Source organism: Arthrobacter gandavensis (assembly GCF_039528575.1).
Classification (GTDB): domain Bacteria; phylum Actinomycetota; class Actinomycetes; order Actinomycetales; family Micrococcaceae; genus Arthrobacter_B; species Arthrobacter_B citreus_B.
Map to the genome: position 1 here is coordinate 577,155 of NZ_BAAALV010000002.1, position 56,258 is coordinate 633,412.

General features: G+C 66.4%; 50 protein-coding genes and 1 other RNA gene (1 of these 51 only partly in view). 23 read left to right on the forward strand and 28 right to left on the reverse strand.

What is annotated here, in order from left to right; all coding sequences use genetic code 11:
• Positions 1-13 precede the first annotated feature (13 nt).
• The 7 genes from ABFX29_RS05950 to ABFX29_RS05980 all read right to left on the reverse strand — a co-directional run bounded on the left by ABFX29_RS05950 (position 14) and on the right by ABFX29_RS05980 (position 6,915).
• Entirely contained in the window at positions 14-331 is a 318-nt protein-coding gene (locus ABFX29_RS05950) for a hypothetical protein (protein WP_152225709.1), read from the reverse strand.
• Positions 332-448: 117 nt separating this feature from the next.
• A complete protein-coding gene (locus ABFX29_RS05955; protein ID WP_170287707.1) occupies positions 449-625 on the reverse strand; it encodes a hypothetical protein in 177 nt (58 codons plus the stop codon).
• Positions 626-811: 186 nt separating this feature from the next.
• A complete protein-coding gene (locus tag ABFX29_RS05960) occupies positions 812-1,267 on the reverse strand; it encodes a DoxX family protein (RefSeq protein WP_152225711.1) in 456 nt (151 codons plus the stop codon).
• 57 nt (positions 1,268-1,324) lie between these two features.
• Complete coding sequence (locus ABFX29_RS05965; protein WP_152225713.1) at positions 1,325-2,158, reverse strand: aldo/keto reductase; 834 nt, start codon at positions 2,156-2,158, stop codon at positions 1,325-1,327.
• 33 nt (positions 2,159-2,191) lie between these two features.
• Positions 2,192-3,910 (reverse strand): alpha-glucosidase, encoded by a 1,719-nt coding sequence (locus ABFX29_RS05970; RefSeq protein WP_152225715.1) that lies wholly within the window; start codon positions 3,908-3,910, stop codon positions 2,192-2,194.
• A 99-nt stretch (positions 3,911-4,009) separates the two neighbouring features.
• On the reverse strand, positions 4,010-5,254 hold the full coding sequence (locus ABFX29_RS05975) for a M20 family metallo-hydrolase (RefSeq protein WP_152225717.1): 1,245 nt from the start codon (positions 5,252-5,254) through the stop codon (positions 4,010-4,012).
• A complete protein-coding gene (locus ABFX29_RS05980; protein ID WP_211372330.1) occupies positions 5,251-6,915 on the reverse strand; it encodes an amidohydrolase in 1,665 nt (554 codons plus the stop codon). Before ABFX29_RS05980 ends, ABFX29_RS05975 begins: the two co-directional genes overlap by 4 nt.
• Positions 6,916-7,067: 152 nt before the next feature.
• On the opposite strand from ABFX29_RS05980, the gene ABFX29_RS05985 reads away from it, so the two are divergent.
• Both ABFX29_RS05985 and ABFX29_RS05990 read left to right on the forward strand, forming a co-directional pair.
• A complete protein-coding gene (locus tag ABFX29_RS05985) occupies positions 7,068-8,249 on the forward strand; it encodes an RsbRD N-terminal domain-containing protein (protein ID WP_152225719.1) in 1,182 nt (393 codons plus the stop codon).
• 146 nt (positions 8,250-8,395) lie between these two features.
• Positions 8,396-9,727, forward strand: a complete 1,332-nt coding sequence (locus ABFX29_RS05990; protein ID WP_170287708.1) for an MFS transporter — start codon at positions 8,396-8,398, stop codon at positions 9,725-9,727.
• A 153-nt stretch (positions 9,728-9,880) separates the two neighbouring features.
• Here ABFX29_RS05990 and ABFX29_RS05995 read toward each other — a convergent pair whose 3' ends face one another.
• A complete protein-coding gene (locus ABFX29_RS05995; protein WP_152225721.1) occupies positions 9,881-10,453 on the reverse strand; it encodes a GNAT family N-acetyltransferase in 573 nt (190 codons plus the stop codon).
• A 128-nt stretch (positions 10,454-10,581) separates the two neighbouring features.
• Here ABFX29_RS05995 and ABFX29_RS06000 point away from each other — a divergent pair, with 128 nt between their 5' ends.
• A complete protein-coding gene (locus ABFX29_RS06000) occupies positions 10,582-11,043 on the forward strand; it encodes a TetR family transcriptional regulator (protein WP_152225723.1) in 462 nt (153 codons plus the stop codon).
• Between the two features lie 3 nt (positions 11,044-11,046).
• Here the strand turns inward: ABFX29_RS06000 and ABFX29_RS06005 are convergent, their stop codons facing one another.
• From ABFX29_RS06005 to ABFX29_RS06020, 4 genes are all read right to left on the reverse strand, one after another.
• Complete coding sequence (locus ABFX29_RS06005; protein ID WP_152225725.1) at positions 11,047-11,850, reverse strand: ABC transporter permease; 804 nt, start codon at positions 11,848-11,850, stop codon at positions 11,047-11,049.
• Between the two features lie 9 nt (positions 11,851-11,859).
• Positions 11,860-12,780, reverse strand: coding sequence for an ABC transporter permease (locus tag ABFX29_RS06010; RefSeq protein ID WP_152225727.1), 921 nt, complete (start codon positions 12,778-12,780; stop codon positions 11,860-11,862).
• A gap of 145 nt (positions 12,781-12,925) precedes the next feature.
• Positions 12,926-14,128: an ABC transporter substrate-binding protein gene (locus ABFX29_RS06015; protein ID WP_152225729.1), complete on the reverse strand. Its 1,203-nt coding sequence runs from the start codon at positions 14,126-14,128 to the stop codon at positions 12,926-12,928.
• A gap of 72 nt (positions 14,129-14,200) precedes the next feature.
• A complete protein-coding gene (locus ABFX29_RS06020; RefSeq protein ID WP_152225731.1) occupies positions 14,201-15,265 on the reverse strand; it encodes an ABC transporter ATP-binding protein in 1,065 nt (354 codons plus the stop codon).
• A gap of 167 nt (positions 15,266-15,432) precedes the next feature.
• On the opposite strand from ABFX29_RS06020, the gene ABFX29_RS06025 reads away from it, so the two are divergent.
• A complete protein-coding gene (locus ABFX29_RS06025) occupies positions 15,433-16,218 on the forward strand; it encodes a GntR family transcriptional regulator (protein ID WP_152225733.1) in 786 nt (261 codons plus the stop codon).
• Entirely contained in the window at positions 16,215-16,970 is a 756-nt protein-coding gene (locus tag ABFX29_RS06030; RefSeq protein ID WP_152225735.1) for a PDC sensor domain-containing protein, read from the forward strand. Before ABFX29_RS06025 ends, ABFX29_RS06030 begins: the two co-directional genes overlap by 4 nt.
• Before the next feature lie 92 nt (positions 16,971-17,062).
• Here ABFX29_RS06030 and yczE read toward each other — a convergent pair whose 3' ends face one another.
• Positions 17,063-17,668, reverse strand: a complete 606-nt coding sequence (gene yczE / locus ABFX29_RS06035; RefSeq protein ID WP_152225737.1) for a membrane protein YczE — start codon at positions 17,666-17,668, stop codon at positions 17,063-17,065.
• An 82-nt stretch (positions 17,669-17,750) separates the two neighbouring features.
• Positions 17,751-18,383 carry a nucleoside/nucleotide kinase family protein gene (locus ABFX29_RS06040; RefSeq protein WP_152225739.1) on the reverse strand — a complete coding sequence of 211 codons (633 nt, stop codon included), beginning with the start codon at positions 18,381-18,383 and terminating at the stop codon, positions 17,751-17,753.
• A gap of 70 nt (positions 18,384-18,453) precedes the next feature.
• Between ABFX29_RS06040 and ssrA the strand changes: the two genes are divergently transcribed.
• Positions 18,454-18,826, forward strand: a transfer-messenger RNA (tmRNA) gene (gene ssrA / locus ABFX29_RS06045).
• Positions 18,827-18,924: 98 nt separating this feature from the next.
• On the opposite strand, the gene ABFX29_RS06050 is transcribed toward ssrA, so the two are convergent.
• From ABFX29_RS06050 to rhaI, 4 genes are all read right to left on the reverse strand, one after another.
• Positions 18,925-19,941, reverse strand: a complete 1,017-nt coding sequence (locus ABFX29_RS06050) for a LacI family DNA-binding transcriptional regulator (RefSeq protein ID WP_152225741.1) — start codon at positions 19,939-19,941, stop codon at positions 18,925-18,927.
• Between the two features lie 123 nt (positions 19,942-20,064).
• A complete protein-coding gene (locus ABFX29_RS06055; protein WP_152225743.1) occupies positions 20,065-21,528 on the reverse strand; it encodes a rhamnulokinase in 1,464 nt (487 codons plus the stop codon).
• Positions 21,529-21,557: 29 nt separating this feature from the next.
• Positions 21,558-23,621 carry a bifunctional aldolase/short-chain dehydrogenase gene (locus ABFX29_RS06060; RefSeq protein ID WP_152225745.1) on the reverse strand — a complete coding sequence of 688 codons (2,064 nt, stop codon included), beginning with the start codon at positions 23,619-23,621 and terminating at the stop codon, positions 21,558-21,560.
• A gap of 57 nt (positions 23,622-23,678) precedes the next feature.
• On the reverse strand, positions 23,679-24,845 hold the full coding sequence (gene rhaI, locus ABFX29_RS06065; protein ID WP_152225747.1) for an L-rhamnose isomerase: 1,167 nt from the start codon (positions 24,843-24,845) through the stop codon (positions 23,679-23,681).
• A 304-nt stretch (positions 24,846-25,149) separates the two neighbouring features.
• On the opposite strand from rhaI, the gene ABFX29_RS06070 reads away from it, so the two are divergent.
• From ABFX29_RS06070 to ABFX29_RS06085, 4 genes are all read left to right on the forward strand, one after another.
• Entirely contained in the window at positions 25,150-25,518 is a 369-nt protein-coding gene (locus tag ABFX29_RS06070) for an L-rhamnose mutarotase (RefSeq protein WP_152225749.1), read from the forward strand.
• A gap of 70 nt (positions 25,519-25,588) precedes the next feature.
• On the forward strand, positions 25,589-26,884 hold the full coding sequence (locus ABFX29_RS06075; protein ID WP_152225751.1) for an MFS transporter: 1,296 nt from the start codon (positions 25,589-25,591) through the stop codon (positions 26,882-26,884).
• A gap of 179 nt (positions 26,885-27,063) precedes the next feature.
• The gene (locus ABFX29_RS06080; protein WP_152225753.1) at positions 27,064-27,786 is read left to right on the forward strand and encodes an AAA family ATPase; all 723 of its coding nucleotides are present in this window, start codon (positions 27,064-27,066) and stop codon (positions 27,784-27,786) included.
• Positions 27,787-27,884: 98 nt separating this feature from the next.
• Positions 27,885-28,727, forward strand: a complete 843-nt coding sequence (locus ABFX29_RS06085) for an SDR family oxidoreductase (protein ID WP_152225755.1) — start codon at positions 27,885-27,887, stop codon at positions 28,725-28,727.
• Here the strand turns inward: ABFX29_RS06085 and ABFX29_RS06090 are convergent.
• The 4 genes from ABFX29_RS06090 to ABFX29_RS06105 all read right to left on the reverse strand — a co-directional run bounded on the left by ABFX29_RS06090 (position 28,724) and on the right by ABFX29_RS06105 (position 32,428).
• Positions 28,724-29,197: a GtrA family protein gene (locus tag ABFX29_RS06090; protein WP_152225757.1), complete on the reverse strand. Its 474-nt coding sequence runs from the start codon at positions 29,195-29,197 to the stop codon at positions 28,724-28,726. The two genes, ABFX29_RS06085 and ABFX29_RS06090, sit on opposite strands and share 4 nt — an antisense overlap.
• A gap of 145 nt (positions 29,198-29,342) precedes the next feature.
• Positions 29,343-30,941, reverse strand: coding sequence for an ATP-binding protein (locus ABFX29_RS06095; RefSeq protein ID WP_152225759.1), 1,599 nt, complete (start codon positions 30,939-30,941; stop codon positions 29,343-29,345).
• On the reverse strand, positions 30,938-31,756 hold the full coding sequence (locus ABFX29_RS06100) for an alpha/beta fold hydrolase (RefSeq protein ID WP_152225761.1): 819 nt from the start codon (positions 31,754-31,756) through the stop codon (positions 30,938-30,940). Before ABFX29_RS06100 ends, ABFX29_RS06095 begins: the two co-directional genes overlap by 4 nt.
• Before the next feature lie 135 nt (positions 31,757-31,891).
• Complete coding sequence (locus ABFX29_RS06105) at positions 31,892-32,428, reverse strand: dihydrofolate reductase family protein (RefSeq protein ID WP_152225763.1); 537 nt, start codon at positions 32,426-32,428, stop codon at positions 31,892-31,894.
• A gap of 195 nt (positions 32,429-32,623) precedes the next feature.
• Here ABFX29_RS06105 and ABFX29_RS06110 point away from each other — a divergent pair, with 195 nt between their 5' ends.
• The 3 genes from ABFX29_RS06110 to ABFX29_RS06120 are packed head-to-tail and all read left to right on the forward strand — an operon-like array spanning position 32,624 to position 34,400.
• Positions 32,624-33,610 (forward strand): pirin family protein, encoded by a 987-nt coding sequence (locus ABFX29_RS06110; RefSeq protein WP_211372331.1) that lies wholly within the window; start codon positions 32,624-32,626, stop codon positions 33,608-33,610.
• Positions 33,611-33,627: 17 nt separating this feature from the next.
• The gene (locus ABFX29_RS06115; RefSeq protein ID WP_211372332.1) at positions 33,628-33,948 is read left to right on the forward strand and encodes a GNAT family N-acetyltransferase; all 321 of its coding nucleotides are present in this window, start codon (positions 33,628-33,630) and stop codon (positions 33,946-33,948) included.
• Positions 33,945-34,400: a carboxymuconolactone decarboxylase family protein gene (locus ABFX29_RS06120; protein ID WP_152225765.1), complete on the forward strand. Its 456-nt coding sequence runs from the start codon at positions 33,945-33,947 to the stop codon at positions 34,398-34,400. Before ABFX29_RS06115 ends, ABFX29_RS06120 begins: the two co-directional genes overlap by 4 nt.
• A gap of 62 nt (positions 34,401-34,462) precedes the next feature.
• On the opposite strand, the gene ABFX29_RS06125 is transcribed toward ABFX29_RS06120, so the two are convergent.
• On the reverse strand, positions 34,463-35,920 hold the full coding sequence (locus ABFX29_RS06125; RefSeq protein WP_152225767.1) for a benzaldehyde dehydrogenase: 1,458 nt from the start codon (positions 35,918-35,920) through the stop codon (positions 34,463-34,465).
• A 205-nt stretch (positions 35,921-36,125) separates the two neighbouring features.
• Here ABFX29_RS06125 and ABFX29_RS06130 point away from each other — a divergent pair, with 205 nt between their 5' ends.
• Positions 36,126-37,916: a thiamine pyrophosphate-requiring protein gene (locus tag ABFX29_RS06130; RefSeq protein WP_152225769.1), complete on the forward strand. Its 1,791-nt coding sequence runs from the start codon at positions 36,126-36,128 to the stop codon at positions 37,914-37,916.
• Positions 37,917-37,973: 57 nt separating this feature from the next.
• On the opposite strand, the gene ABFX29_RS06135 is transcribed toward ABFX29_RS06130, so the two are convergent.
• The 5 genes from ABFX29_RS06135 to ABFX29_RS06155 form a co-directional block, all read right to left on the reverse strand.
• Positions 37,974-39,569: a 5-oxoprolinase subunit B/C family protein gene (locus ABFX29_RS06135; RefSeq protein WP_152225771.1), complete on the reverse strand. Its 1,596-nt coding sequence runs from the start codon at positions 39,567-39,569 to the stop codon at positions 37,974-37,976.
• Between the two features lies 1 nt (position 39,570).
• Positions 39,571-40,329, reverse strand: a complete 759-nt coding sequence (locus ABFX29_RS06140; RefSeq protein WP_152225773.1) for a LamB/YcsF family protein — start codon at positions 40,327-40,329, stop codon at positions 39,571-39,573.
• Positions 40,330-40,470: 141 nt separating this feature from the next.
• Complete coding sequence (locus ABFX29_RS06145) at positions 40,471-41,757, reverse strand: ammonium transporter (RefSeq protein WP_152225775.1); 1,287 nt, start codon at positions 41,755-41,757, stop codon at positions 40,471-40,473.
• Positions 41,758-41,958: 201 nt separating this feature from the next.
• The gene (locus ABFX29_RS06150; RefSeq protein ID WP_170287710.1) at positions 41,959-42,549 is read right to left on the reverse strand and encodes an HdeD family acid-resistance protein; all 591 of its coding nucleotides are present in this window, start codon (positions 42,547-42,549) and stop codon (positions 41,959-41,961) included.
• Positions 42,550-42,669: 120 nt separating this feature from the next.
• Positions 42,670-43,347 carry a phosphoribosyltransferase gene (locus ABFX29_RS06155; RefSeq protein ID WP_211372333.1) on the reverse strand — a complete coding sequence of 226 codons (678 nt, stop codon included), beginning with the start codon at positions 43,345-43,347 and terminating at the stop codon, positions 42,670-42,672.
• A gap of 134 nt (positions 43,348-43,481) precedes the next feature.
• On the opposite strand from ABFX29_RS06155, the gene ABFX29_RS06160 reads away from it, so the two are divergent.
• The 9 genes from ABFX29_RS06160 to ABFX29_RS06200 all read left to right on the forward strand — a co-directional run.
• Complete coding sequence (locus ABFX29_RS06160) at positions 43,482-44,234, forward strand: SDR family NAD(P)-dependent oxidoreductase (RefSeq protein ID WP_152225781.1); 753 nt, start codon at positions 43,482-43,484, stop codon at positions 44,232-44,234.
• 131 nt (positions 44,235-44,365) lie between these two features.
• A complete protein-coding gene (locus tag ABFX29_RS06165) occupies positions 44,366-45,691 on the forward strand; it encodes a M20 family metallopeptidase (RefSeq protein ID WP_152225784.1) in 1,326 nt (441 codons plus the stop codon).
• A gap of 51 nt (positions 45,692-45,742) precedes the next feature.
• Positions 45,743-47,323 carry an AbgT family transporter gene (locus tag ABFX29_RS06170; RefSeq protein WP_152225786.1) on the forward strand — a complete coding sequence of 527 codons (1,581 nt, stop codon included), beginning with the start codon at positions 45,743-45,745 and terminating at the stop codon, positions 47,321-47,323.
• A gap of 38 nt (positions 47,324-47,361) precedes the next feature.
• Entirely contained in the window at positions 47,362-48,318 is a 957-nt protein-coding gene (locus ABFX29_RS06175) for an ATP-grasp domain-containing protein (RefSeq protein ID WP_152225788.1), read from the forward strand.
• Positions 48,319-48,402: 84 nt separating this feature from the next.
• Positions 48,403-50,091, forward strand: coding sequence for a long-chain-fatty-acid--CoA ligase (locus ABFX29_RS06180; RefSeq protein WP_152225790.1), 1,689 nt, complete (start codon positions 48,403-48,405; stop codon positions 50,089-50,091).
• Positions 50,092-50,438: 347 nt separating this feature from the next.
• The gene (locus tag ABFX29_RS06185; protein WP_152225792.1) at positions 50,439-51,461 is read left to right on the forward strand and encodes a YsnF/AvaK domain-containing protein; all 1,023 of its coding nucleotides are present in this window, start codon (positions 50,439-50,441) and stop codon (positions 51,459-51,461) included.
• Positions 51,462-51,746: 285 nt separating this feature from the next.
• On the forward strand, positions 51,747-52,262 hold the full coding sequence (locus tag ABFX29_RS06190) for a DUF805 domain-containing protein (protein ID WP_152225794.1): 516 nt from the start codon (positions 51,747-51,749) through the stop codon (positions 52,260-52,262).
• Between the two features lie 83 nt (positions 52,263-52,345).
• Complete coding sequence (locus ABFX29_RS06195) at positions 52,346-55,822, forward strand: bifunctional proline dehydrogenase/L-glutamate gamma-semialdehyde dehydrogenase (protein WP_152225796.1); 3,477 nt, start codon at positions 52,346-52,348, stop codon at positions 55,820-55,822.
• Positions 55,823-55,824: 2 nt separating this feature from the next.
• Positions 55,825-56,258, forward strand: partial view of an SDR family oxidoreductase gene (locus ABFX29_RS06200; RefSeq protein WP_246167237.1) — the 5' portion only. 376 nt of this gene lie beyond the right edge of the window; the window shows 434 of its 810 coding nt (coding positions 1-434); its start codon is at positions 55,825-55,827; its stop codon lies beyond the right edge, outside the window.

Consider the following 56,258-nt stretch of genomic DNA (forward strand, 5'->3'; position numbering starts at 1 on the left):
ATCCTTTTACTCGTTAATCGTTCCTGGATTCGTCCGGGTCCTTGTCCTCGGAGCCCGGAACCGCACCGAACCTGCGGTTCACCCCGGAGCCGTGTCCCATTGAATCCGGATTGGGTTTACCGGCAATGATCATCAGCAGGAACGTCAGCAGACAGACAATGAACGTAATGCACCCGGCAGCCAGCCCCAGCTGCCAGCGCAGTTCGTTCTCGGCGCCGCCTGTGGAAACCACCGCCGTCGTGACGGCTACGAATCCGGCGATGACGCCGGAGACTATGACGGGGACGTTGCCGTAGTCCGGTCCTGCTGGTGTCCGCTGCGGTTCGGCCATGCGATCAGCTCCTGGGCTGGTGCTTGGGTGCTGCCGTTCTGCGGGACATTCTGCCACTGCACCCGTGCAGCAAAAAGGGCCGCAGGCAAATGCCTGCGGCCCTTTAGCGGGACTGCTCTAAACCTGCACCTCAACGGCAGCCGAAGCTGCCGTGCTGGAGAGCGCGGGAGCGGTATCGAAGCTCATCTCCACGGCGGATACTCCTCCTGCCACGAGGGCGGAAGCGACTGCAATGCCTGCCAGGAGAGCGGTTGTCCGGTTTGAAGTCCGTTGGCTTGTCCGGGTCTGGAACATAGGTATGTCCTCCTTTCCAGAACGGGAATGGGACCAGCACGCAGGCCGGAATGCCCGCGCCGCTGTGCCTCTATTAAGGCTAGGCTCCCTGGCACGCCGGATTGCATAACGCGCCTCACAATGCGGGGATTTACCGCCGTGGTGTTGGCCACGGCGTGCCGTGTGCCGGGTTACGTCCTGCCGGTATCAGCGCTGGCGGCGGTTCCGGATTGCCCGCCATGCGCCCGTGGACCACAGGGCCCAGACCACCAGCAGCGGCTGGAAGAACAGGCGGATAAGCCGCTTCTGATCGGTGTCCAGGCCAAATCCGTCAGTCTGCGTGACGTACTGGGAGATGTTGCCCGGGAAGATCGCAATGAAGAAAGCGGCTGCGGCCAGACCCACCGGTATGCGCCGGCCGGGCAGCAGGGCCAGGGCGGATCCCAGCCCGATCTCCGCAATGCCGGACAGCAGCACCACCGTGTCCTTGTCCAGCGGAACCCAATCGGGTACCTGGGCCTGGAACTCATCCCGGGCAAAGGTGAGGTGGCTGGTCCCGGCGAAGGCCAGGAAAAGGCCCAGAACGACGGCGGCGGCCCGGCGCGGGCGGCTGGCCTTGGGGGCACGGGCGGTCAGGGTGCGGATCAGGGGGCTGCGGGACATGCCCCGACGCTAACGTATCCGCCCGCCGCCGAAAAGTGCGGCGGCGGGCGGCGGGGGTCAGTGGCCGAAGCTGTCGGAGTCCAGAATCCCGGCTTCTCCGGTGTCCAGCGCCGAAAGATCCGCGATTTCCGTTTCTTCCAAGGCGAAATCGAAGACTGCCAGGTTTTCCGCCAGGTGTTCCCGCGAAGATGCCTTCGGGATGGGAACCAGCCCCTGCTGGACGTGCCAGCGCAGTACGATCTGTCCCGGGGTCTTCCCGTACTTCGCGGCCAGCGCGGTGACTGCAGTGTCCTCCAACAGGCCGCCGTCGCGCCCCAGCGGGCTCCATGACTCGGTCACGATGCCGAGCCTGTTGTTTGCCTGGCGGGACGCTTCGCGGATGTGGCGGGGATCCACCTGGATCTGGTTCAGGTCCGGGATGACACCGGCGTCAGCGAGGCGCTGCAGGTGGGCCGGCTTGAAGTTGGAAACTCCGATGCCGCGGATCAGGCCTTCTTCGAGCAGATCATTCAGCCCGAGCACTGCTTCAACGTACTGGTCCTGGTCAGGGTTGGGCCAGTGCACCAGCAGCAGGTCGATGTAGTCGGTGCCGAGCCTTTGCGCTGACGCGGAGAAGGCCTGGCGGACGCCGTCGCGGCTGTGCCAGCGCTTGTTGAATTTGGTGGTGATCACCACGTCACTGCGGGCAATGCCGCTGCGCCGGATGCCTTCGCCGACTCCTGCCTCGTTGCCGTAGTTCTCCGCGGTGTCGAAGAGGCGGTACCCCGTCTCAACAGCGGTGGCAACGGCGTCGGCGGCCTGCGCATCGTCCATGGGCCACGTACCCATCCCGAGGGCGGGCAGTTCGAGTCCGTTGCGGAGGGTAACGGTGGGGACGGCGGAGTTCGGCATGAAGCTTCCTTTCACTGTGGCTGTTGTCCGAGCCTAGCCAACCCAGCTCACGGTTTCAGAAACGTCCAGGACCCGCACCTCCCACGGGCGAAGGTTCCCGGCACCGCCTGCCTCGGCGTAGTTGCCAAGAATCAACGGACCGTCGTCCGCGAGCCCCAGCGGAACCTCCAGGACGTCCCCGGACACGTTGGCGAGGACCAGCCAGGCCGCGTCGTCCAGGGTCCTGCGGTAGGCGAACAGGTGCGGGTGTTCAGGCGCCTCCAAGTGGAAGTCGCCAAGAACAACCACATCGTGGGTGTGCCGGAGCCGGATGAGGTCCTGGTAATACCGGAAGACCGATTTCGCCGCGGAACGGTCGGTATCGGCATTGATGTGCACGTGGTTCGGGTTGACGTCGATCCAGGGCCGGCCCTCAGTGAAGCCCGCGTTCGGTCCGGCAGTCCACTGCATCGGGGTGCGGGGATTGTCCCGGCTCATGGCGCGCAGTGCTTCGAGGGCCTCCCCGGCGGGCATGCCCTGCGCTGTGGATTCAGCGTAGAAGTTCAGTGACTCGACGTCGCGGTACTGCTCGATCGTGGTGAAGCCGGCGTTGGTCATGCCGATTTCCTCGCCCTGGTACACATACGGCGTGCCGCGCTGCAGATGCAGCAGCGTGGCCCAGAGTGTGGCTGATTCGTAGCGGAATTCGTCATCGTTCCCGAACCGGGACAGATGCCGCGGCTGGTCATGGTTGCTCAGGTACAGGCTGTTCCAGCCACGGTCCGCCAGTCCGCGCTGCCAGCGGTTCCAGGACGTTTTCAGGTCCGGGAGACTCAGGGGCCGGTAATCCCATTTCCGCCCGCCGGCCTGGTCCAGGCTCACATGCTCGAACTGGAAGACCATGTCCAGTTCCGCCCGGTACGGGTCGGTATAGAGCAGCGCCTGGTCCACCGTGGCGCCGGGGGTTTCGCCCACGGTGAGAAAGTCGCCGTCGCGCCCTGAAAAGACCTCGCGGCCCATCTCCTGCAGGAACTCGTGGATCCGGGGCCCGTTGGTGAAGTGCGGGGAACCGTCGCCCCAGACACTGCCCGGTCCCACCAGGCCGTCGGGCAGTGCCAGGTCCTTGGAGATGAAGTTGATGACGTCCATCCGGAAGCCGTCCACGCCCCTGTCCAGCCACCAGCGCATCGTCTCGTAGACCTCGTGCCGAACGGCCGGGTTCTCCCAGTTCAGGTCCGGCTGGTGCGGCGTAAACAGGTGCAGGTAGTACTGTCCGGTCTCCGGCTCGAAAGTCCAGGCCGGTCCGCCGAAGTGCGATCCCCAGTTGTTCGGCTCCGCGCCGGGTTCCCCGGGTTCAAAGCCCGGCCGGGCGTCCCGCCACCAGAAATAGTCCCGGTACGGGTTCTCCCGTGACTTCCGGGCTTCCTGGAACACGGGGTGCTCGCTGGAGGTGTGGTTGACCACCAGGTCCATCACCAGTTTCATGCCGCGCACATGCAGCTGTCCGAGCAGCTCGTCGAAGTCCTCTTCCGTGCCGAACAGGCGGTCGATCCGGCGGTAGTTGGAGATGTCATACCCGTTGTCCCGCTGCGGCGACTCGTGCACCGGGGACAACCAGACGACGTCGACCCCCAGATCCTGCAGATAGTCCACATGGGCGAGGATTCCGCGCAGGTCCCCGATTCCGTCCCCGTTGCCGTCCGCGAAGCTGCGCGGATAGATCTGGTAGACGACGGCGCTGGTCCACCAGGCGGGCTGGTGCGGATCGCTCATGGCCGGGCTCCTTTCGCAGGCAGTGCGTGGAAGTCTACGCGCCGGGAAGGGCGGGCCAGAAGGGACCCGGCGCAGCCCCGGCGCGCTCCGGCGGCGGAATCACTCCATCGAATCTCCGCGGACCAGCCGCCGCGCCACCTCGGTAAGGAGTTCGACGCCGCGAACGGCGTCTTCATCACGGGTGAATTCAGCTTCGTTGTGCGAGATGCCCTCCACGCTGGGTACAAACAGCATCACGGTGGGCACATGGTCCTTGAGGTTGGTGGAGTCATGACCTGCCACGGTCATGATGTCCCTGTGGCTGAAACCAAGGGCGGCTGCCGCGGCACGGCCCAGCTGGACGCCGGCGGGCTGGTACGGGTTCAGTCCCCACTGGTGCGTCAAGGCCAGGGAGACCTCCGTGCGGGAACGGGTTTCAGCCTCGGCGATGCGCTTGCCCAGCAGTTCCATGGCTCCGGCCAGCACGGCTTCATCCGGTGAACGCAGGTCCAGGTTCATGACCACCTGGCGGGCGATGGTCACCGGGGAGTTGGGCAGGACCTGCAGTTGGGAGACCGAGCTGTGCAGCAGGCCCGGTTCGAATTCCTCCGTAAGCTCCCGGGCCGCGGCGATAACCAGCGCTGCCCCGTACAGGGCATCCCGCCGGTCAACCATTCGTGTGGACCCGGTGTGGGACTGGTCTCCGTCAACCGTGACCCGGTACTTCGCGGCAGCCCAGGTCTTGTCCACAATGCCGACCTGGGTCCCGGTCTCCTCCAGGATCCGGCCCTGTTCAATATGGATTTCCGCGTAGCGGGCAACGGAGTCCAAGGTTGGGGCAGTGCCCGGCGCGGACGGGCTGCCCAGCGCCTGGGCCACGGTGGTGCCGGCCAGGTCAGAGGTGGCGCGCGCCGTTTCGAGGGGCAGCTTGCCGGTAAAGACACCGCTGCCCATCATGCTGGGGGTGAAGCGGCTGCCTTCCTCGTTGAACCAGTTCACCACGGCCAGGTTGAAGACGGGGACCAGCTCGCCTGCTTCCGCAGCGGCAGCCGCCCGAACCACTGCGTGGGCGGCTGCCAGAACCCCGTAGGCGCCGTCGTACCGTCCAGCCAGCGGCTGCGAGTCCAGGTGCGAGCCGAGCAGGACCCAGGGGGCGCCGGGAACGAGCTCGGCCAGCCCGAACTGGTTGCCCGCCGGGTCCACGGCCTCGGTGAGCCCGTGGTCCGCCAGCCAGGTGCTGAACCAGGCACGGGTGGCGTGGTCTTCGGCTGTTCCTGCCTGGCGGTCAACACCGCCGCCCGCCGTGGCGCCGAAGCTGGACATGACGGCGAAATCCGACAGGAAACTGGAGTTGCTGGTGCTCATCGGGAGTCCTCTGCTGTGTTGGGAAAGGAGGGGAGGTCTGGGTGCGCGTAGCGGAGCTCGCCGCCCACCATGGTGCCCAGGACCTGCGTGGCGCCGATCCGGGAAGGATGAACCGTGGTTGGATCCTGGTCCAGGAAAACCAGGTCCGCGAGGAGGCCGGGGGAGAGGCTTCCCTTCTCAGCGGACGTGCCGGTGGCTGCGGCGGACCCGGTGGTGTAGGCGGCCAGTGCCTGCTCGGCGCTGATCCGCTCTTCCGGCCCGTACGTCCTGCCGGAGGGGGTTAGCCGTTCGACGAAGGACTGCATCACATCCAGCGGCCGCCCGTTTGAGACGGGACGGTCGGAGCTGCCGGGCAGGACGGCGCCGCGGCGCAGCAGCCCGGCGGCCGGGTAGGAGAGTTCGGTGCGGGCGGGGCCAAGCAGCTCCGCCATGCCGTCGCCGAATTCGGTGATGAAGTGCGGCTGCGGGACCAGGACAATCCCCGCCTCCGCGATCCGGTCCAGCTGCTCCGGCTGCACCACGCCGCCGTGCTCGATGCGGTTGGGGAAGCAGTTCAGGCCGTACGTCTCCTGCGCCTCGGTGATGATGCTGATGGCATGCTCCACCGCTGCGTCACCAATGGCATGCATGGCAATCGGCCACCCTGCGCGGTAAGCGGCGAGGGCCTGCTCTCGCAGCTCCCCGGCGTCCATCTGCAGGTAGCCGTGGTTATGCGTGCAGCCCACATAGTCCTCGGACATGTATGCCGTGCTGCCCAGCAGCGACCCGTCGCTGAAAATCTTCACTGGACCGATCCGGAGCCATTCATCGCCCAGCCCGGAACGGATGCCTGCATCCAGCCCCAGGCCGCCGCCGTCGTCCGAGTGCCCGGAAAGGGGACGAAGGGCGTCCAGCACCAGCATCGGCTGCATCCGCACCGAGAGGAGGCCCTTGTCCCGGGCGGACTGATAGGCGCCGAACTCCCGGGGGGAGTGGCCAATCCAGCCGCCGGCAATTCCGGCGTCGGTGACGCTCGTGATGCCTTCGGTGAGGTAGTGCGCGGTGGCGAGTTCCAGTGCTTTCTCGATGGTCTCCAGCGGATACGGCAGCATGAGTTCCTGAACCAGCCGCATGGCGTTTTCTTCGAGGAGGCCGGTTGGCCGGCCGTCGGCTCCGCGGACCACGACGCCGCCGTCAATCCCAGCCGCCAGGTCCTGTGTCCCGGCGACGAGGTCCAGGGCAGCGCCGTTCAGGGTGCAGGCGTGGCCGGAGGAGTGCTTGATCCACACCGGCCGGCCGCCCGAAGCCTCGTCCAGCCGGTCCCGGTCCGGCTGGGCGCCGCCGAGCAGGAGGGGACTGAAACCCGAGGCAACCACCCAGTCATCTGGTGCAAGCTCTGCTGAGGCAGCGCCAATTGCGGCATAGACGTCCTCCAGCGAACGGGCATCCCCCAGTGCTGTTTCCATCAGGCCGAGGCCGAACCACACACTGTGGCTGTGCACATCGTTAAAGCCGGGCACCACCGTCAGCCCCTCGGCGTCGAACACCGTGCGGGCGGGGACATCCATGTCCGGATCCACAGCCAGGATCCTGCCGCCGTGAATGACCAGGGTGCCGGCCCGCGGATGTGCGGGATCCTGGGTGAGCACATGGGCGTTGGTAATCAACAGGTCTGCAAGCATGGGTTCCTAGCCGTCGTTCCGTCCCCGGGCGAGCACGGAAATGCACAGCCTGCTGGGTGTTGTTCCCATTCAACTATGGCTAAATGTCTCACTCAATGGACATAAGCCGCCATAATTGGCGGCTAAATTATGCATATCCATAAAGTGGCAGGATGACCGAAATTCCCGTCCCCATCCTGGTGCCTTCCGCCCGGACCTTTCCGCTTGAGGCTTCCGCCGGACACCAGTGGGAAGACCTGATCCGGAGGCTGTGGACCCAGCGTGATTCGCTGGTTTCGGACTTCCTCTCCCGGTTCGAAGCCGTCTCCTATGACGACGCGAAGGTGCCCGAGGAGGACGTTTACCAAACGGCCGTGGACACCATGGACATGTTCCTCTACCAGATGGCCGGATTGGAGCTCCCTCCGGACCTGCGCAACCTGCCCCGCGAAGTGGCTACGCGCCGTGCGTCCCAGGGGGTTCCGCTGCAGTCCTTCCTGGAAGCCGTGCGCAACGATTTTCGGGTCCTCTGGAAAGGCCTGGAGCGTGTGGCGCACGGGGACGGCGTCAACGTCCTGGTGTCCAACATGGACCGGGTCATGGACGTGGTGGAAGGCTACGTTTCAAGCATCCAGCAGTCCTTCGTGGAAGCCGAAGCACTCCTGGCACGGGACAAGCAGCTGTACCGCCAGCGCCTGCTCTCCCGGCTGTTCAGCGGAGAACCAAAGACGCAGCAGGATGTTGAGGACATCGCAGCGGGGCTTGGGGTCCGGGCTGCGGATACCTTCGAACTGCTGGCGGTAATCGGAGATGCCGTAGCCGAAGCACAGCGTGCGTTCCTGAATGACCGCCGGCTGCATTCCTATGAACGGGCCGGAGTCCTGTACATCTTCCGGCAGCAGCGCGCCGGCTCCTGGCAGCAGGAGCCGCCCGGGTTCGCAGCCGGCTACATCCCGGACATTGCGGGACTGGCGGCAGTTCCGGCCGCCGCCTCATCAGCCCTGGTGCTGGCGCGCAGCGGCGGCCCCGGCCTGCAGACCGTCCAGGAAGCCTGGCAGCGGATCGCAGCCGAGCTGCTGGAGCAGACACTGCCCGGATTCTGCTCCGGCGTGCAGGAGGCGCTGCGCAAATGCACGGACCACGAACGTGCCCGGCTGCTCCAGGTGGCCGAAAGCTATGCCCGCACGGGGTCCATCAAGGAAACATCGGAGGAGCTTTACTGCCACCGCAACACCGTGGTCAACCGGCTGCATTCACTGCAGCAGGTCATTGGACTGGACCTGGCCGTGCCGGGGGAGGCCTCCTGGGCCCTGATTGCCCTCAGTACCCTCCCGGAATATCCCCGCACTGTCTAAATGCCCAATCTTTGCGTAAAAGGTGGGTGAAATTTGTCATTGTTTGGTCAATTGCCGCCTGACTACGCTCAGGGAGATACCTCCCACACCGGCCCGCATGCCTCCCACTTATCGCGGTGCGGCCAGCTCGAAAGGCAACATCACTCGTGACTAACACCACCACTCGACCGGGGGAACGCGGCGCACCCGTGACCATCTCCGGAAAGGACGCGGGCACCATTGCCCGCGCCTCCTTCGTCGGCACCGCGCTGGAATGGTACGACTACTACCTGTTCGGCACCGCCGCAGCCCTGGTCTTCAACCGCCTGTACTTCACCACCATGGATCCGACGGCGGCACTGCTGGCCTCCTTCGCAACCTTCGGCGTCGGCTTCGCTGCCCGCCCCATCGGTGCCATCCTCTTTGGCTACATCGGTGACAAGTTCGGCCGCCGGCCGGCGCTGCTGGCCACCATCGTCATGATTGGCATCGCCACCGGGCTGATCGGCCTGCTGCCCGACTTTGGTTCCATTGGACTCGCTGCGCCGATCCTCCTGGCGGTCCTGCGCCTGGTCCAGGGCCTGGCAGTCGGCGGCGAATGGGGCGGTGCGGTCACCATGGCCATCGAGCACGCGCCGGTCGAGAAGCGCGGCCGGTTCGCGGCCCTGGTCCAGGTCGGCTCTCCCGTCGGTACCCTGCTCTCCTCCGCTGCCTTCTCCCTGGTGCTGCTCTTCCCGTCGGAGACCTTCGACGCCTGGGGCTGGCGCATCCCGTTCCTGATGGCCTTCCCGCTGCTGCTCATTGCGCTGTGGATCCGCATCAAGGTTGAGGAATCCCCCATCTTCAAGGACCTCCTGGCCCAGGAGGAAACCTCCAAGGTTCCTGCCCTGGACGTCTTCCGCAACGCCGGCGGACGCCTGGCTGTCGCCGTGATGGCTGCACTGCTGGGTGTGGGCGGCTTCTACATGATCACCACCTTCATTGTCAGCTACGGTTCCAACACCCTCGGCGTGGACCGGCAGATCATGGTCAATGCCACGCTGATCGCGGCCGTTGCCCAGATATTCGTCACCATTGCGATGGGCCGGCTGTCCGAAAAGATCGGCCCGGGCAAGGTCACCATGTGGGGCGGCATCCTCACCGCTGCCGCAGCATTCCCGATCTTTGCCATGGTGGACACCAAGTCCACGCCGATGATCATGCTGGCCATCACCCTCGGCATTGTGCTGATTGCCGTGGCCTACGCCGTCAACGGTGCTCTGCTGACCGAACTGTTCCCGCCGAAGCTGCGCTACTCCGGCGTTGCCCTGGGCTACAACATTGCCGGCGCCACCAGTGGTTTCATGCCGCTGCTGGCCACTGCGATGCTCGGGTTCTCCGGCAACCAGTCCTGGGGCGGCGCGCTCATCCTGGCCATCATTGCCGTGATCACCGCCGTCGGCGGTTTCCTCGGCGAGCGGCTGCGGGTGCAGGACAAGAGGATTGTCTCCGCGGACTGACCCAACCGCCGCCGCCTCATGCGCGGCGGCCACCATAATCCGGCCGGCAGGAAGGACCCGTTCCCCCATGGACTTCCTGCCGGCCTTTCAGGCAAGGCCCCGCCGGTCCCCGCGGCGGGGCCTTTTGCTGTCAGCGGGCAGTTGCCTGGCGGCCTACAGGGTCAGTCGCATCAGGACCCGGGGAAAACCGTTAAGGACAGACGAGGTGTCCGCGGCCTTGACGAATCCAGCTGCCTCAAACAGGCTGCGGGTGCCGACGTATGCCATGGTCAGGTCCACTTTTTCGCCCTGGTTGTCCACCGGGTAAGCCTCGACGGCGGGTGCCCCGTGCCCGCGCGCGAAGTCGACGGCGCCGGACACCAGTGCGTGGGAGATTCCCCTGCCGCGGTGGCCGGGACGGACCCGCACGCACCACAGGGACCACACCGGCAGGTCATCGATGGCAGGAATCCTCCGGTTCTTCGCGAACGAGGTGTCCGCCCGGGGATGGATCGCGGCCCACCCGGCCGGCACGCCGTCGTCGTATGCCAGGACGCCGGGAGGAGGCACTTCGCCCAGCAGGCCCCGCATCTTCTCTCCACGGGCCCGGCGCTGCAGCGACTGGTTCTCCTTTGACGTCAGCAAGCGGTAGCTCAGGCACCAGCAGGCGTTGGAATCAGGATGCTTGGGCCCCAGGACGGCGGCAGTATCTGCGAACACCGTGGCGGGCCGAACCTCGAGGGGCATGCGCACACCCTACCGCTGAACCTGGACGGAGCTGAGATCCCCGCGGAAACGGGCTAGACTAGCCGGTTCATCCCGGCGGATCCTCCGCCGGAAGACATAAGCAGCAGGAAAAACGAAAAGAGAGCGCAATGTTCGCCGCTGGAGCGTCCATTACCGAGATTGAGCAAGACGTCGAGGACATGATCGTGCAGCTGGTGCACCGGCTGGGAGACCTGGCCGATGCGGACCCGGATCCGGTGGGAGCCCAGGAACGGGCCTACATCAAGGCCTTCTCCGACGTCCGGGCCAACAGCTCCATGGACCAGGCCGCACTGCTGGAAACAGCCATCAGCCGGCCCAACCTCGCAGAGTCGCTGCTGTACCTGAACCGCCGCCTGGATGAGGCCAACCTGAGCCCGCGGGACCCGGCGGGAATCATCGGCGTCGTCATCCGGCTGGCCATGGACGGACTGTGGGTCAGCGACATCCTGGACTCCAGCCGGTTTACCAAGGCGGAGCGGGAGCGGATCACCAGGCTGCTCAGTGCCCTGTCCCGGCTGAGTGATGAGCGGATGGCGGAGCTGCTCCCGGAGTGCGCCGCCACCCGCTAGCTGTTACTTCTTGTCATCCCCGGTGAGCCGCTGGGACAGGTAGACCGGGATCATCGACGCCACGATCAGCACGGCGGCAATGACGTTCACCACCGGCGCCTGGTTGGGCCTGGCCATGTTGTTGAAGATCCAGATCGGGAGCGTTTCGGTGCCGGGCGGGGCGGTGAACGTGGTGACCACCACCTCATCGAAGCTCAGGGCAAAGGCGAGCAGCCCGCCGGCAACAAACGCCGAACGGAACCCGGGGAACGTGACCTGGAAGAAGGTCTTGACCACGTTGGCGCCCATGTCCATCGCCGCTTCCTCCAACCCGCGGTTCATTCGGCCCAGCCGTGCCTGGACGTTGTTGAAGACCATCACGATGCAGAACGTCGCATGGCCGACAATCACGGAGAACAGCCCCAGGCCGATTCCCAGCGGTTCCAGCACGGTCTTGAACGTGTTGTTCAGGGCCACGCCGGTGACGATGCCGGGCAGCGCGATGGGCAGCACCACCAGCAGGTTGATGGTGTTCTTGCCGAAGAAGTCGTAGCGGGACAGGGCGAACGCCACCATTGAACCCAGCACCAGGGCAATGACCGTGGCAACGGATGCGACCTTCAGCGAGGTCCACAGCGCCTCCCGCACGCCTTCGTTATGCCAGGCGGCAACCCACCAGCGGGTGGTGAATTCCTGAATGGGGAACGCACCCGAGGTGGTGGCGTTGAACGAATTTGCGATCACCAGCAGCAGCGGCAGGTAGATCGCAGCCATGACCAGGCCGGCGAAGACCCGCAGGGTGATTTTGGCGGAAGCCGATAGCCTCATGTCTCTCTCCTACAGTTGCTTCAGGGCGCCGGACTTGCGGGCCAGGAACAGGTAAAGCACGACGACGATGATCGGCACGGTGCCGAAGGCTGCGGCGAGCGGCGGGTTGAGGTTGATGTTCGAGGCGATGACGGTGCCAATCACCTGGGTCTTGCCGCCGACGAACTGGGCGGCGATGTAGTCGCCCAGGCTCAGCGAGAAGGTGAAGATGGACCCGGCCACGAAGGCCGGCTTTAGCAGCGGAACCGCCACGGTCCACACCGTGGACCAGGGCTTGGCGCCCAGGTCCGAGGACGCGTCGAACAGGCTGTCCGGGATTTGGCGGAAGGCGTTGTAGACCGGCACTGCCATGTAGGGGAACCACAGGTAGGCCAGTGTCACGATCAGCGCGGCAGTGCCGTAGCCGGGACCGGTCATGCCCAGCGGTGCCAGCAGCCAGTCCAGCGGGCCGCCGGAGGAGAAGGTGATGCGCCAGGAAAAGACCTTCACCAGGTAGCCTGCCCAGAGCGGGAGCGTGATGCCGATTGCCAGAGCCGCGCGCATCTTCGGGGAAGTCACTTTGGCCATGTAGAGCCCCAGGGGCAGGGCCAGGGCGGCGCACAGCACGGTGACAGCCAGTGCGATGCCGATGGTCCGCAGGGCGGTCTGCTGGTAGGCCGGGACCGTGATGATCTCCGTGAAGTTCTCCAGCGTGAACGCGGGAATGACCTTGGAGGTGAAGCTGTCCGTGGTCCAGAACGCGGTGATGAACAGCAGGATCAGGGACCCGATGTAGAGGACGCCGAGCCAGCCCAGCGGCAGCAGGAGCAGGCCGGTAAGGCGGGCTTTGGGCCGGGCATAGAGCATGCGGGACATGCGGTCGCCCAGGCTGTTCCGGGGCTGCACCTGCGCTGCTGCGGGCGGGGGCGGGGTTTCGTGGATTACTGCCATGGCGCTTTTCCGGCGGGTTTCCGCCGATTCTCCTCTTGGGCCGGGCCTGTGGGACGTGGTGCCGCGGTGCGCGGCTGGGAGTTTGGAAGCCGGTGGGCGGCGGCAGTTCTCTTCGCCGCCCACCAGCGGTCAGTGCGGGGTGGAACTAGCCCTTGATCTCAGTCCAGGCCTTGGTCCATTCCTGGTAGTTGGTGCAGGTCACGTCCGTACGTCCGTCCACGCACTGCTCAACCGGGGTGGTCCACATCCAGACCTGCTTGTAGTAGTCCTCGTCGGTGGCGTGGAAGGTCTCGCAGTGGGCTGCGTTCGCTTCCGAGCCTTCGCAGGCCAGGGCGTTGGCCGGAGCCATGCCGAAGTTCTGCGAGATCTGGGCGTTGACCTCGGCGGAGGAGGCATAGTCCATCCACTTGTAGGCGCAGTTCGGGTTCTTTGCCTCTGCGGCGATCATCCAGGTGTCCGACCAGCCGGTGGCACCTTCCTTGGGCAGCACGGACTCAACCTTGCCGCCGTCGCCCTGGGCCAGGTTCACGATGACCTGCCAGCCCGTGCCCATGTGGGCGGTGCCGGAGGAGATGGAGCTGACGGCCTTCAGGGCGTCGTTCCAGTACTCGCCCACCAGGCCGTTCTGGGTCTTGAGGAGTTCGACGGCAGCAGCGAGCTGCTCCTCGTCGAGGGCGTAGGGGTTGGTGATGCCCAGGTCCGGCTGGGTGGCCATCAGGTACACGGCAGCGTCGGCGATGTAGATCGGGGAGTCATAGGCCATGGTCTTGCCGGCGTACTCGGTGTCTTCTTCCCACAGCGGGGCCCAGGAATCCGGGGCCTGGGCGACGTGGTCGGTGTTGTACATCAGCACGTTGGCGCCGCGGCCAATCGGAACGCCGTAGCTCTTGCCGTTGAGCGTGTCATAGACCTGCCCCTTCAGCCCGTCCACGATGTTGCCGAAGTTGGGAATCAGGTCGGTGTTGATCGGAGCCACGTCGCCGCCGGCGATCAGGCGCAGGGAAGCGTCGCCGGAGGCGGATACCAGGTCGTATTCACCGCTGCGCATCAGCTGGACCATTTCATCCGAGGTGGCGCCGACCTTGCGGTTCACCTGGCACTTGGTCTCTTCCTCGAACGCGGAGACCCAGTCGGCGTCGGGGTTGGTGGATCCGTCTTCCACGAAGCCGGCCCAGGCGATGATGTTGACCTGGCCTTCGCTTTCGCCGATTTCCGTGGCCATGGGCAGGTCCGGGACCTGGATGCCGGTGGTGCCGGAGTCCGTGGTGGAGGCGTCCCCGCCGCAGCCGGCCAGGACCAGCGAGAGCGAGGCGAGCGCTGCCAGCGGCAGGGCCTTGGTGATCTTCATGGTGAACCTTTCATAGTGGGGTGCGGAGCGGGTGGTGCGGGCCGGTCGAGGCCGGCCGGGGGTGGAAAGCTGCTAGGAAACGCGGAAGTTGAAGCGTGAAGGCCACTGGAGTTCGACGGCGTCGCCCCGGGAGGCAGCGGTGGCCCGGGAGTCGTTCTGCTCCTGGACGATCAGCCGGTCTCCGGTGGTGGTCGCGGCGACGTACCGTGTGGTGGGGCCGGTGTAGACGATCTCTTCGATCCGTGCGGACACGGCGGAGAATCCTTCGGGTGCAGGCGTTCCGGCCGCTGCCAGGTGGATGCGCTCGGGGCGGATGCTGACCAGTCCGTCAGTGCCGGTGAGCTGGCGGGCCAGGTCGCCTTCCACCAGGTTGGTGCTGCCCAGGAAGGTGGCCACAAAACGCGTGGCGGGACGCTCATAAAGGTCTTCCGGGGTGCCCACCTGTTCGATGCCGCCGTTGTTGAACACCGCAATCCGGTCCGAGAGGGTGAGGGCCTCCTCCTGGTCGTGGGTGACGAAGATGAAGGTGATGCCGACTTCGCGCTGGATCTGCTTGAGCTCGATCTGCATCTGCTCACGCAGCTGCTTGTCCAGGGCGCCGAGCGGTTCGTCCAGCAGCAGGACCTGCGGGCGCAGGATCAGGGCCCGGGCCAGGGCGATGCGCTGGCGCTGGCCGCCGGAGAGCTGGGACGGCAGACGCCCGGCCACCTGCGGCAGGCGCACCATCTCCAGGGCTTCGGCAACCCGGCGCTCCCGCTCAGCCTTGGGTGTCTTGCGCAGCTTCAGGCCGTAGCCCACGTTCTGTGCCACTGTCAGGTGGGGAAACAGTGCGTAGTCCTGGAAGACCGTGTTGACGTTGCGTTCAAACGGAGCCTTGCCGGTGACGTCGGTGCCGTGCAGGCTGATGGTGCCGCCGGTGACGGGTTCGAAGCCGGCGACCATGCGCAGCACGGTGGTCTTGCCGGACCCGGAAGGGCCCAGCAGGGAGAAGAATTCGCCGGAGCGGATGTCCAGGTCCAGGTCCTTGACCGCGGTGAAATCGCCAAAGCTCTTGGTCACGGAGGAGAGGCTGATGGCGTTGCCGGAGAGCGCCTGGTCCTCGGCGGCGGGGGAGAGTGGGGCTGTGCTGGCTCGCACGGTGGATCCTTTCACTTCAGCTGGAAGCGCCGAAGCGCGTCAGGTAGTAAAGCTATGAAACCAGATGTTATATGTAATTCAGGTCACTTCAAGTAAATTTCTTGTTACGGATGCGCGGCCCGGCACGCCGGCACCGTCCGGTCCGCCAAGCTGGAAAGATCGTGAACATGCCCCAGAACACCGCTCCGCAGAAACGCCTCCTCACCGCTGTCTTCGCTCCGCTGGGCGACGCGGGCAAGGCCAGCCGCGTCGAAGAGCGCATAGTTCAAGGGATTTCAGCCGGTGCCTTGGCGGACGGCGACCGGCTGCCAACCGAAATGGAGCTGGCCGCCTCGATGGGCGTGGCCACGGTTACCGCCCGGGAGGCGCTGGCCGGCCTGCGTTCCCGGGGGCTGGTGGAAACACGCCGCGGGCGCGAAGGCGGCACGTTTATTACGCTGCCTTCCGGAGACAGGTCGGTGCTGGTGCGCCGGCGCCTCACCGGCATGAGCCGCGTGGAACTGCGTGATCTGGCCATCCACTACGCGGCGATCGCGGCCACCGCTGCGGAGCTCGCCGCCGACGCCGCCGACCGCGAGGATGTGGAGGCGCTGGGACACCTGCTCGATGTTCCCGCCGGCAGCAGCCGCGCCGTCGGCGATTTCCTCCTTGAACTCGCCGCGCTCAGCCAGTCAGCCCGGCTGACGCGCGAGTACGTCCGCCTGCACACGGACTACGGATCCCTGCTGGGGCTGGCACACGCGGATCCCGCTTTCAACTCCGCCATGGTGGACCTCTGCCGGGGGATTTGCGCGGCCGTGGCCGACGCCGATGCCGCCGCCGCACGGTCCCTGGTCCGCCAGTATGTCCAGGCGTCCGTGGCCTGGCTGATCGATGAACACACCCGTCTTCACTCCTCCGCCGCCCTCACTACGGCGGAGCAACCACCCGCACCCGCCAGGAGGAAAGCATGAGCATTTCCCGCAGTGAACCAGTACAACCGTCCCCGCCAGCATTGCCGGTGGACCTCGGCACGTTCTTCCGCGAGCTCCTGGAGATCCTGCAGGACTGGAAGCCGCGGCTCCAGCCGCTTTTCAGCGGTCCCGGGCCAGGGCCCTCGTGCCGGGAAGTGGACGCCGTCGCCGAGCCCCTGACCATCGCGCTGCTGCAGCGCACCGATTATCCGCTGGCCGGAGGTGGTTTTGTTGCCGCCCACAATGCCCTGAGCGACGCCCCCTGGCACATGGCCTGGTGGCAGGGGCGGAGTAAGGAAATCCAGGTGCTCTCCTCCGTGGAGAGCATGGGCGAGGCATATTCCCGGCGGGAGTGGTTCACCGTTCCCGTGGAGACGGGCGCCAGCCACGTGACAGGCCCGTATGTGGATTTCATCTGCACCGATGAATACACCGTGACGCTGACTTCTCCGCTCACTGTGGGCGGGAAGGTGGTGGGCGTGGTGGGAGCGGACGTGTTCGTCGAGTCGCTGGAGGAAGTCCTGCTTCCGGACCTGCGCAGCGTGCACCCCGAGGCGTCACTGGTGAACCGCGTGGGCCGGGTAGTGGTTTCCGCCGACCCCCAGCTTGCGGCCGGACGGCTGCTGGTGGGGGACTGGCGGCAGGCTGTGGATCCGGCGCGGATGGAACTGCGCGGGCCGGAGTACACCGGCCGGTTCGCAGCCGTGCATCCGTGCGGGAGCCTGCCGCTCGCCGTCGTTGTCCCGCTCTAGCGCTTCGTTCCCGCCCCGCCGAAAGGCCAGTTACGGCTCTTCTCAGCCGTCAGAAGAGCCGTAAGTGCCCTCTCGACGGAGGACGGGCGGGCTCAGACAGCGGACGCCGGGCGTGCCGGGATGTGGAAGAACGGCACGGTGCGGTTGACCATCGGCCCGATCAGCAGGGCGAAGGCCACGGTGCCCAGCCCGACGGCGCCGCCCAGCGCCCAGCCGATGGCAAGAACCGTCACCTCGATGCCGGTGCGCACGGCCCAGAGCGGCCAGCCGAAGCGGGCGTGGATCCCGGTCATGAGTCCGTCCCGGGGACCCGGGCCCATGCGTGCGCCGATGTAGAGCCCGGTTGCCACTGCGAGGAGCACCAGCCCTGCCGTAAACAGCAGGATCTGCCCCCACAGCTGTGCCGGTTCATCCACAACGGCCAGAGCCACCTCAGCGCTGGGCCCTACCAGCAGCACGTTGAGCACGGTCCCGACTCCGGGCTTCTGCCGCAGCGGAATCCACAGCAGCAGCACCACCAGTCCGATCAGGTTCGTGACCAGCCCAAACGCGATGCCGGTCTGCAGGCTGGTGCCCTGCCCCAGCACGTCCCACGGGGAGACGCCCAGTCCCGCACGGATCATCATGCCGATGGAGAAGCCATAGAAGAAGAGGCCGGCCAGCAGCTGCAGCACCCGGCGGAGGAAGTTCGCGGACATGAGAACAACCAAACTCCTCCGGCGGCTTTAATCCAAAAGCTGCCCGGTTACCGGAAGACATACGCGGTAATCAGCGAGCCGGCTAGGAGCGCAGGCGTACGACGGCGTCGGCGCGCCCTGCGTGCGCAGCCACCAGGTCAGCGTTGGCCTGGTCGCTGCCCAGCGCCCATTCCCGGGCTTCTTCCCGGCTCTTGCCGAACGCCGCGTGCCGCTGCTGAAGCCGCCGGATGCGCTCGGCGTCCCCGAGCGCCAGGAACCACACGGCGTCGAGCTGCTCCCGGGCCAGCGGCCACGCCCCGGAATCCAGCAGCAGGTAGTTTCCCTCGGTGATGACCAGCGGCACGTCCCTCCGGACCGGCACCGCGGAACCGATGGGCTCTTCCATGTCCCGGCGGAACTCCGGCGCGTAGACCACCGGTTCATCCGCCGCGCGGAGGCGGCGCAGCAGCGCAGCGTACCCGCCGTCGTCGAACGTGTCCGGTGCGCCTTTCCGGCCCCTGCTGCCCCTCGACTCCAGCACCTGGTTAGCCAGGTGGAAACCGTCCATCGGAACCACGACGGCGAGTTCGGGTCCCAGCTCGGCGGCCAGTGCTGCGGCGAGTGTTGACTTACCTGCGCCCGGCGGGCCGGTGATGCCCAGGATGCGGCGGTGGCCGGCAGCCAGCCGGCGGGCTTCAGCGGCGAGCTCCGCCAGCGAACGGTCCAGGATCTGCATATGAATATCTTGTCCCAGGAGCTGGAATGTTCTGCGGACCCGGTGGGTTAATAGGGGTGTAACTGAATATGGGGATGATCGGTATCGACGATGTTTGCCGTGTGTGGGGAAGCGGGCCGAGGATGCAGGGTTATCTCGCAAACGCCCCCTGTAAACCAATAAGTGCCAAACCTATGCGCACTGACTTCGCCCTCGCCGCCTAGGCCAGAGTGAGTCCGTCAGATTCGAAAAAACGCTTCCGTTCCGGATCCTGGCGTCATTTAGGAAGCCACTGCCGGACACTGCCGCCGTTCAGGTGTCCGGGACTTTTTGAACGGCTGGGCCCGGATCAGCCACTTGCCTGCACAGATGGCTGGGGCCAAGAAAATCCAGAGCAGGCTGCGCCCGGAGAAGTCCAGGCACTCCAGCATCGGACGGGGGTTCGATTCCCCCCATCTCCACTGCTTCACCTCAAAAGGCTGCGCCCCGGCTCCAAAGACCGGGGCGCAGCCTTTTGAGCTTCGGCGCAATGAGGTCCCGGTGCTTCCGCGCGGCCAGGCGCTTAGAAGCTGCCGGTCGACTCCCGCACCACCAGCTCCGGCTGGAATCTCACGTGGCGGTGGCGGTGGTCTTCCGCCAGCTCATCCTCCAGCAGCTCTACCGCCGTGCGCCCAATCAGCCGGGCCGGCTGGCGGATGGAAGACAGGGGAACGATCGCGGACGGCGCGAAGTCGATGTCGTCATAACCCACCAAAGCGATGTCCTGGGGCACCCGGATGCGGTGGTCGAAGACGAAGGCCTGCAGCAGTCCGATCGCCAGCAGGTCATTGGCGGCGAACACTGCCTCCGGCCGGGACCGGGCCGGACGGCGGAGCAGTTCCTCGCCCACGCGCCTGCCCTCGAGTACCGTCAGTGCCGTGGTGCCTACGACGTCCAGGAAGGCTCCGGGCACCGCGTCCACGGCCGCCTGGGCGCCGGCCTGGCGGTCGGTTACCTGGTGCAGGCCTGCAGGGCCGCCCACGAACGTGATGCTGCGTGCGCCGCCGGAGAGCAGGTGGGCGACTGCCATTCGCCCACCTTCGACGTCGTCCACTGCCAGGGAACAATACTGGGAGGCGGGAGCCTGTTCATCCACCAGCACCACCGGGGTGCCGCGGGAGCGAAGCCGGTCGATGCGGCTGCGGTCCTGGGAGGACTGCGGCGTAATGAGCACCCCGCGCACCCGCTGTTCCTCGAACAGATCCAGGTAGACCTCTTCGCGTGTGGGGGAGAGCCCCGAGTTGCCCACGATGACGGCCTGGCCGAGCGTATCGGCAGCGGCTTCCGCTCCGCGGGCGATCTCGTTGTAGAAGGGGTTGCCGGTGTCCTGGACTACCAGTCCGATAGTCCGGGAGCGTCCGGCCTTGAGCTGGCGTGCGACGTCGTTGCGGACATATCCCAGGTCCTCGATCACCTTCAGGACCCGGCGGCGCCGGTCCTCGGAGACGACTTCCGGCCGGTTGATCACGTTGGAAACCGTTCCAATCGAGACCTTGGCTTCCCGGGCGACGTCCTTGATGCTGACCGGGAATCTGTCCATTTCTCTTCTCTTCCGTCCGGACGGGGTCCACTTCTCCTGGCACCGTCACCGGCGGGCCGGGCCCGCGGGACAGGTTCTTATTGTAAGCAGCATGTCCTTTGGGCGCCGGAGCGCCGGCAGATGTTACAGGGCGGCCCGGACCCTCGGCTCGTAGCGGATCGGTTCGAAGGTGCGGGCAACCAGCCGGCGCAGCTCCTCCAGCCCGCCTGAAACCAGGCCCGCAGCCCGTGCCTGGACCAGCACGTTGCCAATCGCGGTGGCTTCGACCGGCCCAGCGTAAACCGTGCGCCCGGTCCGGTCGGCCGTGAGCTGGCAGAGCAGGGTGTTCTGCGAGCCGCCGCCCACCACATGCACGGTGGGGATACTGCGCCCGGTGAGGGTTTCCATCTGTTCGATGACGTCCGCGTAGGCCGCTGCCAGCGATTCAAGGATCGAGCGGACCATTTCGGCCCGCCCGCGGGGCGGCTGCACTCCGTGCTCTTCGCACCAGGCGGTAATCCGTGCGGGCATATCGCCCGGGGCCGTGAAGCGTTCGTCCTGCACATCGAACACCGTTACCGGAGCCGTGACCGCCGCCGCCTGGCTGATCAGCTCGGCCAGGTTGCTGGTGCGCTGGGAATCGGTGGTGCCGGGTCCGTCCCAGGTGCGGATGGACTCGGAGAGCAGCCACAGCCCGGACACGTTCTTCAGGTACCGGATGCGCCCGTCCACCCCGCCTTCATTGGTGAAGTTGGCGGCATGGCTCTCGGGAGTCAGAACCGGGCCGGGCAATTCAACACCCACAAGCGACCAGGTGCCCGAGGAGATGAAGGCTGCATTCTCATCAGCGAACGGAACCGCCACGACGGCGGACGCAGTGTCGTGGGAGCCGACTGCGGTGACCGGAACGCCGGCCGGGGCGCCGAGCTCTTCGGCCACGAAAGGCAGCAACCCGCCGATCCGCTTCCCCGGAGCGATGAGCGGAGCGAACAGGTCAGCGGAAAGCCCGAGCCTGTCCATCAGCGCGGTGTCCCACTGCCGGGTGCGGGCATCGAGGAGGCCGGTTGTCGCGGCGTTGGTCTCCTCGGTGACCTCCCGGCCCGTGAGCCAGTAGGCAATGAGGTCCGGAACCATCAGCGCCCGCTCCGCCATGGCCAGGTCCCCGCGCTGCCGGTCCACGGCCAGCTGGAACACGGTGTTGAACGGGAGGTGCTGCAGCCCGCTGCGGGAATAGAGCTCCTCCGGGGAAACTGCCGCGTGCACGGCCTGGACACCGCCGGCGGTGCGGTGGTCACGGTAGTGGTAGGGCAGGCCCAGCAGCTTCCCGCCGCGCAGCAGCCCGTAGTCCACTGCCCAGGAGTCGACGCCGATGGACCGGACGTCCGGTTCCTCCCGGAACGCCTGGGCCAGCCCGTCGGTCAGGGACCGGTAGAGCTCGGTGATGTTCCAGTGCAGGCCGGGCCCGTCTCCCTCGTGCAGCCGGACCGGCTGGTTGGGGAAACGGGCCACGTGCCGCATCCGGATCCGCCCGCCGGACACGCCGCCGAGGATGACCCGGCCGCTGGTCGCCCCGAGGTCGACGGCCGCTACGGATGCCGTTTGCTCCATGGTCACTCTGTCCTTTCCTGCCGCGCCGCTTAGCGCAGGAACGCGGCGGCGACGCCGGCGTCGACCGGGATGTGCAGGCCGGTGGTGTGGGAGAGGTCGGAACTGGTCAGCACTGCGGCTGCGTTGGCCACGTTTTCCGGCAGGACCTCACGCTTGAGCAGGGTTCGCTGGGCGTAGAACTTGCCCAGCTCATCCTCGGGCACACCGTAGACCGCTGCCCGCTTGGCTCCCCAGCCGCCGGCGAAGATGCCGGAGCCGCGGACCACGCCGTCGGGGTTGATGCCGTTGACCTTGATGCCGTGCTCGCCCAGTTCCGCTGCCAGCAGGCGCACCTGGTGGGCCTGGTCGGCCTTGACGGCGGAGTAGGCAATGTTGTTCGGGCCGGCGAAGACGGAGTTCTTGGAGGAGATGTAGAGGATGTCCCCGCCCATTTCCTGGGCGATCATGGCCTTGGCAGCGGCCTTGGCCACCAGGAAGGAGCCCTTGGCCATCACGTCGTGCTGCAGGTCCCAGTCCTTTTCGGTGGTTTCTAGCAGCGGCTTGGAGATGGACAGGCCGGCGTTGTTCACCACAAGGTCGATTCCGCCGAAGGCCAGCACCGTGGCGTCGATGGCGGCGGCAACCTGCCCTGCATCGGTCACGTCGGCGCGGACACCAATAGCCACGTCGGGGCCGCCCAGCTCGGCTGCCACCTGCTCGGCGGCCTCAAGGTTCAGGTCGGCGATGACCACGCAGGCGCCCTCGGCAGCGAGGCGGGTGGCGATGGCCTTGCCAATCCCCGACGCCGCGCCGGTGACCAGCGCGATGCGGGTGGCGTGGCTGCGGGGTTTGGGCATCCGGGCCAGTTTGGCTTCCTCGAGGGCCCAGTATTCGATCCGGAACTTCTCCGACTCATCGATCGGGGCATAGGTGGAGATGCCTTCGGCGCCCCGCATCACGTTGATGGCGTTGAGGTAGAACTCTCCGGCCACGCGAGCGGTCTGCTTGTCCTTGCCCCAGGAGAACATGCCCACGCCGGGTACCAGCACGATCGCCGGGTCGGCTCCGCGCATGGCGGGGGAGTCCGCATCAGCGTGCCGCTCGTAGTAGGCCTGGTAATCGGCCCGGTAGACCTCGTGCAGTTCCTTCAGGCGTGCGATGCAGTCTTCGACGGGTGCCTCGGCAGGCAGGTCCAGGACCAGCGGCTTCACCTTGGTGCGCAGGAAGTGGTCAGGGCAGGAGGTGCCCAGCGCAGCCAGCCGGGGATGTTCGGCGGCGGCGAGGAAATCGAGCACCCGCGGATCGTCCATGTAGTGGCCAACCTGGGGGCGGTCGTGCGATGCCAGTCCGCGGATTACCGGGGCCAGGGCAGCAGCCTTGGCGTGCCGCTCGGCTTCCGGCAGTGCTTCGTACCCGGGCAGCGCCGCACCGAACGGTTCAGCCTTGGAGTGTTCGGCGATGTACGCCTCGGCGGTGTCGATGATCCACTGCGAGTTGGCCTCTGCCTCGTCGCTGGTCTCGCCCCAGGCGGTGATGCCGTGGCCGCCGAGGATGGTCCCGACAGCGCCGGGGTTGGCTTCCTTGATCGCGGCGATGTCCAGGCCCAGCTGGAACCCGGGGCGGCGCCACGGTACCCAGACCACCTTGTCACCGAAGATCTTCGCGGTGAGTTCCTCGCCGTCGGCTGCCGTTGCGATGGCGATGCCGGAGTCGGGGTGCAGGTGGTCAACGTGGGCTGCGTCAACCAGCCCGTGCATGGCGGTATCGATCGAAGGCGCCGCTCCGCCCTTGCCGTGCAGGCAGTAGTCGAACGCCGCAACCATTTCATCTTCGTGCTCCACGCCGCGGTAGACGTTCTTCAGTGCCTGTACCCGGTCCAGGCGCAGCACCGCGAGGCCCTTCTCCGTGAGGGTTCCGAGGTCTCCGCCGGATCCTTTGACCCACAGCAGTTCGATGTCCTCACCGGTAACCGGGTCCGCCGCGGTGCCCTTGGCGGAGGTGTTGCCGCCGGCGTAGTTGGTGTTCTTCGGGTCTGATCCGAGCCGGTTGGAACGGGCGATGAGGTCTGCGGCGACGGTCCGACCGGTCGTCGTGTTGCTGGCGTGGGCGTTCATGCGGAAGTCTCCTCGTGGAGTGGGTGGAATTCGTTGGGAGCGGGACGGCGCGGCGGCTTAGGAGCCCCAGGAAGCCTGGGTTCCGCCAACGCGCTCTTCAGTGATGCGCTGCTGGTATCCGGATGCTGCGTAGGCTGCCATCGGATTGGCCGGCAGGCCGCGGGATTCGCGCCAGGCAGCCAGTTGCGGGCGGACGTCGGTGTAGAACGCGTCCATGAGGACTTCGTGGGCCCCGAGGACATCCCCCGCTGCCTGTGCGGCCGCGAGCGCGTCGCCGTCGATCAGCAGGGCACGGGCCGTCATTTCCTGGACATTGAGCACCGAGCGGATCTGGCCGGGGATCTTTTCCTCGATGTTGTGGCACTGGTCGAGCATGAAGGCCACGCCGTTTTCCGGGTTGAGTCCGCCGCCGCGCACCACCTCGACCATGATGCGGAAGAGCTGGAACGGATCTGCGGCTCCGACAATAAGGTCGTCGTCGGCGTAGTTGCGGGAGTTGAAGTCGAAGGAGCCCAGCTTGCCCAGGCGCAGCAGCTGCATCACGATGAACTCAATGTTGGTGCCCGGTGCGTGGTGGCCGGTGTCCAGGCAGACCTTGGCCTGGTCGCCCAGCGCGGCGACCTGGGCGTACGCCGTGCCCCAGTCCGGTACGTCGGTGTGGTAGAAAGCCGGTTCGAAGAACTTGTACTCCAGCACCAGCCGCTGCTCGGAACCCAGGTTGGAGTAGATCTCCGCCAGGGACTCGGCCAGGCGGTCCTGGCGTCCGCGCATGTCCTGCTGCCCGGCGTAGTTGGTGCCGTCTGCAAGCCAGATCTTCAGGTCCTTGGACCCGGTGGCGTTCATGATCTCCAGGCACTCCAGGTGATGGTCGATCGCTTTGCGGCGCACCCCCGGATCGGCGTGGGTGAGTGAACCGAACTTGTATTCCTCGTCCTGGAAGGTGTTGGAGTTGATGGTGCCCAGGGATACGCCATGGTCTGCTGCGTAGCGGGCGAGGGCGGCGTAGTCGTCCACCTTGTCCCACGGGATGTGGAGCGCGACGGCCGGTGCCAGGCCGGTGAAGCGGTGCACCTGGGCGGCGTCGGCGATTTTTTCCTGCACCGTACGCGGAGTTCCCGGCGTCGAGAAGACCTTGAAACGGGTTCCGGAGTTGCCGAAGGCCCAGGACGGGAGTTCGATGGCCTGTGCGGCCAGCTGGGGGGCGATGTCGTCGAATACAGGCATGTGCGTCACTTCTCTGTGGTAGCCGGCGGGCGGCACCGGGTCATTCTGGGCACCGCATTGAATCGTTTCATCAAAGTATGCCGTTCAGGCTGGGAAGGTCAAACGTGGTCCCGGTAAAGAACTATGGCAGCGGGAGTAACGACTTCTTGAAACGTCTCAATTTTTGGGTACTATGAGTCCGGCAGTGCATGAGAGGTCCCTCACAGGATCCGCTCGGCCGGCCCATCCTTCCGGAGTGGCCACCCCTGCTGCCGCCACAGGTGCGAAGTCCTCCCGGACCCGCCACATTACGAAGGAGTGATGCATGGGATCTCCCCTAGCCACGGCCGAGCTGCAGGAGCTGGTTCAGCTTCCTGCCGGGGTCACCAGGACCCGCGGGTGTTTCCTGCTGCACATCCGCCCGGAGCGGCTGGCCGAGTACGTCGAGGTCCACCAGCGGGTCTGGCCGGAAATGCTGGACGCGCTGCGCGAGACCGGATGGCGGAACTACTCGCTGTTCCTTCGCGCGGAAGACGGCCTGGTTGTGGGCTACTTTGAGGCGGAAGACGCCGAAGCCACCCAAAAGCTCATGGACGCGCATCCCGTCAATACCCGGTGGCAGGCCGAGATGGCCCAGTACTTCGTGGAAGGTACCTCGGCGCAGGCGCTGACGCAGTACTTCCACCTCTCCTAACCCAGTTTTATCCGGGGCACAGCCGTGCCCGCTTCACAGCACCTTCTTCACTGTTGCAGAAAGGCTCGCCATGAGCACCACGAAGCTCGGCGGATGGAAAGCCACCATCGCCGTGTCCATGTCCAACTACATCGAGGCCGGTTCGATCATCGCGCTGGCCACCAGCCTGTCCCTGTGGCAGGAGTATTTCGGGTTCAGCAACCTGCTGGTGGGACTCGTCGCGGCCCTGAGCGCCAACGCGTTCGGTGCGGCCATTGGCGCACTCATCGGCGGACCGCTGGGTGACCGGTACGGCCGGAAGTTCATCTACACCTATGACCTCATCCTCTACATGCTGGGCACCCTGCTGGTCATTTTCGCCGTGGCTCCCTGGATGCTCATTGTCGGCGTCATCCTGACCGGCATCGCCGTGGGCGCCGGTGTACCGGTGGCTTGGACCTACATCGCCGAGGAAGCCCCGGCTGAACACCGCGCAAAGCATGTGGGCACCGCCCAGCTGGCCTGGTCGCTTGGCCCGGCACTGGTGTTCCTGTTCGCCACCATCGTGGTGCCGCTTGGCCTGACGGGCAGCCGAATCATCTTTGCCCACCTCTTTGTGGTCGCCTTTGTCACCTGGTGGATCCGCCGGGGCCTTTCGGAATCTGTCACCTGGAAGAAGTCCGACGAAGAGCGCCGCACGGCCGAAGCCGGTGGAATCAAGCGCCGGAACTACCGTGAACTGCTCACCAACGCCACCAACCTCAAGGCCCTGCTGTTCCTCACCGGCGTGTACGCGCTCTGGAACCTGGTTGCCGGCCAGATGGGCATCTTCATGCCGCGCGTCTACGAAACCGCGGGCGTCGAATCCGCCACCCAGCAGAACCTGCTGCAGGTGCTCCTGTGGACCCTCACCGTGGTAGCCACCTACTTCGGCTTCATGAAGTACGGCGACCGGGTTGACCGCCGCAAGCTCTATGGCATCGGAGCCGTGCTGGGCATCATTGCCTGGCTGCTGCTCGTCTTCGCGCACGTCACCATGCCGGTGCTGATCCTGTTCGCCGCCCTCTGGGGTATCTCCGCAGGCATCGGCGCCCAGGCCTTCTACGCTCTCTGGGCCGCAGAAATGTTCCCCACCCGCCTGCGCGCCAGCGCCCAGGGCGTGCTGTTCTTCGTGGCACGCATCGTCGTCGGCGTGCTCAGCTACTGGTTCCCCACCCTGCTGGCCGAACAGGGCGTGCCGTTCGTTGGCATGATCATGATCGGTGCACTCGTGGCAGCCATGGTGATCGGCGTCCTGTGGGCCCCGAACACCCGCGGCCGGACCCTGGAAGACATCGAGGCGGAGCGCTACGGCAACGCTCCGGGTGCCGCCAAGCAGACAGTCTAGGCGCACAAAAACCACGGGCCTCCGTCCCGGTACCGGCTTCGCGCCGGGCCGGGGCGGAGGCCTTTGTGCTGCTGCAGGCAGTTCAGCGGATGTCCGTGCAGAACACCTCCACTGCAGTGTCCACCCGCTACCGGGTCCGGGCGCCGGCCGTCCCCACGCGTGCTGTAACAATGGGGCGCATGGCCATGCACAGATTCCCGGTCCGCCGGCTGGAGGAAGACCCTGCCCACGTTCTGGCGCGCACTATTTGGCCGGCAGTGCTGCCGCCCGTGGCCCAGATACTGGACCGCGGCCTCGATTTGGGGCCCGCTACCATCCTTGTAGGGGAAAACGGCTCAGGGAAGTCAACACTCGTGGAGGCCGTTGCCCTTGCCTACGGACTGTCAGCAGAAGGCGGGTCGACCGGCGCGCGGCACTCCACGCGGGCCACGGAATCCGTCCTGGCCGACCACCTGAGGCTGATTCGGAACGTCGGTGCCACCCGGAGGGGATACTTCCTGAGAGCCGAAACGATGCACGGCTTCTACACGTATCTCGAAGAGAATCCCCGCATGGACCGGCCAGACATCCCCTTCCACGAAATGTCCCATGGAGAGTCCTTCCTGGAGCTGGCTGCCGACCGCTTCCGGGGACGCGGGCTCTGGGTGCTGGACGAGCCTGAGTCGGCACTGTCCTTCTCCGGCTGCCTCAGGCTTCTCTCGGTGCTGAAAGGGCTGCTTGCCGACGGCCGGTCACAAGTCATCATGTCCACCCACTCGCCGCTGCTGGCGGCACTGCCCGGGGCGGAGATCCTGGAAGTGGGCACTTGGGGGCTGCGGCGCCGGACGTGGGAGGAGCTTGACCTGGTGGAGAACTGGAGGTCCTTCATGAGTTCGCCGGAGAGGTTCCTCCGCCACCTCTAATCCGGCAATCCGTGACTTCCTGGGCACTGGGTAGTTGGATGTGCACATGGCAGTTGCCAGGGGTACCGACGCCCCTGCGGCCAATTCGAGGAGGTTCCATGGGACGGGTTAGCGGCAAGACGGTTCTGGTCAGCGGAGGTTCGCGGGGCATCGGGGCCGCCGTGGTGCGCCGGCTGGCGGAGGAGGGTGCGCAGGTACTCATTGGAGACGTGCTCGACGGCGATGGGCGGGCACTTGCCGATTCGCTGGGGTCCGCTGCGGCTTTCGTCCACCTGGATGTCACCAGCCCCGAAGACTGGGCGGGCGCTGTCAGGGAAGCCGAAGACCGGTTCGGAGGCTTGGACGTACTCGTGAATAACGCCGGGATCGCGAACTTCGGCAGCATCGAGGACTACACGCTGGAGCAGTGGAACTCGATTATCGGCATCAACCTGACCGGAGTGTTCCTGGGCATCAAAGCCGTGGTGGAACCCATGAAGCGGTCCTCCGGTGCGTCCATCATCAACCTGTCCTCCACAGCTGGACTCCAGGGGTACAAGGACCTGCCCGGCTACACGGCTGCGAAATACGGCGTGCGCGGACTGACCAAGTCCGTTGCCATAGATCTTGGGCCCTACGGAATCCGGGTCAACTCGGTGCACCCGGGCGCGGTGCGGACGCCGATGACCGACGGACTGGAAGGCGGGCAGGAGCATGTGGCGCTGCACCGCATGGGTGAGCCGGAAGAGATCGCGAACCTCGTGCTGTTCCTTGCCAGCGACGAATCGAGCTTTTCCACGGGCGCCGAATTCGTCGCCGACGGCGGAGAGACCGCCGGGCTGGCACGTTATGAGGTGGCGGAACTGAGCTCGGAGCCGGGTCAGGCGCCGTCGGCACCGGCAGGTGCGGCCCTTCCGGGCCAGCCGCCGGCAGCGCCGGAACCGCCTGCCATGCGAGGCTAGCGCTGCAGTTCCGCGTCTTCCCGGGCGGGAGCGCCGGTGCTGCCCTTCGGCTCGGTGAACACGATGTACCGGTAGGCGAAATAGCGGAAGACGTTGCCCAGCAGGACGCCGATAAGGTTGCCCGAAATGTTGTCGGCGAACTGGCTGGTGAAGCCGAGGACGTAGTGGGAAACAAACAGGCAGCCGGTTGCGATCCCCAGCCCAATAAGGTTGGTCAGCGCGAACAGGACGGTCTCCGACCGCACGCTCCGGCCCCGGGTGCGGCGGAAGGTCAGGTACCGGCTGCCCAGCCAGGAAATCGTCGTCGCGACGACTACTGAGACGATCTTGGCTGAGATGGGGTTGTCGTCAAGGACGGTGGCAACCAGGAGGTTGAACAGGCCAATGTCCACCAGGAAGGCGACGGTACCAACAAGAGAGAACGAGCCCAGTCTCCGGAATACCCTCCGGGCAGTCGAGATGCCGTCCATGCTGCTACCAGTTCTTCTTCCAGCCCGGCGCGGGCCGAGGGGTGTTGTCCCGCGGATCTGCCGCAGGCCCAAGAACCACGGAAAGGGGCTCTGCTTCGATGTTTCCACATGCACCAAAACCGGACAAAATCGCCGCGCCCCTGCGTTACCGGGCCGGGAGGGGCAGCCGGACAGTGAAGACTGTGCCTTCCCCGGCCTCGCTCTGCAGGGTAATGGTTCCGCCGTGGGCCTCGACGATGTTCTTGCTAATGACCAGGCCAAGTCCCACACCGGGGATGGCAGCCTTCCGGCTGGTCCCGGAGCGGAAAAACTTCGTGAAGACCTCTGCCTGCTCAGCCTGGGTCATGCCTATGCCGGTGTCGGAAACCTCGAAAGTCAGGCTATCCGGAGTGTTCCAAGCCCTCACCGTGACCCTGCCGCCGTCGGGGGAGTATTTCACTGCGTTCGAAAGCAGGTTGTCGATCACCTGGCTTATCCGCTGCGGGTCCAGGAAAGCGGGAAGCTCAGCCGGGAAATCGGGGACAAGCTGGACCTTGTTAATCTCTGCCCGGGGCGCAGCGGAGGTCAGGGAACTGCTCAGCAGTTCAGACAGATCGGCGGGCACGCGTTCAATGCTGCTTGGTCCCGCAGCGGCGGAGAGCAGGTCGGAGACCAGTTCCAGCAGCTTTTCCGAATTGCGCAGCGCAACGCGGAGCGACGCCGCCACATACGGAGGGATCTGGTCCTCATCCTCCAGGGCCAGGTCCAGGTAACCCATGATCGAGGTCAGCGGCGTCCGCAGCTCGTGGGACACATTGGCCACGAAGTCTTCCTTGACGGCCACCGCGTTCACCAATCCCGTCACGTCGCTGAAGGCGAGCACGGATCCCTGGAAACCGCCTTGGCGCTGGACGGAACGGGCAGTCACGGAAAACGCCCGCTGCGCATCGCCGCAGCCGAACCACACCAGCTGGTCCGAGAAGGACTGGCCCAGGACGGTGCGGCGCACGGGCCGCATTTCCGGCGGCAGGGGGGTTACCCTGTCCGGCCCGTAGATCAGCAGCTCGCACTCGTTCGCCTCGTCCCTGCCCGGCGGAAGCGCACGGCGGTTGATGAAGCGCTGGCGTGAGTTGGTGAGGATCGTGTTCCCTTCTTCATCCACCACCGAGACACCCACCTCCACCGTGTTCAGCACAGTCTGCAGGAGGGATTCCTTGCGGCGGCTTTCCGCCAGGCTTTCCTGCAGCACGCGGTCCTTCTCCTGCAGCGCATGCTGCTTCTCCAGCACCACGGCTTCGGCGCTGGCCCGGGCGGTTTCGGCCTGCTCTGCCGCGCGGAGGGCGGTCACGAGCTCGCGCTCATACAGGCGGCGCTCGTGGGCGTTGAAGACCACAACACGGTCCATGGCCGGCCGGGTCCCCTCGGCAGGCTGCCGGTTAGCCGAGATAAGGGCCGGCAGCCGGGTGCCGTCCGCGCTGAGGAAGTCGACCGCCAGCTCGGCGAAGGACCGGCCAACGCCGAGCTGCGGCAGGGCATGCGTGGAGTACACGATCCGGTCACCGATGGGCAGGAGAGAGAGCAGGCTGGTGCCGATCAGGTCTTCGCGGGGGCAGCCGATCCAGTTGGCGAACGTGGCGTTCGCTTCGGCAATCGTCCCGTCCTCCAGGGTCACCAGGTACCCGGACGGTGAACTGTGGAAAAGCTCCTGGTAGTCCAGGCCGATTGCAGCCGGAGCGAGCTCCGCCCCGCCAGGCTTATCGCTCACGCCTGTGTCCGTGCGAGGTAGGCGAGGATAGCTTCCGCCGTTTCCTCAGGTGCGCTGACGTGGGGCAGGTGGCCCGTAGCCCGCAGCTGGACCAGGGTGGCATTGGGCATCTTGTCGCGGGTGTAGGCGCCGATGTGCGCGGGGGCCAGCAGATCGTCGGAGCACTGCAGGATCAGCGAGGGAACCTGGACGTCCGCCAGCCGGCTCCGGACATCGGAGCGGAAAGAAACGTCGGCGAAGTCGCGGGCAACGGCCGGGTCGAGGCGGCAGAAGCTGCCCTCCAGCTCGTTGTGGAGTTCCGGGCTCTGCGGGTTCCCCATGATCATGGGGGCCATTGCCGCCGCCCACACAAGGTAGTTGGTATCCAGGGAGACCAGCAGTTCATCGATGTCCTGGGCGCTGAAGCCTCCCGAATAACCGTCTTCCGGGCGGTCCATATAGCTGGGGGACGATGCCAGGAGAATGAGGTTCGCGAATCTCTCCGGCGCCTGGGCTGCGGCTGCCACGCCCATCATGGCGCTGACGCTGTGTCCTACAAAGCTCACATCGCGCAGGTCCAGCGCTGAACAGATTTCCAGCACGTCCTGCACATACCCGTCGAGGGAACCGTACTTTGCGGGGCTGTAGGCGTCCTTGTCTGATCCGCCCGCGCCCACGTGATCGAAAACGACCACCTGGTAATCATTGGTGAAATAGGGAAGGACCCGCCGCCACATCCCCTGGTCGCACCCGAATCCGTGTCCGAACATGACCACAGGGCCGGCGCTGTTGCCCAGGATTCGGACATTGTTACGGGCAGAAACGTCAGTCGTCATGGGACGGCGGCCTTTGGTTGTGTGTTATGGGGGTGGAGGTGCTGGAGTGAACTTTACCGTCACCGATGCCCACCAGGGAGAATCCCCGGATGCACGACACGCCTTCCGCCGTCCCGGCGTGTACTGCGCCCGGGGTCAGCCCCGGGCGAAACGCAGTTCCGCCGCGCCGCCGTTGAAGGACGTGGTGCCGATCAGGTGCATGCGGCCGGTCGGGGACGACACCGGGAGCAGGGGCCGTCCGGCGCCCAGGGCGACCGGCATGTAGGTGACCCAGAGTTCGTCCAGCAGCCCGGCGTCCGCGATCTGCGCTGCAACGTCGCCGCCGCCCACCACCCAAATGTTCTTGTCTCCGGCAAGGGCGCGGGCCTGTTCCAGGACCGGCCCGGGATCCCCGCTGGCAAACCTGACTCCTGATCCGGCCGGAGCCTGAAGCTCACGGTGGGTCAGCACCAGGCAGGGCAGCTCGCCATAGTCCCAGGTGTCCGGCTGTTCCCGGCGAATCCACTCGTAGGTCTGCGCACCCATGATGAGCGCGCCCACTCCCGCAATGAACTGGTCGTAGTGGTCCTGGAAAGATGCGAAGCCAAAATCCAGCAGCCAGTCAAGGCTGTTGCCTTCGGTGGCGATGAAGCCATCCAGTGACGAAGCGACGTAGTAGATGACTTTTGGCATGCCCTGAGCCTACCGCCGGCCGGTGTTCCGGGGTTAGGCCGCGGGGGCATCCCTCCCCGGCGAGATGGCAGATACTGCTTGTTTGGGCGCACTATCGGGCACTATCTGTCTGTTCGCAGAGCGAACCCTCCTATTTATATGCATATGCATGTACCATGAGGGAATACCTGTCACACGGAATGGATTGGGAGAGGCATGAGCAACGTCGAGACTGCCCCGCTGGAAGTCGAGTGCGCCAGTACCCCAGCCGCCGACGTCGAAATACACACACCACGCGATGTGCCGCTGGGCGGGCCCCGGGCCATGCCGGTGCGGCGCACCCTTCCCCAGCGCGGCCGCAGCCTGATCGGAGCCTGGTGCTTCGTGGACCATTACGGGCCCGACGCCGTTGCCCGCACCGGAGGAATGGTGGTGCCTCCCCATCCGCACACCGGGCTCCAGACGGTCAGCTGGCTCTTCACCGGCGAAATCGAGCACCGTGACAGCACCGGTGCCCACGCGATGGTCCGTCCGGGTGAGCTCAACCTGATGACCGCCGGCCGCGGCATCGCCCACTCCGAGGTTTCCACGCCGCAGGCCAGCATCCTGCACGGCGTCCAGCTCTGGCTCGCCCTGCCGGAGGCATCCCGTCACACTGACCCGCGCTTTGAGCACTATGCCCCGGAGCCGGTCCGCGGGCAGGGCTGGGAGGCACGGATTTTCCTGGGGGCGCTGGCCGGGTCAGTCTCCCCGGTCCGCACCCATTCGCCGATCGTCGGTGCGGAGCTGCTTCTTGAGCCCGGGACCGTACTGGAGCTCGAAGCCGACCCCCGGTTTGCGTACGGACTCCTCGCGGACACCGGGGCAGTGCACTTCCAGGGTGCCGCCGTCGCCCCCGCGGAACTGGCCTACCTGCCGCCCGGCAACAACACACTGAGGATCAGCGCACCGTCCGGTGCGCCGGTTCGAGCCGTGCTCATCGGCGGGGAACCGCTGGGTGAAACGATCGTCATGTGGTGGAACTTCATCGGCCGCAGCCACGAGGAGATCGTCCAGTACCGCCGCGACTGGCAGCAGCACATCGGTGCGGAAACCCATCCCGGCGCAGATCACGCAGTCCGCTTTACTGCGGTCCCGGATGATCCGCTTCCGCCCCTGCCGGCGCCGGTCCTGCCCAACGCCCGGCTGCGTCCGCGCGGCTGACAAAGAAAGGCAACTCAATGAAGATGCAGCACAACCCCGCGAAGCACCGCTACGAGGCGATCGACGACGGCGACGGCACGGTTGCCGGCTTTGCCGCCTACCGGGACCGGCCGGGAAGCCGGGCATTCACCCACACCGAGGTCTCCGACGCGTACGCGGGGCAGGGCGTGGCCTCGGAACTCGCCCGCTTCGCCGTCGAGGACGTGCGCGACTCCGGACTGCGGCTGGTCCCGTACTGCCACTACATCGCCCGCTGGCTCACGAAGCATCCTGAATACACCGGCTTCGTGGACTGGCCGAAGACCACTGAAAACAGCAGCGAGGAGCCGGCACGTTGAGTGAGAAGGTCTTTATCGACAAGCAGCACCGTCCGGTCTACCAGGCGCTGGCTGCCACCGCCGCGTCCATTAGGAGCGCGGCCGAAGAGGCCGGCCTGGGCCGCATTGTGATGGAACTGGTCAACGTGCGTGTTTCGCAGCTTAACGGCTGCGCCTTCTGCCTGGATTTGCATACCCGCCAGGCCCGGGAAGCCGGGGAGAGCGAACAGCGGCTCGCGGTCCTGCCTGCGTGGCGGGACACAGCCCTTTTCGATGACACGGAACGGACGGCCCTGGGCCTGGCCGAGGCCCTGACCCACTTGCCGCCGGGGGAAAACCGCGAAGCGATCTTTGCCAAGTACCGCGCGCAGCTAAGCCCGGAACAGTTCTCCGTGCTCAGCTGGGCGGTGGTGGCCATGAACGCCTTCAACCGCGTCTCGATCATCAGCGGTCACCCCGTCCGCCCGCGCTAGCGGGCCAAAAAGCCCGGGTCCCAATCCGCCAGCCGGCCGGAGGGCCCGGGCTTTCTGCATCCCTAGAACGGGTACGGAGCGATCTTCGGACGCACAGTGAGCCACTGAATTTCGGTAAAGGCATCGATGTTCGCCGCAGCACCGCCGAAACGTGAACCTGTCCCTGAGGCACCCATCCCGCCAAACGGTGAATTCGCCTCATCGGAGACCGTCTGTTCGTTAATGTGGACCTTGCCGGAAACCACCCGGTCAGCCACTTCCATGGCCAGTCCCACGTCGCCCAGGATCCCTACGGACAGTGCGTACTCCGAGGCGTTGGTCAGGGCGATGGCTTCCTCGATGGTGGAGAAGGACAGCACCGGAGCCACCGGCCCGAAGATCTCCCGGGTCCAGGCCGGGTTTTCCGGGGTTAGGCCGGTCAGGACGGTGGGGGAATAGAACAGGCCTTCATAGGTGCCGCCCGCGGCGATCTGGGCTCCGGCGTCCTTCGCTTCCCGCACCAGCCGGTCAATGTTGTCCCGCTGCCGTTCGTCGATGATCGGTCCGAGGGCCACCTGTCCGCTGGCCGGGTCGCCCACCGGCAGGTTCCTGGCCTTGTCCGCGAGCCGTGATGTGTAGTCCTCAGCCAGGGATTCGTGGACAAGGTGACGCCCGGTGGTCATGCAGATCTGCCCTTGGTGCAGGAAGGAGCCAAAAGCACCGGCCGACGCCGCAAGGTCAAGGTCCGCCCCCGGGAGCACGATCAGTGCGTTGTTTCCGCCCAGTTCGAGGTGTGCCCGCTTGAGCAGGCGGCCGGCTGCTTCGCCCACCTTGCGGCCTGCCGCCGTCGAGCCCGTAAAGGAGATGACCCGGACTTCCGGTGCTTCCACCAGTGCCTGGCCGACGTCCGTCCCGCCGGGCAGCAGCTGCAGCAGGCCAGCGGGAAGTCCGGCCTCTTCAAACACCCGCATGATGACGACGCCGCCGGACACAGTGGTGCGCGGGTCCGGCTTCAGCAGCACGGCATTGCCCAGTGCCAGAGCCGGGGCCACGGAGCGGATCGAGAGGATCAGCGGGAAGTTGAACGGGGAAATGACCGAGACGACGCCGGCCGGCCGGCGCCGCGCGAAGGACCAGCGGTCCTCGTTGCTGGTGAGGACGTCTCCGGCCGGGTGCGCCGGAAGGGCAGCGGCGTCGAAGCATTCGTTGGCGGCCACGTGGGTCTCGAGCCCGGCCTTGGCACCGATGCCGCCGGTTTCCCGCACAATCCAGCCCTGGATCTCCTCGGCATGTTCTTCGAACAGCTGGCCGGCACGGCGCAGCACGGCGGCGCGGACTTCCGGCTTGGTCCGCGCCCACTCCTGCTGGGCGGCAGCGGCGCGGGTGGCGGCGGCCAGTGCATCATCGCGGGTGGCCGCTCCAACGGTTCCCAGGCTGGAGCCGGTGGCCGGTTCGATGACCTCAATGGTGCCGCCGGAGCCGGCGGTCCAGGTGCCTGTGTGGATCTTGCCGTGCCAATCGGAGGTGGTGAGGAGGGACATGACTGCTCCTAGGTATGGGTGGTGGCCTGATGCTGGCAGGGACTGATGGGAAGTGGCCCCTAGGGTACGCCACAAGTGATATATGTCACGCCATATGACGCCCGTCTGGGGCAAGGGCGGTTGCCCGCCCCTGCTTGGCTCCGGCGGGCGGCCCATGGAATAGTGGCAGCCAAGCCCGTAAGCAAGCTGACTAATGGAGGTTTCCATGGCAGAACGGCTCGTTGCAGATGTGATTGTTGAACGTCTCCAGGCCTGGGGTGTTGAGCGGATCTTCGGCTACAGCGGCGACGGAATCAACACGGTCCTCGGTGCCCTGCGCCGCTCCGGCTCCCCTGAGTTTGTCCAGGCCAGGCATGAGGAAAACGCTGCTTTCATGGCCGTGGGCCACGCTAAGTACACTGGCCGGCCCGGCGTGATGCTCTCTACCCAGGGGCCGGGAGCGGTCCATCTGCTCAACGGCCTGTATGACGCGAAGATGGACAGCGTTCCGGTGGTGGCGATCATCGGCCAGCAGTCCCGCAGCGTCCTTGGCTCGGCCTACATGCAGGAAATCGACCTGCTTAACCTCACCCGCGACGTCGCCTCCTCCTTCCGCCAGCAGGTCAACAGCCCGGAGCAGCTTCCCCTGGTGCTGGACCGCGCGTTCAAGGCAGCGCTCGCGGACCGTGCCCCCGCCGTCGTGATCATTCCGCACGACGTCCAGCAGGCGCCTGCTCCGGACCTGGACCACGAACACGGGATCGTCACCAGCGCACCGGTGTGGAGTCCGCCGAACCTGGTGCCGGCAGCCGGAGATCTTGAGGCCGCAGCGGCGGTAATCAACGACGGCGAGCGGGTGGCCTTCCTCGTTGGGCAGGGCGCACGCGGCGCCTGGCCGCAGGTCAGGGCACTCGCGGAGAAGACCGGCGCCGGAATCACGACGTCGCTGATGGGCAAGCCGTACGTGGATGAGTCCCATCCGCTGGCGGCCGGCGTGATGGGGCATCTGGGTACCAGCGCCAGCGGCTTTGTCCTGGGGGAGTGCGACACGCTGGTAATAGTTGGCTCCAACGACCCCTGGACCGAGTTCTATCCGCCGCCCGGCGCGGCGAGGGCCGTGCAGATCGATGTGGATGCTGCGGCAATCGGCAACCGGTACCCGGTGGAAGCGGCCGTCACCGGCGACGCCGCAGCCGCCCTGGACGCCCTGCTGCCGCTGGTCACCGAACGCAGCGATTCACCGTGGCGTACCGCGGTCGAATCCGCCGTCCAGGACTGGGACCGGCTGGCCGCCGAACGCGCCGCAACTGCCGCCAACCCGGTGAACCCGGAGCTGGCGGTGCGGGAGCTGAACAGCAGGCTGCCGCACAACGCGCAGGTGGCAGTCGACGTCGGAAGCAGCGTGTACTGGTACGCCCGTCAACTGCGCCTGCCCGCGGGCGTGCCCGCGCACCTCTCCAGCACGCTGGCGAGCATGGGCTGCTCGATCCCCTATGGACTTGCGGCCAAGCTGGCAGCCCCGGAGCGGCCGGTGGTGGCGCTTTCCGGCGACGGAGCCATGCAGATGGCCGGGCTGTCCGAGCTCATCACCGTCAGCAGGCTCTGGCCCCGCTGGGCGGATCCGCGGTTTGTGCTCATGGTCCTGAATAACCGCGAGCTGGCAGAGGTGACGTGGGAGCAGCGCGAGATGGAGGGTGATCCGCGGTTCGAGCAGAGCCAGGCGCTTCCGGATTTCTCCTACGCCCGTTACGCGGAGCTGCTGGGGCTGCAGGGCATCAGGGTGGAGGATCCTGCGCAGATCGGTCCGGCCTGGGATGCGGCCCTGGACGCGGACCGGCCGGTGCTGATTGAAGTCCTCTCCGATCCGGACGTACCGCTGCTGCCGCCGTTCCCGGCCGGACGCAGTAAAGGCAAGGAGATGATGGACGCCCTGGAGAAGGAAGGGCCGGATACCGCCCATGCCCGCGAACTGCTTCAGGAGTACCTGCGGCAGGAAGAGGACCTTGCCGGTTCCTAGCGCCCTCCCCGAGATAGCAGAAACTGCACGTACCAGCGTCCTAACGGGCAGTTTCTGCTATCTCGCGGCGGGGATAAACCGAACGGCCGAGCCGGGACGCAGCTGCGCTGCCGCGTCCAGGTCCGCTTCCACGACGACGCCGATCACCGGATACCCTCCGGTCACCGGAGCATCGGCCAGGAACAGGATCGGAAGGCCCGACGGCGGCACCTGCACCGAACCCGGCAGCATCGCCTCACTGGCGAGCTCCCCGTCTTCCCGCCCCGTGAGGGCTTCTCCGTCGAATCGAATACCCACCCGGTTGGACCTCTCGCCCACGGTCCAGATTCGGGATTCGAAGGCATTGGTTCCGTCCGTGCCAAACCAGTCCTGGCGGGGCCCGGGAATGTAGCGCAGCTCCGTGACGCCGCCGCCGGGCAGGGGAGGAGGCGTTTCCGGATGCCCGACGGCGGTGCCCGGGTCCCTGCCTACGTCAAGGATGTCTCCGTCCCGCAGCGGCCGCGGTCCGAGTCCGGCGAGGGTGTCGGTGGATCGGCTGCCCAGCACGGGTGCGGCCTCGATCCCGCCGCGGAACGCCAGGTAGGAGCGCAGGCCAGCCGCCGGAGCGCCGAGGGCCAGCTCGCTGCCGCTGCGCAGGACAAACGGTTCCTCCAGGGGTGCAGCTCGTTCCGTGCCGTCCGAGGTGCGGATGGACACTGGTGTATCCGCGCCGGTAACCGCCAGCACCAGGTCCTTCCCGGCGCGCAGCCGGAGTCCGCCGAAGAGCACTTCCAGCCCGGCAGCGCCCGGGGGATTGCCGGTGAGGCGGTTGGCCCGGAGCAGCGCCGATCGGTCCGCGGCACCGGACCGGCCGACGCCTACGTGGCTGTGTCCGGGGCGCCCAAGGTCCTGCACGGTGGCCAGCGGGCCTGCTGCAAGGATTTCGGCGCCCGGCCGGGGAACCGGCCCGGCCTTCGGTGTTTCAGTACCGTCGCGGAGCGCCTCCTGCGTCCCCGGTTCGGAGACCAGCACCTGCTCCCGGACCGGAACAAAACGGACGCGCGTTCCCGGAGAGATCAGCGCCGGGAACTCCCGTTCAAGGTCCCAGAGCGCTGCGGAAGTGCGGCCGATCAGCTGCCAGCCGCCCGGTGAAACTCCCGGATAGGCCGCCGAATACTCGCCGGCCAGGGCCACTGCACCTGCAGGAACGGCCGTGCGGGGCTCCTCCCGGCGGGGAACCTCCAACTGCGGGCCGCCGCCCGTCAGGTAGGCGAACCCCGGAGCGAAACCGCAGAACGCCGCTGTCCACAGTGCCGCAGTATGGGCCTGAACCACTGCCTCAGCCGACCCGAGTCCGGTGAGCCGGGCGACGTCGTCCAGGTCCTCGCCGTCGTAAATCGTTGGAAGCTCAACCAGGGGAGCATCAGCGGCGGGTTCCGGGGAAGCACCCGGTTCAAGTTCCGCCGCGGGCCCGGCGGCCTGCCGCGCCTGCGCACCGGTGGCGAAACGGACCAGCACCGTGCGGGCGGCGGGCACGGCCTCAACCTGGCCGGGCAGGGGAGCGGCGGAAAGGTACTGGTGCAGGGCAAAGGCCTGTGCGGTCCCCGCGGTTTCCAGCAGCAGGGCGCGCTCGCCGGCCGGGCGGACGGTCAGGGCAACCTGTGCGGAATGCATGCTAGGCGAAACTGGCAATTCTGACGCCGCCGGCTTCGAGGGCGCTGCGCACGGACTGTCCCATGGCCACTGCCCCCGGGGTGTCTCCGTGCACGCAGATGCTGTCCGCGGCCACATCGATGACGGTGCCGTCCAGGGCCTGGATCTTGCCGTCGATGGCCAGGCGCAGCACATGGTCCGTGATTTCCGCCAGGTCTGTCAGCACGGCGCCGGGCAAGCTGCGGGAGACCAGGCTGCCATCGGGGTTGTAGGCGCGGTCCGCGAAGGCTTCGGCGATGGTCCGGAGGCCGGACTGCGCCGCCAGCTGCTCCATGACTGAGCCGGGAAGCACCACCAGCGGCAGGTTCGGGTCCACGGCACAGAGCGCATCGACCACGGCCTGGGCCTGCACCGGATCCGCGGCAATCCGGTTGTACAGCGCCCCGTGCGGCTTGACGTACCGGACTTCGGTTCCGGCCGCCCGGGCGAGGGACTGCAGCGCGCCGATCTGGTAGATCACTTCGCCGGTAAGTTCAGCAGGCTCTACGTCCAGTGCGCGGCGGCCGAAACCGGAAAGGTCCCGGTAACCGGGATGGGCCCCGACGGCGGTGCCGGCCTGGGCAGCGGCAAGGCAGGCTGCGTACATGGTGCTGGCGTCCCCCGCATGGAATCCGCAGGCCACGTTGGCGCTGGAGACGGCACCGATCATGGCGGCGTCATCCCCCAGGGACCACCGGCCAAAGGACTCACCGACGTCGGCATTGAGGTCGATCGTGGCCATGCGGGGAATCCTTCCTGGGCGTGTGCTTCGCTCCAGCTTCGCGGTTTCCGCAGCCAACTTCAACACGTGTCCCGGGCGGCCCCCGGGCGCCGGTCCGGCGGGGCCCCGCGCTAGCGGACCCCCGCCGGCCTGCAGCATCCCCTAGGGCCGGACAGGTGCGCCCAGCTCAGCGGGCTCTTCATCCGTGAGGTAGGCCGATTCCGAATGCGCGGCAAGGTCTATGCCCTTGACCTCGTGTTCTTCCGGGACCCGCAGGCCCATCACCAGGTCCAGGACCTTGGCGATCGCCCACGTGAGCACGAACGAGTAGGCCAGCACTGCAATCGTGGCAACGGTCTGTACTCCCAGCAGGGACCAGCCGCCCCCGTAGAACACTCCGCTGACACCGTTCGGTGCCGCTGCGGTCGCGAAGAACCCGATCAGCAGGGTGCCGATCACGCCGCCCACGAGGTGCACGCCCACGACGTCGAGCGAATCGTCATAGCCCAGGCGGAACTTGAGTTCGATGGCCAGCGAGCAAACCAAACCGGCGATCGCGCCGATTGCCACGGCCCCCAGCGGGCTGACTGCACCGCAGGCGGGTGTGATGGCCACCAGGCCGGAAATAAGGCCGGAGGCAGCGCCCAAGGTGGAGGAACGGCCCAGCCGCAGCCGTTCCATCAGCGCCCAACCCAGCAGGCCGGCAGCGGCGGCAACAGCGGTGTTGAGGAAAACGACGGCGGCGGTATGCCCGGCGCTCAGCGCGGATCCGGCGTTGAACCCATACCACCCCACCCAGAGCAGGCTCGCGCCCAGGATGACCAGCGGACGGTTGTGCGGCTGGGTGATGACGTGCGGCCAGCCGCGGCTGCGGCCCAGGACGAGCGCCAGCGCCAGGGCGGCCACTCCGGCGTTCATGTGGACTGCAGTGCCGCCGGCAAAGTCGATCGCGCCAAGGCTGTTGGCAATCCAGCCGCCGGTGACGCTGCCGTCCTCGCTGCTGAACGCGAACACCCAGTGCGCCACGGGGAAGTAGACCAGCGATGCCCAGAGTCCCGCGAAGACCATCCAGGCGCCGAACTTCATCCGTCCCGCGGCAGCTCCGGCGACCAGCGCCGTCGTGACGCAGGCAAACATCAGCTGGAAGGCGGCGAAGAGGGCAACAGGCAGCACTGCGGCCGGGTCATCGGTCAGCAGGCTGTCCAGGCCAAAGAACTCCAGCGGGTTGCCGAGTATGCCCAGCGGCGTCAGGGAGTTGCCGAAGGCCGCGGAATAGCCGAACAGCACCCACAGCACGGCCACGAGGCTGGCGCTGCCAAAACACATCATCATCATGTTGAGGATCCGGCGGGATCCAACCATGCCGCCGTAGAAGAAGGCGATGCCTGGAATCATCAGGCAGACCAGTGCCGAGCTGGCCAGCAGCCAGGCAGTATTTCCTGAATCCATGTGCGGCTCCAATCCGGGTGCGCCCGGCGCGTAGGCCGGTACGGGATCTGTACGTGAAGGAGACCGAGACTGGGGATGCGGCTGGGGGCCGCACCGCTGTCCTTAGCGTAGGAGCCGCCGTGTTACAGCCGGCAGCGCCGGCAGGTTAGGGCTGTGTTAACAGCTGCTGGGAGGCTGCTGGGGACCTCCTGAAAGTCCATGTCAGGCGGTGCGGACGCTGCCGCGGCCAAAGGTGATGGCGCGGACCAGCTGCACCACCCCCAGCACCACCAGGAAGATTCCGCCGAAGACCACCAGGGCAGCAAGCGACTCAACCGGCAGGAACAGCACCACTATTCCGGCCACGATGCTCAGGATGCCGAACGTGATGGCGTACCAGCGGGAACCGCCGGATTCCGTCTCCGCCAGTGCCATGATTCCCTCGATGATCCAGGCGATGCCCACCAGCATGCCAAGTACGGCCAGCGAGGAGAGCGGGTTGCGGATCGCGACGATGCCCACGATGAAAAGCAGCAGCCCCACAATGATGCTCAGCACCCGCAGGCCCGGCGTCAAAGGGGCGGCAATTCCGCTGACCACCCGCAGTGCACCGGAGATCAGGAAATACAGGCCAAAGAGGAACGCGATGACTGACAGGGTGGCCTCCGGCCAGAAGAGAACCAGCAGGCCAAGGATTAGGGACACCGCGCCGACTACGCCAAAACCTGTCCGTACCGCTGAAATGGTTCGGGCAGAAAGCTCGCTGGTATCCAGCCCGAGCCCTCCCCCGCCGTAGAAAGCACCGCTGGTCATGGACATTGTGTGCCTCCAAGGCTCTCGGAAATCCTGTCCCAAGCCCTTTGGATTATCCTCCGGGCCTCTGCCGCAGACCAGCAGGGAACCGCTTTGGGCCCCCGGGACGGGACTAAACAGTCAGGTGATGCCCAGCAGCATGCGCACCTCGGCCTCGCTGGTCTGGCCGAACCGGCGGTACGCGGAGCCCACTGCCGGCAGCCCGCTGTCCGGCCACGGCAGGACGACGTCGTCCGCGGCGGCGGTGAGGGAACCGGCAGCCGTGCAGGACATCGGGGCGGCTGCCACCAGCCGGCACGGATCCAGGCTGCGCACCGCGGCCAGGGCGGCGCGCATGGTGGCGCCCGTGGCAATGCCGTCGTCCACCACTATTACCGTGCGGCCCGTGATGGCTTGTACCCCGCGGTCCCCGCGGAAGACCCGGGCCCGCCGCTGAAGTTCCTTGCGTTCAGCGGCCAGGACGGCGTCCAGGTCCGTCTGCCCGCGGGGCCCAGCAGAGGACAGCCATGCCCGCACGATCGCCTCGTTCCAGACTTCCGCTGCGGCGCCGCCCGCCTCTGCCACTGCCCCCGCTGCCAGCTCCGGCTGGCGGGGATGGCCGATCTTGCGGACCAGCACCACGTCCAGGGCCGCGTCCAGGGCAGCAGCGGCTTCCGCCGCCACCGGAACACCCCCGCGCGGAAGGCCCAGGATCAGCAGGTCCTGCCGGCCGCGGTAGCCTTCCAGCGCGCCTGCGAGTACCCGGCCGGCGTCGGCCCGGTCGGCGTAGGGAAACGGATGACTGGCCTGGGAAACCACGGCACTCCTGGATTCAAGGCATCGTGCTGCACGGTGCGGGGGTCCTCCCACGGTAGGAGGGTGCGGGCAGCCAGGCAACGCCGCGCCGAGAGTGCACGTTGCCAAACCCATCGCGGGAGTAGCAGGCTGTCCCAATGACTGAAACGGCAGTAATTACCGGAGCCACCGCCGGGCTGGGTGCTGAATTCGCCCGTGCCCTTGCCGAACGGGGCTATAACGTAGTCCTGACCGCGCGGGACGAAGAGCGGCTGCAGGCCAAGGCCGGGGAACTGTCCCGGCGCTATCACGTTGAAGCGTCCGTAATCCCCGCCGATCTGTCAACGACGGACGGCGTGGAAAAGGTGGCCGCGCGGGTGGCCTGCCCCGACGTCGCTGTCCTGGTCAACAACGCCGGGTACGGGCTGAAAAACGACTTCCACGCCAACCCGGCACAGACAGAGATTGACCACCTGGCCGTCCTGGTCCAGGCGCCGCTGCTGCTCAGCCATGCTGCCGTGAACTCAATGCTGGAACGCGGCGGCGGCCGGATCATCAACGTTGCCTCCGTGGCGGGGTTCATTCCGCGGGGGACCTACAGTGCGGCCAAGGCCTGGGTGATCAATTTCAGCCGCTGGGCCAACCTGCACTACGCCGGCCGCGGCATCTCCGTCACCGCAGTCTGCCCGGGATTCGTGCACACGGAGTTCCACCAGCGCATGCAGATGGACAAGACGGTTTACCCCAAGTGGATGTGGCTGGACGCGGACCGCGTGGTCCGCGAAGGACTCGCAGATGCCTTCGCCGGCAAAGGAGTTTCCGTGCCGTCCAAGCGCTACAAGGTACTGGCCGCGGTGGGAAGCCGGGGGCCGCAAGGCCTGGTTGCAAGGATCTCCGGCCGCGGGCGCTAGGCCGGACCGCGGGGGCGAAACTGGAAACGGCGGCGTAATCCTAGAGGGGTCCGGCCTGCACGGGAACCCCCGCAGCGGGACAACGCGGCACCGGCAGGAATCGCCCGCGGAACGGTCATAGGGTGGGCTGCATGACTGAGCCAACGCAGCCAAGCACTGACTACCTGGACTATCTGGACAAGGAGACGCAGTTCCGCCGCGGTCACATCCAGCACGAGGATTCCCCCTTCGCCGGAGCGCCGGAAGAGCTCGCTGAGGCAGTCCTGGCGCGTGTGGACGCACTGGGCCCGGAACTGGCCGAACTTGCTGCCGAGCTTCACCAGGACCCGGAAACCGCGTATCAGGAACACCGCAGCGCCCGACGAGTGGCTGACCTGCTCGAACGGCACGGGTTCGACGCCGAGACGGGGGTCCATGGCCTGGACACAGCGGTCCGGGCGCAGGCCGGTTCCGGGGCTCCGGTGGTGGCCGTCCTGGCTGAATACGACGCCCTTCCGGGAATCGGCCACGCCTGTGGCCACAACGTCATTGCTGCAGCCGGCGCCGGTGCTTTCCTGGCCCTGGCCGAAACCCTGCGCGATGATCCTGGTGCTTTTCCCGGCACCGTGGTCTTCCTCGGCACCCCGGCGGAAGAAGGGTACTCCGGCAAGGAAGTCATGATCCAGCACGGCGCCCTGGACGGTGTGGACGCCGCGATGATGGTCCACCCCCTGGGCACGGACGTGGTGGACCAGGTCTGGCTGGGACGCCGGGTGCTGACGGTGAAGTTCTTCGGTGTTGCGGCGCATGCCTCCGCCCAGCCGTTCATGGGCCGCAATGCGCTCGACGCCGCCACCCTCTCCTACCAGGGCGTGGGACTGCTGCGCCAGCAGATGCCGCCGTCGGACCGCATTCACGCTGTCATCTCCCAGGGCGGGGAGCGGCCGAGCATCATTCCGGAGTTCACCGAAATGAAGTTCTATGCGCGCTCCAAATACCCCGAAACGCTGCGGGAACTCAGCGGCCGGATCGAGGACATTGTCCGCGGGGCAGCGCTCATGACCGGCACTGGGGTGGAGATTGAGTGGGACGAAGAGCCGCCCTCGCTGCCCGTGCGCTCAAGCCGCGCCCTGACGGGCCGCTGGCTTTCCGCCCAGCGCCGGCGCGGACGCGACCCGCTGCCGGCAGGAGTCGTCTCGGAAACGCTCGCAGCGTCGACTGACTTCGGCAACGTCAGCTACCGGGTCCCCGGAATCCATCCGCTGATCGCCATCTCCGCCCCGGACGTTGCCCTGCACACCCGGGAGTTCGCGGCGGCAGCCGGCTCGCCGGCCGCTGCGCTGGGCGCGGCGGACGGCGCGGCAGGGCTGGCGCTGACGGCCCTGGACTTCTTCTGTGATCCGGAGCTGCAGCGTGCAGCAGCCCGGGAGTTCGCCGAAGCCGGCGGGCCCGTGGACGTTGCCGGCTACTTCGATTGACCGCTCCTGCTAAGCCCGCCTTAGGATCCCGCACTACCCGAAGGACGCCCCATGAACGCTGCCCCCGCTGCCACCCGTTCCTCCGTCACGGACCGGCTTCTTGCCGGCGTGGAGCGGGTCGGGAACCGGCTGCCTGATCCGTTCATCCTGTTCCTGCTGCTGTTCGGGATCGTGGCTGTCGCCTCCACCGCCATGGCCTGGGCAAACGTGAGCGTCACCGTTCCCGGCAGCGATGAAGCCACCCGCATCCGTGGGCTGTTCACTGCGGAGGGAATGAGCTGGCTGACCACCACGCTGGGGGAGAACTACCTTGGTTTCCCGCCCCTGGCCACGGTGCTGCCGATCCTGCTCGCAGTGGGGGTCGCGGAAAAGTCGGGGCTGCTTGCTGCCATGATCCGCCGGGCCTTCGGAGCGGCCCCGCGCTGGGCGCTGCCCTACGCCGTCGGGCTGGTGGGAGTGGCCGGATCCATCATGGCGGACGCGGCCTTCGTGGTGATCCCGCCGCTTGCCGCGCTGGTCTTCAAAGCTGCGGGAAGGCATCCGGTAGCCGGGCTGCTGGGCGGCTTCGCTGCCGCAGGTGCCGGGTACTCAACCTCCATGCTGGTTACTTCGCTGGACGCCCTTTTCGCGGGAATCACGACGGCGGTGACCGGTGCGCTGCCCAACCCCGGGGAGCCGGTTAATCCGCTCTCCAACTACTTCTTCAACGTGGCCTCTTCGGGAATGCTGATCCTTGCTGCAGGGTTCCTGATCGACAAGGTCCTCGAACCCCGGCTGGTGAAACAGTCCGTGCCGCGCAGCGAAACCGAAGAGGAGGATGCCGGTGCGGACGGCGGAGCGGCTTCAGAGGTCCTGGACCCGAACCTGACCCCTGTGGAGCGGCGCGGCCTGCGCTGGGCACTGGTACTGGGTGCCCTGGTGGCCGGGGCGATTGCCGCGGCAGCGCTGGTGCCCAATTCGCCGTGGCGCAACGAGGACGGCGGGTTCCTGCCCTCCTCCCCGCTGCTCTCCTCGATTGTCTTCATCGTGTTCGTGATGTTCGTGGTCCCCGGCCTGGTGTACGGGCGGATTACCGGAACCATGCCCGGTGCCAGGGACATCCCCCGGGTGATGGGCCAGTCCATCAAGGAGATGAGCGGGTTCCTGGTCCTCGCCTTCGTGCTGGGGCAGTTCATTGCGCTGTTCAACTGGTCCGGGATCGGCAACTGGATCGCCGTCGCGGGAGCCTCCGGGCTTGAGTCCATCGGTCTCACCGGTTACCCGGCCATCCTGGCCTTCATTGTGCTGGCCTCCCTGCTGAACCTGTTCATCATCTCCGGCTCGGCGATGTGGACCCTGATGGCCGCCGTCTTTGTGCCCATGTTCGCGCTGCTGGGATACGAACCGGCATTTGTGCAGGCGGCGTTCCGGGTGGGTGATTCGGCTACCCAGGTCCTCACTCCGCTGAACCCGTACATGATTGTGCTGCTCACCATGCTGCGCCGGTATGAACCTTCCGCCGGGCTGGGAACGGTCATCTCACGGATGCTGCCCTTCACGGTGGTCTTCTGGATCGCGTGGGTAGCGGTGCTGACTGTCTTTTATGTCTTCAACCTTCCCCTCGGCCCGGGCAACGGCATCTTCATCCAGTAGGCTTCCATCACGCTCCAACGCTGTTGAAAGGTCTCCCCATGGCACTGCCCGTATACGCCCTGCACGAGAATCCCGAGTGGTTCCCGCCCTTTGCCAAGGCCTTCGAGGCCGAAGGGGTCGAGGTGCATGAATGGCTGCTGACGGACGGCATCCTTGACGTGGACGCAGCGCCGCCGGAAGGAATCTTCTGGTCCCGGATCAGTGCCTCCTCCCACACCCGCGGGCACGGCCTCTCCAAGGACTATGCCCGCGCAGTGCTGGCCTGGCTGGAGGCGCACGGCCGCCGTACGGTCAACGGCCGCCGGGTGCTGGAACTTGAAATGAGCAAGGTGGACCAGCTCACTGCGCTGCGTGCAGCAGGCATTGAGACGCCGCGAACTGTGGCTGCGATTGGCCGGAACCAGATCCTCGCTGCCGCCAAGGAATTTCCGGTGCCGTTCATCCTGAAGCACAACCAGGGCGGCAAGGGCCTGGGCGTACGCAAGTTCGAATCCCACGGGGAACTGGCGGACTACGTGGCGTCGGACGAATTCGAGGAGCCGCAGGACGGCATCACCCTGGTGCAGGAATTCATCCAGGCGGCTGAACCGTCCATCAGCCGGGTGGAACTCGTAGGCGGGAAGTTCGTCTACGCCATCCGCGCAGACACCGCCCGCGGGGGCTTCCAGCTCTGCCCCGCCGATGCCTGCGCCATCGATCCGGCCACCGGAACGCCGATTATGCCGCCGGGGGCATCGATCGCACCGGAACCGGACACCCAGCTCTTCAGCCTGCGGGAAGGGTTCGACCATCCGATCATCGCCCGGTACGAGGAGTTTGCCCGCCGGATGAACCTGGAGGTCTGCGGCATCGAGTTCATTGAGGCGGCCGACGGCCGGGTCCTGACTTATGACGTGAACACCAACACCAATTACAACGCAGTGGTCGACGCCGCTGCGCCGGTCTCCGCGCCGCGGCAGCTCGCACGGTATCTGGGCGGGCTCGCAGCGCAGTAGGAGGGGCGGAAATCCCGGTGCTTTCTCCATCTATGCGGGGACTGGAATATAGTCGGAAAGTACCGAAACTAAGGAGCTCCGTCCATGACCGCTGCCCAGGAACCGCTGTGGGTTAAGCACTACCAGCCCGGCGTGCCGGCAGAAATTGAACTGCCCACCGAATCCCTGACCGCCGTGGTGGAAGACGCCGTGGCCCGGTTCGGACCGAAGGTTGCGCTGGAGTTCTTCGGTGCCGAAACCACCTACGCGCAGCTCGGAGAGAAGATCAACCGTGCTGCCGAAGGGCTGCGCGAGCTGGGCGTGAAGAAGGGGCACCGGGTGGCCATCATCCTGCCCAACTGCCCCCAGTACCTCATCGCCTTCTACGCAGTGCTGCGCCTGGGCGGCGTCGTCGTGGGCCACAACCCGCTCTACACCGAGCGCGAACTGCGCCACCAGTTTGAAAACCACGGGGCCCAGGTGGCGATCGTCTGGGACAAGGCAGTGGAGAAGGTCCAGGACTTCCCGGACGACGTCGCCGTGCCCAGCATTATTTCCGTGGACATCACCAAGGCAATGCCGCGCCTGAAGCGCCTTGGCCTGCGGCTGCCGATTCCCTCCCTCCGCCGCACCCGGGCCGGACTGACCACCAAGACTGAGAACACGATCCCCTGGGAGAAGCTGCTCGCCAACGACCCGATCGACCCGCAGCACCCCAAGCCCGCGGTAACGGACCTCGCGGCCCTGCAGTACACCTCCGGCACTACGGGGGTGCCCAAGGGCGCCATGCTCACGCACTACAACCTGCGCTCGAACGCGCTGCAGGGCCAGGCCTGGATGCACGGTGCTAAGGAAGGCGAGGAAGTTATCTACGGCGTGCTGCCGATGTTCCACGCGTTTGGCCTGACGCTCTACCTGACGTTCGCCATGCTTACGGGCTCCCGGCTGGTGCTCTTCCCGAAGTTCGACGTGGATCTTGTCCTGGACGCCGCCAAGAAGTCCAAGCCCACCGTGTTCTGCGCCGTTCCTCCGATCTACGAGAAGGTTGCCATCGAATCGAAGAAGCGGGGGATCGACATCTCCACGATCCGCTTCGCCATTTCCGGTGCGATGACTCTCTCGCCCAAGACCGTTGAAATCTGGGAAGAAGTTTCCGGCGGCCTGCTGGTGGAAGGCTACGGGCTGACCGAATCCTCCCCGGTGGCACTGGGCAACCCGTTCGCCGAGACCCGCCGGAACGGAACCATCGGCGTGCCGTTCCCCAGCACCCGGATGCGGGTCGCGGATCCGGACGATCTCTCCCGCGACGTTCCGCAGGGAGAGCCGGGCGAGCTGCTGCTTAGCGGGCCGCAGGTGTTCGCCGGTTACTGGAACAACCCGGAGGAAACCGAGGAGATCCTCACCGAGGACGGCTGGCTGCGAACCGGGGACATTGTCACCGTTGACGGTGACGGCTTCGTGAAGGTGGTGGACCGGCGCAAGGAACTCATCATCACGGGCGGTTTCAACGTCTCCCCGTCCGAAGTGGAGGAAGTGCTCCGCAGCAACCAGGGCATCTCCGACGCTGCAGTGGTGGGCCTGCCCCGCGGTGCCGGCGGCGAGCAGGTGGTTGCCGCCGTCGTTATGCAGCCGGACACCGAACTCGATGAGCAGGCACTGCGGGCCTTCTGCCGCGAACGGCTCACTCCCTACAAGGTTCCCCGGCGGATCGTGGCAATCGATGAACTGCCCAAGTCCATGCTGGGCAAGGTTCTTCGCAAGCAGGTGCGCGAGTCCCTGCAGGATTCGCTCTAGCCTCCTCTTCCCCACCCGTTCCTAGCCGTTTTCCCACACCGGAGGCGTGTTCGGCGCTCCTTCGAGGCTCCTTTGCGCGGGTTCCCGGGCTTACCCGGTTTCCTATTGACGCGCCTGCATGCAGGCAGTGGAATAATAAGTAGGCTTGGCAATTCAGGCCCGGCCGGAGAAATGGCCAGAGGAGCCGGAACCGGCGCCGGTGAAACGGCGCCGCCCGGGCGGCTATCCGCCCGGCACGGCGATCGGGCAGCTGCGGGCGGAAGCTGCTTCGATCGGATCCCGGCTCGAGAATCGTGATCGCTGTGCCGGACCCCCGGCGCAGATTCGCTGCCGAAGGAGAAAACACGATGATCAGCAACGAGCAAGTCGAAGGACTCATGGCCGCTTCGGGAAACGTTCTTGGTCCCAACGGCGACAAAATCGGATCAGTGGGAACGTTCTACCTCGATGACCAGACCAACGAACCGGCCTGGGTCACGGTAAACACCGGCCTGTTCGGGACGAGCGAGACGTTCGTCCCGCTGAGCGAGGCCAGCGTGGAGGGCGTCGACGTGCTGGTGCCCTATTCCAAGGACGAGGTGAAGAACGCGCCGCAGATCGCCAGCGACGGCTCCATCAGTGCCGAAGAGGAAGTCACCCTTTACCGCTACTACGGCTTCACCTACGACGACGGCACCTCCGACGCCGATTCGCTGAATGCGGATGCGGGCACGGACACGCTCATCGAGTCCGACACCGAGAGCATTTCCGGAACAGACCGGGGGCGAAGCGGCCTGGTTGATGATACGCAGTCCGGCTCCGGAGTGGGCTCGGGTATGGGAACCGATACCGGACATTCGGGTACCACCGGGCTTTCGGATTCCTCCGGCTCGCGCTCCGGTATTGACGACGCCATGACGCGTTCGGAGGAGCAGCTGGACGTTGGAACCGAAAGCCATGAGACGGGCCGGGCACGCCTGCGGAAGTACACGGTGACGGAGAATGTCACCACCCAGGTGCCGGTTAGCCATGAGGAAGTCGTGATCGAGCGGGAGCCGATCACGGATGCCAACCGTGAAGCCGCCCTGAGCGGACCCGAGATGCGCGAAGACGAGTACGAAGTCACGCTGCATGCCGAGGAGCCGGTGGTCCACAAGCACACCGAACCGGTTGAGCGGGTGCGGCTGGACACTGAAACGGTCACTGGAACGGAGAATGTTTCCGAGGAAGTGCGCAAGGAGAGGATCGAGAGTGAAGTGGAGGATGCCTCCGGCCGCTCCATGTCCACGGGATCTGAGGGCAGCACCGGTTCCGGACACCATTCCTCCGGCTCGGGCCACGACTCAGGCCACGACGACTCCTCCGGCTCGGGATCGGGGAGCTCGCGCTGAGCGCTTCCGCGTAATGTAGGCCGGAATCAGCCGGCTAGTCGATTGTGGACGGAACCCCGCTGCGCCATAAGGGCCGGCGGGGTTCTGTTCTGCGCGGTCCACGGCAAGTTTCGCCTTGACGCGGACGAGCCGCCACGCGTAGCCGAGCCCGGGCGCACTCCGTCTTCATGAAACCCCTCCTGACCTGCGAAAACGGCCTCGACGGCAACCAGTTCGTGGGCTATTATCCCTTCGGTCGCGTAAACAATAAGCGGCCTTCACGTTAGCTACAGGGGGAAATCCGAAATGTCACAGCACTCTGCACCCAACCCGTATGTGCCGGCCCAGCCCGGCGCCACAGACCTGTCCCAGCCGCTTTACGGCGCAGGCATCGGAGATGCCGTCAAGCGGTTCTTCAAGAAGTACGCCACCTTCTCCGGCCGGGCGAGCCGCAGCGAGTACTGGTGGTGGATGCTGGTGAACTTCATCGTCATCACCGCGCTGGTCATCTGGATGTTCGCCGCGGCCGTCGGCAGCGTGGATCCGGTGACCGGCGATCTGGAAGGCACCGGCTTCCTGTTCCCCTACGCGCTGATTGGCCTCTGGTCGCTGGCCACCCTGGTGCCGAGCCTCGCGCTGACGGTGCGGCGCCTGCACGACGGCGGTTTCAACGGCTGGCTGATCCTGCTTGGCCTGATTCCGGGTGTGGGCGGCATTGCCATCCTGGTGTTCTCCCTGATGCCGAGCAAGCCGGAAGGTGCCCGGTTCGACGCCGGCGCCCAGCAGTACGGCGAGTACCCGCAGGCACCGTACCAGTCCTAGCCATCCAAGGACCCGGGAAGCATAACCGCAGGTGAAACGGGGTGCCCCTTCCGATTGGGAGCAAAGACTCCAATACTGGGAGGATGACCCACACCACATCGCCACACCCCGGCAATGATGCCCCCTACAGCTCCGATTCCCAATCCGCCAACCTCGCGGAGGAATCCATCCAGCTGGTTCGAACCTGGCTCGCAGAGGCGTCCACTCTTGAAGTGGACGCCTCTGCTGCGCAATTGGCCGGGGTCCTCAAGGACCCCGGAGGCCTCGGTTTTACTGTTGGCTTCGTTGACGGGGTGATCCGTCCCGAAGACCTGCAGGTCGCTGCCCGGAATCTCGCCAAGCTTGCTCCCCGGGTTCCCGGGTTCCTGCCCTGGTATTTGAAGACTGCCGTCCGTACTGGCGGAGTGCTGGGCCCGGCCGTTCCCTCAGTGGTGGTCCCCGCGGCCAGGCGGGCGCTGCGGAGCATGGTCGGCCACCTGATCATTGACGCTTCCGAGGACCGCCTGGGCCAATCCATCCGCAGGCTGCGCCGCGACGGTGTCCGCCTGAACATGAACCTGCTCGGCGAAGCAGTGCTGGGACGCCGGGAAGCCGAACGCCGGCTGGAAGGCACACGCCGCCTGCTGGAGCGCAGCGACGTCGACTACGTCAGCATCAAGGTCTCCTCCACCGTGGCTCCCCACGCACCGTGGGCTTTCGACGAAGCCGTGGCCGACGTGGCGGAAACCCTTGCTCCGCTTTACTGGCTGGCAGCAGAATCACCCCGCCCCAAGTTCATCAACCTGGACATGGAGGAGTACAAGGATCTTGAGCTGACCATGGCGGTCTTCATGGAACTTCTGTCCCGGCCCGAGTTCCGTAACCTTGAAGCGGGCCTGGTGCTCCAGGCTTACCTGCCTGACGCGCTGGCCGCCATGCAGCGGCTGCAGGAGTTCGCCGCTTCCCGCCGCGCCGCCGGGGGTGCACCCATCAAGGTGCGGCTGGTCAAGGGGGCCAACCTCCCCATGGAGCAGGTGGAGGCTTCGCTGCACGGATGGCCGCTGGCCACCTGGGGGTCGAAGCTCGAAACGGACGCGAACTACAAGCGCGTCCTGGACTACTCGCTCAACCCGGACCGGATCAGCAACGTGCGGGTCGGCGTCGCCGGCCACAACCTGTTCGACATCGCGTATGCCTGGCTGCTCGCCGGTGCCCGCGGAGTCCGGGACGGCATTGACGTGGAGATGCTGCTTGGGATGGCCACCGCGCAGGCTGAAGTGGTCAAGAAGGAAGTCGGTTCACTGCTGCTCTACACGCCGGTGGTGCACCCGCAGGAGTTCGACGTCGCCATTGCCTACCTGGTGCGGAGGCTGGAAGAAGGCGCCAGCAGCGAGAACTTTATGTCCGCAGTCTTTGACCTGGCGGAGGAGGAAAAGCTCTTCGAACGCGAAAAGCAGCGGTTCCTTGATTCCCTGGCGGCTGCGGACAGCAGTGTTCCCGCTCCCCGGCGCCGGCAGGACCGTACCCGGGCCCCCGAGCCCGGGCCGGAGGAATTCGGGAACACGCCGGACACCGATCCTTCGCTGCCCGCCAACCGGGGCTGGGGACGGGAGATCCTGTCCCGGGTACCGCAATCGAACCTCGGCCTTGGCCTCCTGTCGGCGTCACGGGTGGAAACCGAAGAACAGCTCGAAGACGTCCTGACCGGAGCGGCGGCTGCGCAGGAAAAATGGGCTGCCCTGGGGGGCGCCGGACGTGCGGAGATCCTGCACCGGGCCGGGGATGTCCTGGAAGCCCGGCGCGCCCAGCTGCTGGAGGTCATGGCAGCCGAAGCGGGCAAGACCCTGGACCAGGGCGACCCAGAGGTGTCCGAGGCCATCGACTTCGCCCGCTACTACGCTGAGCGTGCCCGTGAACTGGACGCGGTCGACGGCGCCCGGTTCCACCCGGCCCGCCTCACGCTCGTAACTCCGCCATGGAACTTCCCTGTGGCAATACCGGCCGGTTCCACGCTGGCAGCCCTGGCGGCGGGGTCGGCCGTGATCCTCAAGCCGGCCGGACCGGCAGCACGCTGCGGTGCGGTACTGGCGGAAGCACTGTGGGAAGCGGGTGTGCCCGGGGACGTCCTGCGGTTTGTGCAGCTGGGCGAGTCCGAGCTGGGCCGCGAACTTATTTCCCATCCGGCGGTGGATCGGGTCATCCTGACCGGCGCCTATGAAACGGCGGAACTGTTCCGCTCCTTCCGGCCGGACCTAGACCTGCTGGCTGAGACTTCGGGCAAGAACGCGATAGTGGTGACCCCCAGCGCGGACTTCGACCTCGCCGCCCGCGACGTGGCGGCGTCGGCATTCGGGCACGCCGGGCAGAAGTGTTCTGCTGCCTCGCTGGTGATACTGGTCGGTTCCGTGGCTGAATCGCGCCGCTTTCACCACCAGCTGCTGGATGCAGTGCAGTCCCTGGCGGTGGGAGAGCCGGAGGACCCCCGGACGCAAATGGGACCTGTTATTGAACCTGCATCCGGCAAGCTGCTGCGCGGACTCACCGAGCTGGGCCCGGGGGAGACCTGGGTGCTCCAGCCCCAAAAGCTCGACGCCGAAGGCCGGCTTTGGTCTCCGGGCATCCGATCCGGTGTGCAGCCGGGCTCGGAGTTCCACCTCACCGAGTACTTCGGCCCGGTACTGGGCGTGATGCGGGCTGAAACGCTCCAGGACGCAGTCCGGCTGCAGAACCAGGTGGATTATGGGCTCACCGCCGGACTGCATTCGCTGGACCCGGAGGAGATCAGCTACTGGACCGGAGCCGTGGAAGCGGGCAACCTCTACGTGAACCGGGGCATCACCGGTGCTATTGTCCGCAGGCAGCCCTTCGGCGGATGGAAGAAATCATCGGTGGGTGCCGGAACCAAGGCCGGTGGTCCCAACTACCTGCTGGGACTGGGCAGCTGGAGCACCGAAGCCTCGAAAGCCGACGCAGCTCCGGGCGAAAAGGTTGGCGCCCTGCTGGAGCAGGCCGGCAGCGCATCAGTGCTCTCCAGTACCGACCTCGGATTCCTGCACCGTGCTGCGGCTTCCGACGCCGCTGCCTGGGCGGACGAATACGGACAGGCCAAAGACGTCTCCGGGCTCACGGCGGAACGGAACCTTTTCCGCTACCTGCCGGTTCCCGTCCACGTCCGGCTGGCCGAGGCCGAACCGCTGCCGTCGGTGCTGCGCGTCCTCTCGGCGGCGCTGCTGGCGGAATCAGGGGTCACGGTCTCGGTGCCGGATGCGCTGGCTCCCGGCATTACCGCTGTCCTTGCGGCTTTTTCCTGTTCCGTCACGGTGGAAAACGACGCCGAATGGCTTTCGCGGGTGGCGGGCATGGAAACTCCGCCGTCCAGGATCCGCCTGCTGGGCGGAGACCGCCGCGCCTTGGCGGCAGCACTGGGAGGACGTCCGGACTGTGCCGTGTACTCTCAGCCGGTCACCGAATCGGGCCGAGTGGAACTGCTGCCGTTCCTGCACGAACAGGCGATCAGCATTACGGCCCACCGCTTCGGAACCCCCAGCGCGATTGCCGACACTGAACCCGGAAGGCCCTGAGCGTGGACAATCCCCTGCCGCTGGCAGGCCGCACCGCCGTCGTCACCGGAGTGAGCCGCCGCCAGGGCATCGGCTATGCCGTGACTTCACGGCTCGCCCGGATGGGAGCGAGCCTTTTCACCGCCCACTACCGCCCGCATGACCTGGACCAGCCGTGGGGCGGGGACTCCCTTGACGCGGTCGCGGACGGGCTGCGCGGGCAACTCGCCCCGGATGCCGTTTTGGCACACCAAAGCACCAACCTGGCCGAACCTGATGCGGCTTCGGAGCTGATCCGCGCGGCGGCAGCAGAACTGGGTCATTTGGACATCCTTGTCTGCAACCACGCGCGCAGCGGCGGGGACGGCCCGCTGGCGGAGATGACTCCGGAGATGCTCGACGCCCACTGGCAGGTCAATGCCCGCTCCACGCTGCTCGCAACCAGGGAGTTCGCGGC

What these genes read in the sequence shown, in the direction of transcription:
- ABFX29_RS06010 (WP_152225727.1), bottom strand. Translation starts at nt 12,780, where the DNA reads ATGGCAGTAATCCACGAAACCCCGCCCCCGCCCGCAGCAGCGCAGGTG.
- ABFX29_RS06090 (WP_152225757.1), bottom strand. Translation starts at nt 29,197, where the DNA reads ATGGACGGCATCTCGACTGCCCGGAGGGTATTCCGGAGACTGGGCTCG.
- ABFX29_RS06100 (WP_152225761.1), bottom strand. Translation starts at nt 31,756, where the DNA reads ATGACGACTGACGTTTCTGCCCGTAACAATGTCCGAATCCTGGGCAAC.
- ABFX29_RS06085 (WP_152225755.1), top strand. Translation starts at nt 27,885, where the DNA reads ATGGGACGGGTTAGCGGCAAGACGGTTCTGGTCAGCGGAGGTTCGCGG.
- ABFX29_RS05965 (WP_152225713.1), bottom strand. Translation starts at nt 2,158, where the DNA reads ATGCCGAACTCCGCCGTCCCCACCGTTACCCTCCGCAACGGACTCGAA.
- ABFX29_RS05960 (WP_152225711.1), bottom strand. Translation starts at nt 1,267, where the DNA reads ATGTCCCGCAGCCCCCTGATCCGCACCCTGACCGCCCGTGCCCCCAAG.
- ABFX29_RS05975 (WP_152225717.1), bottom strand. Translation starts at nt 5,254, where the DNA reads ATGAGCACCAGCAACTCCAGTTTCCTGTCGGATTTCGCCGTCATGTCC.
- ABFX29_RS06135 (WP_152225771.1), bottom strand. Translation starts at nt 39,569, where the DNA reads ATGCATTCCGCACAGGTTGCCCTGACCGTCCGCCCGGCCGGCGAGCGC.
- ABFX29_RS05995 (WP_152225721.1), bottom strand. Translation starts at nt 10,453, where the DNA reads ATGCCCCTCGAGGTTCGGCCCGCCACGGTGTTCGCAGATACTGCCGCC.
- ABFX29_RS06055 (WP_152225743.1), bottom strand. Translation starts at nt 21,528, where the DNA reads ATGGAGCAAACGGCATCCGTAGCGGCCGTCGACCTCGGGGCGACCAGC.
- ABFX29_RS06050 (WP_152225741.1), bottom strand. Translation starts at nt 19,941, where the DNA reads ATGGACAGATTCCCGGTCAGCATCAAGGACGTCGCCCGGGAAGCCAAG.
- ABFX29_RS06075 (WP_152225751.1), top strand. Translation starts at nt 25,589, where the DNA reads ATGAGCACCACGAAGCTCGGCGGATGGAAAGCCACCATCGCCGTGTCC.
- ABFX29_RS06130 (WP_152225769.1), top strand. Translation starts at nt 36,126, where the DNA reads ATGGCAGAACGGCTCGTTGCAGATGTGATTGTTGAACGTCTCCAGGCC.
- ABFX29_RS06110 (WP_211372331.1), top strand. Translation starts at nt 32,624, where the DNA reads ATGAGCAACGTCGAGACTGCCCCGCTGGAAGTCGAGTGCGCCAGTACC.
- rhaI (WP_152225747.1), bottom strand. Translation starts at nt 24,845, where the DNA reads ATGCCTGTATTCGACGACATCGCCCCCCAGCTGGCCGCACAGGCCATC.
- ABFX29_RS06160 (WP_152225781.1), top strand. Translation starts at nt 43,482, where the DNA reads ATGACTGAAACGGCAGTAATTACCGGAGCCACCGCCGGGCTGGGTGCT.
- ABFX29_RS06185 (WP_152225792.1), top strand. Translation starts at nt 50,439, where the DNA reads ATGATCAGCAACGAGCAAGTCGAAGGACTCATGGCCGCTTCGGGAAAC.
- ABFX29_RS06040 (WP_152225739.1), bottom strand. Translation starts at nt 18,383, where the DNA reads ATGCAGATCCTGGACCGTTCGCTGGCGGAGCTCGCCGCTGAAGCCCGC.
- ABFX29_RS05985 (WP_152225719.1), top strand. Translation starts at nt 7,068, where the DNA reads ATGACCGAAATTCCCGTCCCCATCCTGGTGCCTTCCGCCCGGACCTTT.
- ABFX29_RS06195 (WP_152225796.1), top strand. Translation starts at nt 52,346, where the DNA reads ATGACCCACACCACATCGCCACACCCCGGCAATGATGCCCCCTACAGC.
- ABFX29_RS06140 (WP_152225773.1), bottom strand. Translation starts at nt 40,329, where the DNA reads ATGGCCACGATCGACCTCAATGCCGACGTCGGTGAGTCCTTTGGCCGG.
- ABFX29_RS06175 (WP_152225788.1), top strand. Translation starts at nt 47,362, where the DNA reads ATGGCACTGCCCGTATACGCCCTGCACGAGAATCCCGAGTGGTTCCCG.
- ABFX29_RS06000 (WP_152225723.1), top strand. Translation starts at nt 10,582, where the DNA reads ATGTTCGCCGCTGGAGCGTCCATTACCGAGATTGAGCAAGACGTCGAG.
- yczE (WP_152225737.1), bottom strand. Translation starts at nt 17,668, where the DNA reads ATGTCCGCGAACTTCCTCCGCCGGGTGCTGCAGCTGCTGGCCGGCCTC.
- ABFX29_RS06080 (WP_152225753.1), top strand. Translation starts at nt 27,064, where the DNA reads ATGGCCATGCACAGATTCCCGGTCCGCCGGCTGGAGGAAGACCCTGCC.
- ABFX29_RS06170 (WP_152225786.1), top strand. Translation starts at nt 45,743, where the DNA reads ATGAACGCTGCCCCCGCTGCCACCCGTTCCTCCGTCACGGACCGGCTT.
- ABFX29_RS06105 (WP_152225763.1), bottom strand. Translation starts at nt 32,428, where the DNA reads ATGCCAAAAGTCATCTACTACGTCGCTTCGTCACTGGATGGCTTCATC.
- ABFX29_RS05955 (WP_170287707.1), bottom strand. Translation starts at nt 625, where the DNA reads ATGTTCCAGACCCGGACAAGCCAACGGACTTCAAACCGGACAACCGCT.
- ABFX29_RS06070 (WP_152225749.1), top strand. Translation starts at nt 25,150, where the DNA reads ATGGGATCTCCCCTAGCCACGGCCGAGCTGCAGGAGCTGGTTCAGCTT.
- ABFX29_RS06150 (WP_170287710.1), bottom strand. Translation starts at nt 42,549, where the DNA reads ATGACCAGCGGTGCTTTCTACGGCGGGGGAGGGCTCGGGCTGGATACC.
- ABFX29_RS06030 (WP_152225735.1), top strand. Translation starts at nt 16,215, where the DNA reads ATGAGCATTTCCCGCAGTGAACCAGTACAACCGTCCCCGCCAGCATTG.
- ABFX29_RS06005 (WP_152225725.1), bottom strand. Translation starts at nt 11,850, where the DNA reads ATGAGGCTATCGGCTTCCGCCAAAATCACCCTGCGGGTCTTCGCCGGC.
- ABFX29_RS06115 (WP_211372332.1), top strand. Translation starts at nt 33,628, where the DNA reads ATGAAGATGCAGCACAACCCCGCGAAGCACCGCTACGAGGCGATCGAC.
- ABFX29_RS06180 (WP_152225790.1), top strand. Translation starts at nt 48,403, where the DNA reads ATGACCGCTGCCCAGGAACCGCTGTGGGTTAAGCACTACCAGCCCGGC.
- ABFX29_RS06125 (WP_152225767.1), bottom strand. Translation starts at nt 35,920, where the DNA reads ATGTCCCTCCTCACCACCTCCGATTGGCACGGCAAGATCCACACAGGC.
- ABFX29_RS05980 (WP_211372330.1), bottom strand. Translation starts at nt 6,915, where the DNA reads ATGCTTGCAGACCTGTTGATTACCAACGCCCATGTGCTCACCCAGGAT.
- ABFX29_RS05970 (WP_152225715.1), bottom strand. Translation starts at nt 3,910, where the DNA reads ATGAGCGATCCGCACCAGCCCGCCTGGTGGACCAGCGCCGTCGTCTAC.
- ABFX29_RS06165 (WP_152225784.1), top strand. Translation starts at nt 44,366, where the DNA reads ATGACTGAGCCAACGCAGCCAAGCACTGACTACCTGGACTATCTGGAC.
- ABFX29_RS06025 (WP_152225733.1), top strand. Translation starts at nt 15,433, where the DNA reads ATGCCCCAGAACACCGCTCCGCAGAAACGCCTCCTCACCGCTGTCTTC.
- ABFX29_RS06060 (WP_152225745.1), bottom strand. Translation starts at nt 23,621, where the DNA reads ATGAACGCCCACGCCAGCAACACGACGACCGGTCGGACCGTCGCCGCA.
- ABFX29_RS05950 (WP_152225709.1), bottom strand. Translation starts at nt 331, where the DNA reads ATGGCCGAACCGCAGCGGACACCAGCAGGACCGGACTACGGCAACGTC.
- ABFX29_RS06145 (WP_152225775.1), bottom strand. Translation starts at nt 41,757, where the DNA reads ATGGATTCAGGAAATACTGCCTGGCTGCTGGCCAGCTCGGCACTGGTC.
- ABFX29_RS06190 (WP_152225794.1), top strand. Translation starts at nt 51,747, where the DNA reads ATGTCACAGCACTCTGCACCCAACCCGTATGTGCCGGCCCAGCCCGGC.
- ABFX29_RS06015 (WP_152225729.1), bottom strand. Translation starts at nt 14,128, where the DNA reads ATGAAGATCACCAAGGCCCTGCCGCTGGCAGCGCTCGCCTCGCTCTCG.